Annotated in this window: 61 protein-coding genes and 3 pseudogenes (2 of these 64 only partly in view); 12 read left to right on the top strand and 52 right to left on the bottom strand. The window is 39.6% G+C overall.

All coding sequences use genetic code 11. From position 1 onward, the window contains the following. Positions 1–2,396: the 5' portion of a non-ribosomal peptide synthetase gene (locus OCV27_RS17655; protein ID WP_125323345.1), read on the bottom strand. It extends 658 nt beyond the left edge of the window; 2,396 of the gene's 3,054 nt are visible here — the first part of the coding sequence; it begins with the start codon at positions 2,394–2,396; its stop codon lies off the left edge, out of view. A gap of 402 nt (positions 2,397–2,798) precedes the next feature. Here OCV27_RS17655 and OCV27_RS17650 point away from each other — a divergent pair, with 402 nt between their 5' ends. Both OCV27_RS17650 and OCV27_RS17645 read left to right on the top strand, forming a co-directional pair. Beyond that, positions 2,799–3,815, top strand: coding sequence for a methyltransferase (locus OCV27_RS17650; RefSeq protein ID WP_125322583.1), 1,017 nt, complete (start codon positions 2,799–2,801; stop codon positions 3,813–3,815). A 243-nt stretch (positions 3,816–4,058) separates the two neighbouring features. Next, a complete protein-coding gene (locus OCV27_RS17645; RefSeq protein WP_125322584.1) occupies positions 4,059–5,846 on the top strand; it encodes a M28 family metallopeptidase in 1,788 nt (595 codons plus the stop codon). A 181-nt stretch (positions 5,847–6,027) separates the two neighbouring features. On the opposite strand, the gene OCV27_RS17640 is transcribed toward OCV27_RS17645, so the two are convergent. Then, positions 6,028–6,510 (bottom strand): tetratricopeptide repeat protein, encoded by a 483-nt coding sequence (locus OCV27_RS17640; RefSeq protein ID WP_125322585.1) that lies wholly within the window; start codon positions 6,508–6,510, stop codon positions 6,028–6,030. A 218-nt stretch (positions 6,511–6,728) separates the two neighbouring features. Between OCV27_RS17640 and OCV27_RS17635 the strand changes: the two genes are divergently transcribed. Next, entirely contained in the window at positions 6,729–6,977 is a 249-nt protein-coding gene (locus OCV27_RS17635; RefSeq protein WP_125322586.1) for a DUF4286 family protein, read from the top strand. A gap of 404 nt (positions 6,978–7,381) precedes the next feature. Further along, entirely contained in the window at positions 7,382–8,773 is a 1,392-nt protein-coding gene (locus tag OCV27_RS17630; RefSeq protein WP_125322587.1) for an amino acid kinase family protein, read from the top strand. A 199-nt stretch (positions 8,774–8,972) separates the two neighbouring features. Here the strand turns inward: OCV27_RS17630 and OCV27_RS17625 are convergent, their stop codons facing one another. The 8 genes and pseudogenes from OCV27_RS17625 to OCV27_RS17590 all read right to left on the bottom strand — a co-directional run. Then, a complete protein-coding gene (locus OCV27_RS17625) occupies positions 8,973–9,287 on the bottom strand; it encodes a hypothetical protein (RefSeq protein ID WP_125322588.1) in 315 nt (104 codons plus the stop codon). Between the two features lie 8 nt (positions 9,288–9,295). Further along, on the bottom strand, positions 9,296–9,598 hold the full coding sequence (locus OCV27_RS17620; protein ID WP_125322589.1) for a hypothetical protein: 303 nt from the start codon (positions 9,596–9,598) through the stop codon (positions 9,296–9,298). Positions 9,599–9,958: 360 nt separating this feature from the next. After that, the gene (locus tag OCV27_RS17615) at positions 9,959–10,183 is read right to left on the bottom strand and encodes a VF530 family protein (RefSeq protein ID WP_125322590.1); all 225 of its coding nucleotides are present in this window, start codon (positions 10,181–10,183) and stop codon (positions 9,959–9,961) included. A gap of 253 nt (positions 10,184–10,436) precedes the next feature. Beyond that, entirely contained in the window at positions 10,437–10,886 is a 450-nt protein-coding gene (locus tag OCV27_RS17610; protein WP_125322591.1) for a GNAT family N-acetyltransferase, read from the bottom strand. A 156-nt stretch (positions 10,887–11,042) separates the two neighbouring features. Continuing rightward, positions 11,043–11,327, bottom strand: a pseudogene (locus OCV27_RS17605) (MazG-related protein); the annotation flags it as partial. Positions 11,328–11,535: 208 nt separating this feature from the next. Next, positions 11,536–12,059, bottom strand: a pseudogene (locus tag OCV27_RS17600) (nucleotidyltransferase family protein). Between the two features lie 99 nt (positions 12,060–12,158). After that, positions 12,159–12,638 (bottom strand): GNAT family N-acetyltransferase, encoded by a 480-nt coding sequence (locus tag OCV27_RS17595; RefSeq protein ID WP_185759818.1) that lies wholly within the window; start codon positions 12,636–12,638, stop codon positions 12,159–12,161. 116 nt (positions 12,639–12,754) lie between these two features. Then, a pseudogene (locus tag OCV27_RS17590) lies at positions 12,755–12,877 on the bottom strand (GFA family protein); the annotation flags it as partial. A gap of 562 nt (positions 12,878–13,439) precedes the next feature. On the opposite strand from OCV27_RS17590, the gene OCV27_RS17585 reads away from it, so the two are divergent. After that, positions 13,440–14,390 carry a hypothetical protein gene (locus OCV27_RS17585; protein ID WP_125322593.1) on the top strand — a complete coding sequence of 317 codons (951 nt, stop codon included), beginning with the start codon at positions 13,440–13,442 and terminating at the stop codon, positions 14,388–14,390. A gap of 86 nt (positions 14,391–14,476) precedes the next feature. Here the strand turns inward: OCV27_RS17585 and OCV27_RS17580 are convergent, their stop codons facing one another. After that, entirely contained in the window at positions 14,477–14,644 is a 168-nt protein-coding gene (locus OCV27_RS17580; protein WP_125322600.1) for a His/Gly/Thr/Pro-type tRNA ligase C-terminal domain-containing protein, read from the bottom strand. A 198-nt stretch (positions 14,645–14,842) separates the two neighbouring features. Here OCV27_RS17580 and OCV27_RS17575 point away from each other — a divergent pair, with 198 nt between their 5' ends. After that, complete coding sequence (locus OCV27_RS17575; RefSeq protein ID WP_125322594.1) at positions 14,843–15,151, top strand: hypothetical protein; 309 nt, start codon at positions 14,843–14,845, stop codon at positions 15,149–15,151. Positions 15,152–15,207: 56 nt separating this feature from the next. Here the strand turns inward: OCV27_RS17575 and OCV27_RS17570 are convergent, their stop codons facing one another. Further along, positions 15,208–15,840, bottom strand: a complete 633-nt coding sequence (locus OCV27_RS17570) for a hypothetical protein (RefSeq protein WP_125322595.1) — start codon at positions 15,838–15,840, stop codon at positions 15,208–15,210. A 227-nt stretch (positions 15,841–16,067) separates the two neighbouring features. After that, entirely contained in the window at positions 16,068–16,412 is a 345-nt protein-coding gene (locus OCV27_RS17565) for an immunity protein Imm33 domain-containing protein (RefSeq protein ID WP_245986811.1), read from the bottom strand. A 403-nt stretch (positions 16,413–16,815) separates the two neighbouring features. Here OCV27_RS17565 and OCV27_RS17560 point away from each other — a divergent pair, with 403 nt between their 5' ends. Continuing rightward, entirely contained in the window at positions 16,816–17,559 is a 744-nt protein-coding gene (locus OCV27_RS17560; protein WP_245986812.1) for a substrate-binding periplasmic protein, read from the top strand. Between the two features lie 216 nt (positions 17,560–17,775). On the opposite strand, the gene OCV27_RS17555 is transcribed toward OCV27_RS17560, so the two are convergent. The 4 genes from OCV27_RS17555 to OCV27_RS17540 all read right to left on the bottom strand — a co-directional run bounded on the left by OCV27_RS17555 (position 17,776) and on the right by OCV27_RS17540 (position 21,913). Continuing rightward, positions 17,776–18,255, bottom strand: coding sequence for a YehS family protein (locus OCV27_RS17555; RefSeq protein WP_125322596.1), 480 nt, complete (start codon positions 18,253–18,255; stop codon positions 17,776–17,778). 89 nt (positions 18,256–18,344) lie between these two features. Continuing rightward, on the bottom strand, positions 18,345–19,685 hold the full coding sequence (creD, locus tag OCV27_RS17550) for a cell envelope integrity protein CreD (RefSeq protein WP_125322597.1): 1,341 nt from the start codon (positions 19,683–19,685) through the stop codon (positions 18,345–18,347). Positions 19,686–19,760: 75 nt separating this feature from the next. Further along, positions 19,761–21,203: a two-component system sensor histidine kinase CreC gene (gene creC, locus OCV27_RS17545; RefSeq protein ID WP_125322598.1), complete on the bottom strand. Its 1,443-nt coding sequence runs from the start codon at positions 21,201–21,203 to the stop codon at positions 19,761–19,763. Continuing rightward, entirely contained in the window at positions 21,200–21,913 is a 714-nt protein-coding gene (locus OCV27_RS17540; protein ID WP_125322599.1) for a response regulator, read from the bottom strand. Before OCV27_RS17540 ends, creC begins: the two co-directional genes overlap by 4 nt. A gap of 387 nt (positions 21,914–22,300) precedes the next feature. On the opposite strand from OCV27_RS17540, the gene OCV27_RS17535 reads away from it, so the two are divergent. Together OCV27_RS17535 and OCV27_RS17530 are read left to right on the top strand one after the other, a co-directional pair. Continuing rightward, a complete protein-coding gene (locus OCV27_RS17535; RefSeq protein ID WP_125323486.1) occupies positions 22,301–23,008 on the top strand; it encodes a winged helix-turn-helix domain-containing protein in 708 nt (235 codons plus the stop codon). Next, positions 22,975–23,400 (top strand): hypothetical protein, encoded by a 426-nt coding sequence (locus OCV27_RS17530; protein ID WP_125323485.1) that lies wholly within the window; start codon positions 22,975–22,977, stop codon positions 23,398–23,400. Before OCV27_RS17535 ends, OCV27_RS17530 begins: the two co-directional genes overlap by 34 nt. A gap of 87 nt (positions 23,401–23,487) precedes the next feature. On the opposite strand, the gene OCV27_RS17525 is transcribed toward OCV27_RS17530, so the two are convergent. Further along, positions 23,488–23,730 (bottom strand): hypothetical protein, encoded by a 243-nt coding sequence (locus OCV27_RS17525; RefSeq protein WP_148101014.1) that lies wholly within the window; start codon positions 23,728–23,730, stop codon positions 23,488–23,490. A gap of 9 nt (positions 23,731–23,739) precedes the next feature. After that, positions 23,740–23,895, bottom strand: a complete 156-nt coding sequence (locus OCV27_RS17520) for a hypothetical protein (protein ID WP_171361215.1) — start codon at positions 23,893–23,895, stop codon at positions 23,740–23,742. A gap of 791 nt (positions 23,896–24,686) precedes the next feature. Between OCV27_RS17520 and OCV27_RS17515 the strand changes: the two genes are divergently transcribed. Both OCV27_RS17515 and OCV27_RS17510 read left to right on the top strand, forming a co-directional pair. Next, entirely contained in the window at positions 24,687–25,499 is an 813-nt protein-coding gene (locus OCV27_RS17515) for a winged helix-turn-helix domain-containing protein (RefSeq protein WP_125322964.1), read from the top strand. Next, complete coding sequence (locus OCV27_RS17510; RefSeq protein ID WP_125322963.1) at positions 25,486–25,962, top strand: hypothetical protein; 477 nt, start codon at positions 25,486–25,488, stop codon at positions 25,960–25,962. Before OCV27_RS17515 ends, OCV27_RS17510 begins: the two co-directional genes overlap by 14 nt. Before the next feature lie 56 nt (positions 25,963–26,018). Here the strand turns inward: OCV27_RS17510 and OCV27_RS17505 are convergent, their stop codons facing one another. From OCV27_RS17505 to OCV27_RS17350, 32 genes are all read right to left on the bottom strand, one after another. Next, positions 26,019–26,393, bottom strand: a complete 375-nt coding sequence (locus tag OCV27_RS17505) for a hypothetical protein (protein WP_125322962.1) — start codon at positions 26,391–26,393, stop codon at positions 26,019–26,021. Positions 26,394–26,429: 36 nt separating this feature from the next. Next, positions 26,430–26,663 (bottom strand): flagellar biosynthetic protein FliQ, encoded by a 234-nt coding sequence (locus OCV27_RS17500; RefSeq protein WP_125322961.1) that lies wholly within the window; start codon positions 26,661–26,663, stop codon positions 26,430–26,432. Next, complete coding sequence (locus OCV27_RS17495) at positions 26,650–27,672, bottom strand: hypothetical protein (protein WP_125322960.1); 1,023 nt, start codon at positions 27,670–27,672, stop codon at positions 26,650–26,652. The genes OCV27_RS17500 and OCV27_RS17495 overlap by 14 nt, the downstream gene beginning before the upstream one ends. After that, the gene (locus OCV27_RS17490; RefSeq protein WP_125322959.1) at positions 27,669–28,070 is read right to left on the bottom strand and encodes a hypothetical protein; all 402 of its coding nucleotides are present in this window, start codon (positions 28,068–28,070) and stop codon (positions 27,669–27,671) included. Before OCV27_RS17490 ends, OCV27_RS17495 begins: the two co-directional genes overlap by 4 nt. Continuing rightward, on the bottom strand, positions 28,024–29,286 hold the full coding sequence (gene vscN2 / locus OCV27_RS17485; RefSeq protein ID WP_125322958.1) for a type III secretion system ATPase VscN2: 1,263 nt from the start codon (positions 29,284–29,286) through the stop codon (positions 28,024–28,026). Before vscN2 ends, OCV27_RS17490 begins: the two co-directional genes overlap by 47 nt. Next, a complete protein-coding gene (locus OCV27_RS17480; RefSeq protein ID WP_125322957.1) occupies positions 29,286–30,752 on the bottom strand; it encodes a secretin N-terminal domain-containing protein in 1,467 nt (488 codons plus the stop codon). The genes vscN2 and OCV27_RS17480 overlap by 1 nt, the downstream gene beginning before the upstream one ends. Then, complete coding sequence (locus tag OCV27_RS17475; RefSeq protein ID WP_125322956.1) at positions 30,739–30,999, bottom strand: hypothetical protein; 261 nt, start codon at positions 30,997–30,999, stop codon at positions 30,739–30,741. The genes OCV27_RS17480 and OCV27_RS17475 overlap by 14 nt, the downstream gene beginning before the upstream one ends. Beyond that, positions 30,992–31,675, bottom strand: coding sequence for a type III secretion system apparatus protein VscT2 (locus tag OCV27_RS17470; protein WP_125322955.1), 684 nt, complete (start codon positions 31,673–31,675; stop codon positions 30,992–30,994). Before OCV27_RS17470 ends, OCV27_RS17475 begins: the two co-directional genes overlap by 8 nt. Position 31,676: 1 nt before the next feature. Next, a complete protein-coding gene (locus OCV27_RS17465) occupies positions 31,677–32,366 on the bottom strand; it encodes a flagellar type III secretion system pore protein FliP (protein WP_125322954.1) in 690 nt (229 codons plus the stop codon). Positions 32,367–32,417: 51 nt separating this feature from the next. Next, positions 32,418–32,696 carry a hypothetical protein gene (locus tag OCV27_RS17460; RefSeq protein WP_245986837.1) on the bottom strand — a complete coding sequence of 93 codons (279 nt, stop codon included), beginning with the start codon at positions 32,694–32,696 and terminating at the stop codon, positions 32,418–32,420. 142 nt (positions 32,697–32,838) lie between these two features. Beyond that, positions 32,839–36,327: a hypothetical protein gene (locus tag OCV27_RS17455; protein ID WP_125322953.1), complete on the bottom strand. Its 3,489-nt coding sequence runs from the start codon at positions 36,325–36,327 to the stop codon at positions 32,839–32,841. A gap of 233 nt (positions 36,328–36,560) precedes the next feature. Then, the gene (locus tag OCV27_RS17450; protein ID WP_125322952.1) at positions 36,561–37,088 is read right to left on the bottom strand and encodes a winged helix-turn-helix domain-containing protein; all 528 of its coding nucleotides are present in this window, start codon (positions 37,086–37,088) and stop codon (positions 36,561–36,563) included. A 330-nt stretch (positions 37,089–37,418) separates the two neighbouring features. Next, entirely contained in the window at positions 37,419–37,634 is a 216-nt protein-coding gene (locus tag OCV27_RS17445) for a FliM/FliN family flagellar motor switch protein (RefSeq protein ID WP_125322489.1), read from the bottom strand. A gap of 6 nt (positions 37,635–37,640) precedes the next feature. Beyond that, positions 37,641–38,309 (bottom strand): hypothetical protein, encoded by a 669-nt coding sequence (locus OCV27_RS17440; RefSeq protein WP_125322488.1) that lies wholly within the window; start codon positions 38,307–38,309, stop codon positions 37,641–37,643. Positions 38,310–38,322: 13 nt separating this feature from the next. Further along, a complete protein-coding gene (locus OCV27_RS17435) occupies positions 38,323–39,327 on the bottom strand; it encodes a hypothetical protein (protein ID WP_125322487.1) in 1,005 nt (334 codons plus the stop codon). Then, the gene (locus tag OCV27_RS17430) at positions 39,314–39,706 is read right to left on the bottom strand and encodes a hypothetical protein (RefSeq protein ID WP_125322486.1); all 393 of its coding nucleotides are present in this window, start codon (positions 39,704–39,706) and stop codon (positions 39,314–39,316) included. The genes OCV27_RS17435 and OCV27_RS17430 overlap by 14 nt, the downstream gene beginning before the upstream one ends. After that, positions 39,696–40,454, bottom strand: a complete 759-nt coding sequence (locus OCV27_RS17425; RefSeq protein ID WP_125322485.1) for an OmpA family protein — start codon at positions 40,452–40,454, stop codon at positions 39,696–39,698. Before OCV27_RS17425 ends, OCV27_RS17430 begins: the two co-directional genes overlap by 11 nt. Beyond that, positions 40,451–41,482, bottom strand: coding sequence for an EscU/YscU/HrcU family type III secretion system export apparatus switch protein (locus OCV27_RS17420; RefSeq protein WP_125322484.1), 1,032 nt, complete (start codon positions 41,480–41,482; stop codon positions 40,451–40,453). Before OCV27_RS17420 ends, OCV27_RS17425 begins: the two co-directional genes overlap by 4 nt. 11 nt (positions 41,483–41,493) lie before the next feature. Next, complete coding sequence (locus OCV27_RS17415; protein WP_125322483.1) at positions 41,494–43,383, bottom strand: FHIPEP family type III secretion protein; 1,890 nt, start codon at positions 43,381–43,383, stop codon at positions 41,494–41,496. Next, positions 43,380–43,985 (bottom strand): hypothetical protein, encoded by a 606-nt coding sequence (locus OCV27_RS17410; protein WP_245986806.1) that lies wholly within the window; start codon positions 43,983–43,985, stop codon positions 43,380–43,382. Before OCV27_RS17410 ends, OCV27_RS17415 begins: the two co-directional genes overlap by 4 nt. Before the next feature lie 121 nt (positions 43,986–44,106). Continuing rightward, entirely contained in the window at positions 44,107–47,802 is a 3,696-nt protein-coding gene (locus OCV27_RS17405) for a hypothetical protein (protein ID WP_337969478.1), read from the bottom strand. Position 47,803: 1 nt separating this feature from the next. Next, a complete protein-coding gene (locus OCV27_RS17400; protein ID WP_125322480.1) occupies positions 47,804–48,100 on the bottom strand; it encodes a hypothetical protein in 297 nt (98 codons plus the stop codon). 1 nt (position 48,101) lies between these two features. Further along, the gene (locus OCV27_RS17395) at positions 48,102–48,674 is read right to left on the bottom strand and encodes a hypothetical protein (RefSeq protein ID WP_125322479.1); all 573 of its coding nucleotides are present in this window, start codon (positions 48,672–48,674) and stop codon (positions 48,102–48,104) included. Positions 48,675–48,679: 5 nt separating this feature from the next. Beyond that, complete coding sequence (locus tag OCV27_RS17390; RefSeq protein WP_125322478.1) at positions 48,680–49,090, bottom strand: hypothetical protein; 411 nt, start codon at positions 49,088–49,090, stop codon at positions 48,680–48,682. Beyond that, complete coding sequence (locus tag OCV27_RS17385) at positions 49,059–49,655, bottom strand: hypothetical protein (RefSeq protein WP_125322477.1); 597 nt, start codon at positions 49,653–49,655, stop codon at positions 49,059–49,061. Before OCV27_RS17385 ends, OCV27_RS17390 begins: the two co-directional genes overlap by 32 nt. Positions 49,656–49,689: 34 nt before the next feature. Continuing rightward, on the bottom strand, positions 49,690–50,694 hold the full coding sequence (locus tag OCV27_RS17380) for a hypothetical protein (protein WP_125322476.1): 1,005 nt from the start codon (positions 50,692–50,694) through the stop codon (positions 49,690–49,692). Positions 50,695–50,704: 10 nt separating this feature from the next. Continuing rightward, positions 50,705–52,180 (bottom strand): type III secretion system translocon subunit SctE, encoded by a 1,476-nt coding sequence (locus OCV27_RS17375; protein ID WP_125322475.1) that lies wholly within the window; start codon positions 52,178–52,180, stop codon positions 50,705–50,707. A gap of 120 nt (positions 52,181–52,300) precedes the next feature. Then, on the bottom strand, positions 52,301–53,488 hold the full coding sequence (locus OCV27_RS17370) for a hypothetical protein (RefSeq protein WP_185759812.1): 1,188 nt from the start codon (positions 53,486–53,488) through the stop codon (positions 52,301–52,303). Positions 53,489–53,517: 29 nt separating this feature from the next. Further along, positions 53,518–54,006 carry a tetratricopeptide repeat protein gene (locus tag OCV27_RS17365; RefSeq protein ID WP_125322474.1) on the bottom strand — a complete coding sequence of 163 codons (489 nt, stop codon included), beginning with the start codon at positions 54,004–54,006 and terminating at the stop codon, positions 53,518–53,520. 25 nt (positions 54,007–54,031) lie between these two features. After that, positions 54,032–54,514 carry a hypothetical protein gene (locus tag OCV27_RS17360; RefSeq protein ID WP_125322473.1) on the bottom strand — a complete coding sequence of 161 codons (483 nt, stop codon included), beginning with the start codon at positions 54,512–54,514 and terminating at the stop codon, positions 54,032–54,034. Then, a complete protein-coding gene (locus OCV27_RS17355) occupies positions 54,501–55,046 on the bottom strand; it encodes a type III secretion protein (RefSeq protein ID WP_125322490.1) in 546 nt (181 codons plus the stop codon). Before OCV27_RS17355 ends, OCV27_RS17360 begins: the two co-directional genes overlap by 14 nt. Next, the gene (locus OCV27_RS17350) at positions 55,046–55,294 is read right to left on the bottom strand and encodes an EscI/YscI/HrpB family type III secretion system inner rod protein (protein WP_125322472.1); all 249 of its coding nucleotides are present in this window, start codon (positions 55,292–55,294) and stop codon (positions 55,046–55,048) included. The genes OCV27_RS17355 and OCV27_RS17350 overlap by 1 nt, the downstream gene beginning before the upstream one ends. A 298-nt stretch (positions 55,295–55,592) precedes the next feature. Between OCV27_RS17350 and OCV27_RS17345 the strand changes: the two genes are divergently transcribed. After that, positions 55,593–56,324, top strand: coding sequence for a substrate-binding periplasmic protein (locus tag OCV27_RS17345; RefSeq protein ID WP_125322471.1), 732 nt, complete (start codon positions 55,593–55,595; stop codon positions 56,322–56,324). A gap of 87 nt (positions 56,325–56,411) precedes the next feature. On the opposite strand, the gene OCV27_RS17340 is transcribed toward OCV27_RS17345, so the two are convergent. Next, a protein-coding gene (locus OCV27_RS17340) for a pirin family protein (RefSeq protein WP_125322470.1) crosses the window boundary here: on the bottom strand, positions 56,412–56,812 show its 3' end. The gene runs 448 nt beyond the window's last position; 401 of the gene's 849 nt are visible here — the last part of the coding sequence; its start codon lies beyond the right edge, outside the window; it ends in the stop codon at positions 56,412–56,414.

Raw genomic sequence — 56,812 nt, 5'->3', positions numbered from 1 at the left:
TGTAAATACCGTTCTAAGGTCGATAACCAGAATTGCATTTGATTTTCCTGTTCAACCACTGCGCCTCTGTGATGAGTCAAATTTAGCTGATGCGAAGTCTGACTAGAAAAACTCAAGTCTCCGACTAAATGCGCTTGATAAGCATCTACAAATTGTTTAAAAAACAGCCCTATAGACTCATGATCAAACACAGCATGATGCACTCGGATGACAACCACATGCTGATTGTCATCCTTGCTAAGTAAGGTGACATTTATCGCAGGTGTGCTATCAATGTCTATAGCTGGCATATCTGCCATCGCCAACCATTCTTGCTCAGAATAGTCAGCTAATTGCTTGTTAAGATAGCCAAGTTTACGGTGTTGAACCTCCAGTTGTTCGTGAGTGTAGCCCCCCTGCTTTACGGTAAAATCATCTAGGTTAAAACGAGACCGCAGCACTGGGTTGTTTGCCAGTACTTTATTTATCGACCAAGAAATCGCTTGCTCACTCGCTTGTCCTTCTAGAAAAATATTAAATGCTGGCTGATAGGCTTGCGGATTTGTACATGTTTGTTCCAATGTGACGAAATAAGCTTGTGATGAAGAAAGGGCACAAAAAGTCTTATCGTTTTCACTATCATATTCTTGAGAAATACAATCACTTTCCCCACCGTCAGTTAAGTAATATGGGATGATCGCTGCAAGCTTGCTGGGGGTTGGGTTACGAATGACCAAGTCAAAATCAAGCTCACTATACAAGCGTCGACGAATCATAGTTCGTACTCGCATGGCTTGTAGGGAGTTACCACCCAAATCGAAAAAGTCATCATCCACCCCTAGCCCCTGTAAGCCCAAAATTTCTTGCCAAATATCCACTAAGTCTTGCTCAAGATCGTTTATAGGTGATCGATATTCACATTTGAGTTCAGGGCGAGAAACCGCTGGCTTGGGCAAGCGTGCATTATCCAGCTTTCCATTCGGTAGCTTGGGAAAACTATCTAGATAAACAAATTGTGACGGGATCATCACCGCTGATAGATATTCGCCAAGATAGGCCCTCAGCTCCCATGCAGTCGGTTTGCTACGCGTGATGAGATAAGCGATAAGTTCATCGTTCGTCATCTTAACAACTGCATCTTGAACACCATCATGGCGACGCAAGCACGCTTCAATATCACCCAGTTCTAATCTTACTCCACTTAACTTAACCTGACGGTCCTTCCGGCCAAGATAGACCATGTCGCCTTCAGAGTTGAATCGCCCTAAATCCCCTGTTCTATGGGCCTTCAAACCCTGATAAATAAAAAATCGCTCATCATTAAGCTCTGGCAAGTTAGCATAGCCACGTGCAACACCAGGCCCAGCAATACAAATCTCCCCAATATCACTCTCTTCAGCTTCAGCGTTATTTTCTTTGAGTAGAAAAAGTTCACTGCCTGATATTGCCTTACCTATAGTGATGGGTACATCTGGTTGCAGCTCGGTAAATGCGCAGTTAGCGACCGTTTCTGTTGGCCCATAAAGGTTAAACACTCTAACACTGTCTATTGCAGCAAACGTACGCTGCTTGAGATCATCGGCAACCGCTTCCCCCGACAGAAATACGGTATTAGGCAAATTCACGTTATGATCAATCGACTGTTTATAAAAAAGCAGCTCTTTCCATAATGTGGCTACACAGTAAATCGCCGGATTGCTCTGAACTTCAAACCAATCAAATAGCAATTGGGGATTATTGAGTGCCCCTTCAGGCAGGATATGAAGTGTGTCACCACGTACTAGCGGTGCAAATAATTGAGTGACGGCAGCCGCGAAGCTCAATGAAGAGGTTAAAGGCAATTGAGCCTGAACTTTTGACCACAGATCGCGATTAAACCAATCGATGTAGTAAGCCAAGCTGTGATGTTCAACCTCAACTCCTTTAGGTCTACCTGTCGAGCCAGATGTGTATAAGGTGTAGGCTAGCTGTGCTCCACCAAACTTAGGATACTCAACTTCTGTAGCTTCTATGTTCAAGTCAATACCATCGATATCTAAAACAATGGATTGGTCTAATTGAAGTTTGGATTTTTGGTAAGATACATGATCGGTAATAACAAGGAAGGACTGTGAGTCATCAATTATTTGAGCAATTCTCTGAGCAGGTTGAAACGAAGACAATGGTACATAGCTGTGACCCGCTTTCATAATACCCAATATCACAACAGGTAAATCAAGGCTAGGTTCTAAGTAAACCGCTATTTTACCTATTTCTTTGCTGGTGTATTGCTGGCGTAAATAAGCGGCCAATTGATTCGAGCGTTTCTCAAGATCGGAAAACGTTAAGGCATCACCTTTATATATAACCGCAGCCTTTTCAGGAATAAGTAAAGAATAATTTGAGATAGTTTCAAATACAGGGCTAACATTTATCACAATACTCACCTCTCACAAAATTATTTACATTTTTATATAAGTAATATTATTTTTCCTTTGAACTTATTAGCAAGGTACGCCTTAAAACTTAGGATTTATTTAAGGAAATCATAAGCCACATTAAAACATATAAATCCCATCATCGGAAAATTGAAATTCAATAACAATCACAGCCTTAAATAAACAAATTTGTAATTATGACAGTTTACTAATATCGTTCTGACTTAAAAGTGACAAAAAACGGCGTAAGCTATATATAAAAATGACATTTAAAGTATAGAACTAGAAGCTATTATTTAATTTCAATTTAAAAGTAATAAATATATGTAACTCTTAATCAAATATTAAGAATTACAAACTAGCGTTCTTATTTTAACACTTACAGATTATGGTGGTTATGTTATGAAAGAAGCAGAATCGGCAAAGAAATTATCAGAGATCATGATGATGCCTTTGGCAGCCAAAGCTCTGTCTACTCTCGCAGAATTAGGTGTCGCAGACTTGGTTCAAGAAGTACCTTTAGAGGTAAGCGTACTAGCAAAAGCCTGTAACGCAGACCAAACAATCTTAATCAATATGTTTAAAGTAGTTGAATTATTTGGTTTTTTCTCTATAGAGAAAGGTAAGGTAATCAAAAATAGTTCGAGTTCAGAGCTGCTGACATCTGATCACCCTCAATCTATGCGCCACTTTTGTATGTTATTTGGCGAAGAGTATTACCGTGGCTACGAAGGATTGCTTCACACCTGTCAAACTGGACAATCTGGCTTTAAGCACGTCTTTGATAACACTTTATACCAATACTTAGACGAGAAACCGAGCAGAGCTTCAGTGTATGATTTAGCAATGCGAGATTTCTCAAGACCTGTTGGCTCTTTATTGGCAATGACCTTCCCTGATATTTTCAGTAAAGCAGCAAACGTGATTGATATTGGTGGAGGAAGTGGCGTTATTAGCACCGAGCTGGTAAAAAACTATCAACACCTAACAGCGTGTATTTTCGATAGGCAAGATGTATGTCAGCGAAGTGCAGAGTCATTGCCATCAGACTTAAAAGAACGTATTCAAACTTATAGTGGTGACTTTTTCGAACATATTCCAGAGGGCTATGATGTTTATTTATTAAAAAACGTTTTACACAATTGGAATACACAATCATGTAGCCAAATTCTGAATAATATTGGTCAATCATTACAACAAGGCCGTTTGTTAGTCATAGAACCTTTGGTGGAACCGGAAGAAGAATCCCCTCGGCTTCTTTTCAACGCACTATTTCAATCTGTGATATGTGAAGACGGTACCTATCAAAGAAGCTTAAGCGATCTAGAAACTCTATTTTCAGAGTGTCAGTTAAGAATAGTTCAGACAACTAAATTAGCGACAGGGCACACTGTAATAGAATTAACAACAGTTATTTAAGTCAATAATAAAAGTTTACATAGCATAATTTATGGGAGATGAGTTATCTCCCATAAATTATATTTTTAGCCACACATAAATGTAATTGATAAAATAATACCTTTCTTCCCTGCTATATTTTCATTTTTCTCATTGTGATTTCTTGATATGCATTCATATTTATAAAAAATTATAATTATGTGCATTCTTACCGCCTACTTTTTTGATTAAAGACAAAACAGATTGTTTAACAAGGAGTCAAAAATGCAGGTAAGCATAACAACAAAACGATCGATACTCGCCACTGTTATTAGCAGTACAATCCTCACAGGGTGTTTCTGGGATGACCCGCGTCGAGGGGCAAATTACGTCAGTGAAAATGTTGATAAGGAACAATTGATTGGTCATCTTGTCACGCTGGAAGGTTTAGCCTCTAGAACAACTGACGGTAAGTCCATTACCAGGGCCGCTGGCACTTTAGGCTATCAAAACTCGACCGAATTTATCATTGCAACAATGAAAGAGCGCGGCTTTATTGTCACCACGCAAGAGTTTGATTTCAGAGCTTGGGAAGAACTCCCCGGAACAAAAGCCAAGGTCGATGGAAAAGACTTAGTCAGCACCAAAAATGCACCCGATGGTGTTGAAGCCGATTTTGCCCTAATGTCCTACTCAGGCAAAACCAATGGTCAACTCGATGGAGAGCTTGCTTTCGTCACTCCCGATTTCAGGTTTGACGCTCCCGATTACGACAGTACAGATGGCTGTGAAGTCACCGATTTTAATGGCAAAGATCTCACCGGAAAGATAGCCGTTATCCAACGAGGGGGATGTGCATTTAATGTAAAAGCTTTCAATGCCCAAAACGCAGGTGCAACAGCTGTGCTCATTTTTAACCAAGGCAATGGTGAAGGAAGAAAATCTGTGGTAAATGGTACTTTAAGTAGCACCACTCAAGTCACAATACCGGCTTTAGGCGCGCGCTTTTCGCTTGGCCAAGATTGGTATAACAAAAGCCAATCAGAACTAGTAAATGCAAGCTTGCTGGTCAATATCAAAGATGAAGATGTTGTTACACAAAATATTCTGGCCGAAACCCCTATCGGTGATCCAGCACAAGTTGTGATGCTCGGTGCACACCTTGATTCCGTTCCCGAAGGGCCAGGAATAAACGACAACGGCTCTGGCAGCGCTGGTCTACTGGAGTACGCAGTGACGTTATCTGAGCTTGAAGTGCCAGTGAAAAATAAAGTGCGTTTTGCTTGGTGGGCAGCAGAAGAAGCAGGGTTAGTTGGATCTGAATACTACACAGATAACTTATTTGAGCCAATTTACAATCAAGCACAGCAACAAATCCTTGATGAACTAGGCCTTAAAAACCCCGGAGAATTAACCCCAGAGCAGGTCGATTTAGTGGAAGCTAGATATACACATATCAATAAAGTAAAAATGTACTTAAACTTCGATATGATTGGCTCTCCAAATTATATCTATGGTGTGATGGATGGAGACTTATCCGATACCAAAGACAGCCCAGATAATGCCTATAAGGGAGATTTCACACCACCCTACGGCACATCCGATATTGAATCTATCTTCCATGAATTTTTTACAGATAAGGAAGAATCGACCATACCTCAAGCACTATCAAAACGCTCAGACTACGCAGGTTTTGCCGACTGGGGTATTGCATTTGGTGGCCTATTTACGGGCGCGGAAAAAGTGAAAACTGCTGAAGAGGTAGCAAAATTTGGCGGCGAGATCGATGTCGCTTATGACAAGTGTTACCACCAAACCTGTGATGATATTAACAACATCAACCATTCAGCTATTTACAAAAACACACAAGCGATGGCTTATGCCACAACCTACTACGCCTTAAGCGAGCAGCTCTTCCCAGATACCCCAGATGAGTCAAAAAGCAAAGCTATACTAACCTCATCAGTATCACAACCGAAGGAAAAACTGCGCATCGGCGAAAAACTCAAAGCAGCAGACAGTGTGTCTGACCATGATCACTTCCACGGCGATTTTGATCAAGATAGACAATAACACGCCTACAAACCCCAAAAGCTCCCACTTGGGAGCTTTTCTTTGAGTTGTCCCTTCACTAAACGGGGGGTACCAATCTTTTACTTCCATATGCACTTCACCAACTAAAATTACTTAATACTATTTCTAGATCTCTCACACGGGCACACACCGAAAAATTCAACCTAACCCTTTGTCATATTTACCACGTTTTATCTAAATCCTGTGAGTATAAAGAGATGGCTCGACGATACTGCTTTATTGCATCACTATTGGTGGTCGATAGCAAAAGCTCAAGCAGCAACGAGGTTGCTTCTTTGTGTCTCCCCAAATTATAAAGACACATCGCGTAAAAAGGCTGAACCTCAATAGAATTAGGATATTCAATTAGAGTCTTTTCGAAATAGTCTAGCGCCTCTGAATACATACCAAGGCTTCGGTAAGTACTCGCCAAGCCAAACAATGCATCAAACCTTTCAACAGGCGAAAGCAAGCCGGAAAGAGATGACAAGTAATGAGTAATTGCCTCTTGCTCCTTACCTTGATTGTCGTACGACCAAGCAATGTGCAAATGAGCCTTGGCTGAGTAACTTTTATCAGTCAGCAGCTTAGCAAGCAAAGCTCGCGACTCAACATATTTCGCCTCTTTTCGCAGCTCAATGGCTTGTTCGATGATGGTTTCCATTAATATCCCTCAAAGCACATAGTATTAATCAATTTAATAATCAAAAAGTTAACAGTATTATCTCGCTTGATAATACTGAAAAAAATGTTAACAATACATAAACTTTATCACCTGAGAACCAAAAGGAATTAACAATGATTTTATATGAAGTAAATCTTACTATTTTAAATGAGATTGCTGATGACTATACGGCATAGCTAAAACCACATATACAAGAAATGTTAAGATTCGAAGGGTTTATCAAGGCGGAACTATATAAAAACAGCGAGCAGGAAGATGGCAAGACAAATGTCGTTGCCTCATATTACGTCAACAATGAAGACAACCTTCAAGCCTATATCAATGAAATGTCTGCGGATATGAGAGCAGACGGAATAAAAAGGTTTGGGGATAAATGTATCGCAACAAGACGAGTACTAAAGCTCACTGACACTTATAACTGTGGCGAGCACTCTACAGGTATGTAGTCAATACTTACCGAATGGTTCATATCTAAACAACATGATATGAGCTTACCAACATCTTCAGGCTGGATTTTATCTTCTTCAGATATCGCTATATTTGCTGTCATGTCTGTCGCAACCACACCTGGACCTTGCGAATCCCCTCCTAGAAAAATTTACGAGGACACACACTTCAGTTAGTTATGAACAAAATAGACAATAGTAACCAAGCTAGATTGCCTTTCCATTTACATTATATTTAGATGTCGAATTATTTTCCAGGACATTGGCTTGTGGTATAACCTGTGCTATCTTGAATTATGTCTTTTATCGCTGATATAACATCAACATTAAAAGATTAGAACTCTAAAGTTTTTAGAAGATAGCTATAGCTTTGAAAAGTTGTCATAGATATAAAAGGAAGGTTTATGTCTCATACTGTGGAAAAAGTCAGTGGCTCTTCAATGGCAGACTTTGACGCTGTGTTGGATAACATTATTCTCAAACCAGAGCCTAAAGCTAGGTATAATAGAATCCTAGTTGTGCCAGCATACCAAGGTATCACAGATGCTCTTTTAGAGAATAATACTACGCATGAGCCTGGAGTGTATCAATATACTCTCAGTGGAGGCTGCATTTGGGAAAGTAAACTCGACAGTGTCATTCAAAGGTTACTATTGGTGAACGAGAGTTTATTTGCCGATCCAATGTTACGTAGAAAAGCGGATGATTTTATTTTAGAACTTGTGTCTTGTACTCGTCAGTGGATTCGAGATCATTTATCAATGAACCATAGCGAACACGACTCATCCAATTATTGCTTTTGGAACCTAATTCGAGAGCGACTAGCATCCATAGGTGAAGCCCACAGTGCTTATAATACTGCACTGAAGGCCAAACGTTATGGTGTTCAAACTAAATTTATAGATTTAGCTGGTTCCCCGAATGAATTGCGTAAATCACTTGATTGCCAAGTATGGAGTAACCTCGGTGCACTAGATTTAAGCAATGAGCTTCCTATAGTGACCGCGTATGCATCATGTGAAATGAATAACCATTGTCAAAATGATCGCCGTTACGGAGACTTGACTCTAAGCAGAATAGCCACCTTAACAGACGCGAAACAGGCTATCATACACAAATCTCACCACGTGAGTTCAGGTGATCCCGCGCTAATTGGCGCTGAACAGGTAAGCCCTCTTGGTAACTCAAGCTACCAAGTTGCAAATCAACTGTCAGCGTTATCAAATGAAGTTATCCATCCCGCAGCAATCGAAGAACTATCTCAAAAAAATATAGACCTTCGAGTTAAATGCACTTTTGAGCCAGAGCACCCGGGGACTTTCATTAGCTGTAGCCACCACCCAGAAAAGCCAAAAGTTGAAGTGATTTCAGGAAAAGAAGATGTATGCGTTTTAAAAGTTTGGCTAACGGATAATAATGTAGATTTAGATACTCTAGAGTATCAACTCCTAGCATTACCAGGTATTAGTCTATTGCATCATGATACTCTTGAAAAAGTAGTGAGTTACTACTTTGATTGTTCAGCACATAATTGGGAGGAAATATTCACCAAAGTAAAAAAATTATTACCTGATAATGAGTTAAATGTCCAACGAGTCGCTTTACTTTCAGTACTTGGTACCAAAATAGATTCTGAGCAGACTTTATCGGTAGGCTGTAGCGCTTTAGAAAAACATGGTATATATCCTGAAAACACTCATTATTATCAAGATGGAAGCAGCGTGAGATTTGTAGTAGCAACGGCTCAATTTAAGGCAGCGCTGTGCGCATTACATTATGCTTTTTTAAAACATTGATGCCGTACCAACAACAGCTACTGTAATACCATCTAATCTACATCCATCAAATATCTTCCATTGTTTAGCTTGAAAGTTATAAGGACTAAAGTTGTAAGGATAGTCACTATAACTTATTCAGCGACTTGTTATGACTTTCTAGTCATTCATAAATAGCTACTATGTATAAACGTTATTAGACCAGTCTATAAAAGCAGATTTAAATTGATAGATACTTTGACAACAAAGGATGCTCACTTAAAGCGATAAAATCCTCTTCATTTAATGTTACCGAAAATGTGATATTTGGCATTTCGGCACTTTCACAAATCACCAATGAATTTTCACCAAAAAACGCCCATTTCCTTAGGGATAAACACTCTAAAGGAGCCCCTATTTGAACAACCTTAAATAAAACTACAACACGGCTAAAATCTCGAGTGATAACCACTTGAACAGGCATTTCTTCACCTGTAATTTCATCTACTGCTGTCACCGTAAAAATAGTGGTGTTACTTAAATCTTTAACGTTCATAGTTTCCCTTAACTTTGTTTGGCTAACCTTACCAACCAGTCACACTCTTTGTCTCTAACAAGAATACCAATTTCCATTGCTTCATCGACTAGGTGCGAAGCACGGTTATAGCCGATACCCATAAAACGTTGAATTCGAGAAATACCAAACGATTGATCTTGGAATTCGGGAGTGTTTTTTAGCGTTTCTAAGTCGTAATCTAGCATCGGATAACTCATCATTTTCCCCGTTAACTTAAAGTGCTGCGCTATAATTTCTGATGTACTAAATTTATTGTTGTTTATTGCATTTATTGAATTCTGGATATTCATTTGTTATTTTCTGTAATCCAAAAATGAACAACATGGTATGTTCTAAACAGAATATACAGTTTCAGAAAATATCACAAGCCATTGTTTTTATTGCAAAAATAGTAACAACTTGTTACAGTGGTAATCACTACAACTAGAGGAGTGTTATAGCATGATCAGGACAGTCACTATAACTGAGGGGGATCCGTCAGCGTCGCTTTAAAGGGTGAGCAACGCAGACCACTCTACCTAAACCAGGTTCAGTAAACACTAAAGCGGAAGCAAACTGCAAATACCGTGCAATGAAAGACCGTATTATGCGGGGTGAGAACAGCGCCAAAAATTAACTATTGACACCATAGCCTCTCTATAATAAACCGTTTACTTAGAACTAAATGTATGAATATACAAAGCTTCAACCTTATCCCTTGCCCATTGAGTTCGACGCAAAAATTTTAAAGATGACTTAATTGAAGGATTATTATAGAAACAGTTAATTTGGATCTGAGCGTCCAAACCTTCCCAGCCATAATGCTCAACCAAGCGAGTAAGAATCTTCTCTAACGTCAAACCGTGTAGAGGATTTTTGGGTTGTTCTTGGGTCACTATCGATTCCTAATATCAAAATAATTAGCTGCAATACTAGCAGAATAACCCAAAAATTTTAGATATTTGAAAGCCTACTGTAGAAGTTAAGATCAATTCTAGCTCTAGCGTTCAACTTAGATTTTGAAAATGTTGTATGACACCCAATTCAGTAGCTGACAACGCTACCAATACACTCAAACTTAACACCGAAATCACTAAAGCTAAACCGAACTGGCAAAGCCACACATTAACAGCCTGCTTAACTTGCTTTTTAAGGCTGTAGTTGTAAGAAGTAATGATACGTCCCTGATTCCCTTTTATAACCTAAAGATTCATACAATTGCTGTGCATTGCCATTGCTCTCAGCTGTCTCTAGGGATAGACCTTTCACATCGTCCTTTAATCCCATTTCTCTCGCTGCATCCATTAGTTTCCTCGCTACTCCTTGTCTTCTTGCGGTGTCTGAAACAAATAAGTCGTTAAGGACCCAAATTTTAGCAGCCGAAACAGAAGAAAAACTTGGATACAATTGAGTAAAACCTAAACCATTACATTCATCATCAAGAGCAAGAAATATAATCGATTCATTGTTATTTAAACGCGACTCAATAAATGCACGAGCAACATTAAGGTCACTCTCTTGACCATAAAACACTCGATAAGCATCAAAAAGGGGAGAGATTATGTCTAATTGTTCAATTTTTGCTTTTACTATTTTCATGTACAACATCCATTTTTTAGAAAGGCATAGCGCCCAATTAAGTAGTGAGCAATGCAGGCCACCATAGTTAACCCTTTGTGCCGTAAAAATTTAAGCTAAATCAAACCGAAAATTTCGAGGAGAGGGAATTTTGAGGACACACAATTCAGTCAATTATTGAGATAAGCCTATTTCAATTTTTTGATTTTGGTAAACTAACTGGAAATACTCTAGATCCCAACCGTATTCAGCGTAATGGGATAAAGGTTTAGATATGAATTGCGATACGTGTTCCAATATCTTGCTTGCGTCGACATTGTGGATATAAAGATCTATATCTGCAATTTCACGGCTACCCCCATGAATAGTTGCAGCTAGCCCACCAACAATTTGATACTCAACACACTCAGTTTCCAAAAGTCCTTTGAGCCATTTCAAAGCTACTATTACTTTTTCACTCATGCATTTCCCTTACTTTAACTTTACTCTGCACCATAACGCCACCATCGAACTTAAACCATTAGCTTGTATGCATAGCATTATAATAGAACTAGGGAACTCGCTAGCCCAAACAAGGCATCACACCTTTCTACCGACGATAATAAACCCGAAAGAGATAACAGATAAGGAGCAAAAGAGACAAGCATTGCGAATCAGCTCAAACGGTCTGTTATAGTGCAACTCTCAAAGATGACCACCGAACTAGCCACCCTTTTGAATTTACTCGATTTTCAAACGTTTTTCGTGATCTCTTTGGGTTATATGTGATGCAGTAATCGAATAGTGATTCAAAACCAAAAGAGGAAATGCATTCGTACTGGTCCAGTCCAACTTTCCGAACAGCAACAGCCGTTTCTTTTTCAACCCAAAAGCTCATAGCGTCCAAAGTACTTAAATATGGCCGGTGTGCATACTGGCTTGATTTCTCACCTGCCAATTTACTTCGGGCATACACTCTTTCAGTTTGGCTTCATAATTTAAGTAAGTATTTGAATCTAGTTCATGTTGCTCATAGTAGATAACATCAAAATCATTTAAAGGTGTTAGCAGATCAAAATTATGTAACGAATCCCAAACCAAATTACGGACAAAGCCTGCGGCTATATAACATTGAGGTAAATTCAGTTTAGATACGTAATCTAACGCTGATAGCCTTACTTGGTCTTGCTTAATAAGTTCGATTATTTTATCCATGTTTGCCTTACGCTATAACGCTACCTTAAGCGTAAAAAATAGTTGGCTAAACTTGTTGAGGCACGAAACAAAACCAACTATTTTGTTCATCTTCACCCATTAAATTACCCAACAAAAATATGGTCTCTGACCATCCATTCGTTCGACTAGTGCTCCTAACTTATTGTAGAACTCATGTGCTTTGGTGTTATAAGGACTAACTGTCCAAGAAATATGAGACATTAATGACTTTTCCGCTTCTTTTTTCAAAGCATACATAAGTTCAGCGCCATACCCCTTTGACCGATGTCGACTAACAACCAGCAAGTCATCAAGCCAAATAGACGGATCGCCACTAAAGGAAGAATAACGATAATGAAATAAAGCAAATCCTTGAACTTCGCTCTCGACTTCCAATAGCAAAGCATAAGCAAACGGATGCTCACTAAATAAGGTTCGTTCAATCTTCTCTGTGGTCGTTGAGACTTGACCGTCAAACCCTTTCATGCTTCGATCAAACTCAGCTTTATGTTCAATCAATTCTAGCAACTTGCTCGAGTCTTGTTTGATCGCTTTCCTTACATTCACTGTGTTCTCCATAAATAAACATTTTTGATTGTTGGTTAACCCTAAACTAATCCGCACAAAATATTAGTATATACTTTTGTAAAACAAAGATGCTAGGCGTTAGCTGCAAGCTTAAATTGTTGGGTTAATTAGTACGATGCACCATTGATTTTGCGAACCGGAATCACTGAAAGCACTTCATTTTCGGCCATTCTCATATTTACCGCCAATTTATCTTCGGAGCATTTCTCCGTTGTTACATAGTACTTTAGGTGTGTGTCCTCGCTTACTTACTCGCTTACTTACTCGCTGCATCGGTTACCATGGTCGATTTCCTTTTTTAACGTTTTTATGGACATCATTATTACGTGGCTAACTAACGAAAACCTGCCCCAAATAAAGTCATCGCCAGTACAACAATCTCTACCACTGGCAGTCATCATACTCCCCACACATACGAACTTAAATTCACATAAGTGGGTGTGGGTTGTTCAAGAACATGGAATACGATAAAAAGCAAATCACTGATAATATTGACTTTAGATGATAATATTAGCCATGAAAGTGACGGATTTAAACAAGGTACAGACTTGCATAGCGAGTCCCATCACTACATCGGTGAATAAAGTTAAGATTCATGGGAAACACAAATATACACCCCATATAGAGTTTTACTCCATACCAATACATGCTAAATTTTTATTGATTATTAACTCAATTGATGTGGTTTAGAATATTGTTAACATGTCATTATTCGGTGTTTCGCAAAACATTGAACATTGTTTGAGTCACCAAAAGTCAGTTGTGTTAGGCGAATTTGGTAGGTGATAAGATATGAAAACCAGTCGATTTTTTACTTTGCTATGGGCATCTTTGATTCTTGCTCAGTCTGTTACCACAGCCAATGCGAATGAATCGCAGAGCCTTGCAGAACAACCATCGGAGCCTTCTCAAACGTCTACGCGCCTCTCATGCAATTCATGGAGTACGCCAGGTAATTTTACCTGTGACTTCTTGGATAAAAAGCCAGAAATTGGCTGCGACGATTGCTATATGGGCACTTTCTCTAAAGGCTGGACGATAAAAGGAAGTTGGAGCGGTGATTTTAGTTGGTTTGGAAAATGCGCTGCCGTTGATAACTCAACAACTACGCATATCAAACAGATCAGTGTCGCTGGACTACCCATGCCACATGTCGAAGTTACCCACACAGTTAATAAAGCCTGTACCGACGAAACCGGCAAGTCATGGGCGCCAGGTGACAAGGTTGGCTCTATGATAGATTATGATGCCTATATCCCGCCATCGGATTACTTTTCGGAAACATGGTCTACTAACTCATATTCTAATGTTAAAAAGAAGCAATGCTCGCAAATCAATTCTCATGGTGCTTTAGTGTGGGTATGTAGCGAGTACTTTCTCCTAAATGGAGCCTACGAGTATTACGTTGATTGGGAAGATTTTTCTAAAGCTTCTGGACGCTGCGCTAATAGTGGTTGGGAGCTCCCACCCTATCAAATCATCATCGATTATCTTAATGACAAAAATACCAAGCCTGCAGATCAAGAGCCCATGCATGAGCGGTATGTGTGGAGTGCAGAGAGTAACGAACCAGGAAGTCGATATGCTGTGTACAATAATTGGTCTTATGATTGGGAGAAAGGTACTCGTGCAGAAACAGATGGCGCTTATACCTTCTGCGTACCTCATGACCCTTATATGGAATCCTGTCCTATAGAGAATACCGCGAATTCCGACAATTGTTTTTATAAAAATGAAGATTGAGAAATACTGATTTTAATCAGTACTAGCTATAATTTGGCTGGTGAGGGGGACCAACACGTATTACCTTTCTGAAAAACAAGGTGATATTACGCTAGAGTAATAACAAAAGGGATCTTCTTTTTATGGAAGCGCTTCATTTTTCTTCCCACTGAGCTTTTGCTGAAATCCGTTAAAACCGGCATGTCTGTATCTATCAGTCTATCCGCTACGTATTTCGCAACATGGCATTTTGAATCACTCACAGCCAAGCACATCACAAATAACTTCACTTACAATCTTAATGGTTGCTTTTCGCCGCATCATAACTCACATCTTTCGCATAATATCTCAGAGTTTTTGTCCATGATTTTCATTTATAGCTATTCTGAATTTGACTAATTATTCAATTAAGTTCAATTAAATCAATAGTTTATTTTATCAATTTAACTCACAATGAAACAAGGTTTAAGACTATGAAAATGACAACAACGCTACTAGCTACTCTTCTTCTCGCTTCAACTGGTGCAGTGGCTAACACTGCTGCATTGACAGATCAAGAAAATCAACTGATCGAAAGAGCAGCGACATTAGATATGCGCGGTTGTGCGGTTGCATCACTTGAAGAGCTTCGTAACCCAGAGAGAAGAAACGCACTTAATTCTTTATTCCAAAGTATGAATATGGAACTACAAGGGATAGGCTATGAATCTATGGGTGCTGAATTACCAAGCTCTGAGCAAATGGCTACAGCGATTTTGGCAATGTGTAAAGCGAAGTATTAATTTATTGGTCCTTAATTCTTCTATCAAAGAGTGAGTTTTAACTCACTCTTTTTCGATTATTTAGGGTTTTCCAATGTTGTCAATTCATAATCCTCAAGTGCTGCATTTATGTGGCGAACTGAGATAAAAGCCACACCATCATCAAACATAAAAGCGCCGATAGGAATAAGTAGAATACCCGTCATATAAGTGCTTAGCTCACCACCCGTTATTATTATGTGGATAGACAACATAAAGCCCAAAAAACCGAAAGCAGCAATAAGAGCGCCAGCTATAAGGTTGTATAACTTCATTAGGGTTTCAAGTAGACTAACCTTGATACGAAATGAATACTGCTCTATGCCAGTGATATCGGGTGTATTCTTAAAAGCCCGCAAGACATGCCGGAATGCGACACTATTGTCTAACCTCTGATTAAGTAAAAAGACAGCATTTAGCATCGGCATGCTAAGACGCACGCCATGAACACTCTTAAAACATTCAATATCGAGCTCATTTTTTAAGTGAGCCTTTAACTCTGCTGAGACTAAAGGCTCTTGCAATGCGGCTAAAATCTGGGCTTGTCTATTTTTACGCAGATAAAAGTAATACTCAGTCACTTTCTGGATGTTGAGCAAAATAGAGACGACTGCAATCGTCACCGCTACCCAGTATTTATCGCCTAAAAGTGCTTGGATGAAAAGCTCCATTTTTTAACCACTACTTCACTTAAGCATATGAATGTTAGTGCGTAAATTTACGGTGAGGCTGAGTTTAAATCAAGGTAATTTGGTCGAATAAGATTTAGATATCGGGGAATAGTGAAGTTCATCATTCACTACTTTCTGAACGGTATGAGTCAAAATACGCTGCATAGATAAAAATATAGGCACCGTATTCTTCTCTATATAGTGCCTGTTTTTATGTTTACTCTATGTCAGCTATTCAAAAGTTCAGGGTCTTGCCAAACATCTTCATAACCCTCATCTATCAAAAATCGCCATCCTTCTGGTAGTCCTAGATATGGCATTACAATGTCGGCCCAATCGACCAGATGTAAACCATGAAGAGGTACAAAAAAATCTGGTTCATCTGACCATTCTCCTGCCCAGATATACCAGCCACTTGTCCCATTTTCCTCTTTGACTCGCAGACCATGTAATGGTCTAACACCATCCTTAATATTTTTAGAGATACCAACTTTCAAATTTAAATCGCACTCTTGGTATGAAATTGAATACTTCTTACAAATATCTTTTTGTTTTTTTTCCAACGGCATCATTGTTATAAGTCCAACTCTTTTTTCATTTTCCTACCTAAAGCTCCTAGTTGCCCACCTTGGATATTTGAACATTGAGGACAATAAGGCTGAACAGCATCTATTTGACGCTGTGTCTGCACATCCACTTGTCCTTCTCTATAGTACTGTACGACAAGCGGATCTTTATGATCTGCTACCTGCCTACTAAATCGATATATGACACAGTTGTTTCATATATGAGATTTAAATCACATACCAATCAATGAATTGCTGCACGCACATACTATACAATCCTGTTTTTCCTAAAAAAAATCCCCCGACAAAGCGCAAAATGCACAGGTAAGCCGCTAGATATACGCTATTCTGCAAAGGTAGGGTTAAATATTTGTTATAAGCTGAAAAAAGTCGTTGGAGGAATGTTGTAATGAGGATGAAGAAAACACTGTCATGCTTTGGCCCATTGTTACTACTGCTTGTTAGCCAGTTAACATCAGCCTCAACCTTGAAGATGTCGCAAGATTTATGGCCGCCCTACATTATGAACTCTGTGCAAGGCAGCGGGATTGCTCATGATATCGTCGCAGATGCTTTAATCTCTGCCGGTTACGATCTCGAATTTTCGATAAAGCCGTGGACTAGGGTTCTTAAAGAAACCAAGTCTGGTCAAAGTGATCTGATCATTTCCCTGTGGAAGACAGAAGAAAGAGCAAAGTTTCTCTTATACACTGAACCCTATACGCACAATAATGTAATCTTTATCTCTCTTAGTGAGTCTAAATTTGAGTATGAGTCACTCGATAGTTTAAAGGGGCTGAGAGTTGCGTTAATTAACGACTATGCGTACGCCAAAAATTTACGCCAATATAAAGAAATGACGATAGTCAAAACCCTAGACCTACCTAATAGCCTCCGATATTTACTCGCAAACAAAGCTGATGTCATTGTGGCCGACGAATCTGTTGCTAAATGGACCTCGCATGGAATGAAGATACCAAAAGGTGAGCTTTACTTTAGTAAAAGTCATCTTGACTCAACACCATTGCATGCCGCTGTACGAAAAGACCACCCTGAAGCTGAAAAAATTGTGTTGATTCTCAACAATTACTTTAAAAATCATGCTGAAGGAAAGTTAGAATCTCTACATGTGATGTACGGTATAGAGGAATAATCCTTTAAGGAAAGCGAAAAAAGATATCATAATCAATATGGTGATTATGCCTGCAATCTAAGCAAATCTGATATTAAAACTGCAATAACAGCGACCTCTCGACCGAGAAAGTCGCTATTATTGCTTGTGTAATGAGTCATCTTAAATCAATGGCAAGAGGTGGTGTTATATGGAATTTCTCGTACAAATAATTCGCATAAACACCATAGTCCTTTGTTATAATTCTGGCTCACCACCACTTGGGCGTAAATGATACTGAAGGCCTAACAAAAAATTGCGTAGAACTTGATCTTTGCATTCTCTGTAGTGCTTGTTCTCCGGTTTACGGAAAAATGCACTAAGTTCATGCTTGCTTAACCGAAAATCTGCCAGTTTCAGAATATCTAAGATCTCTTCTGCTTTTAAATTCAAGGCAATACGTAACTTTTGGAATACGATATTATTACTTAATTTCTCTTCTGGCTTTGGCTGTTCACCTTCACGTTTACCACGCTTAAAATTGATTAAACCGTTGAGAAATATGGCTAACTCTGTGTCACTGAGTTCAACAAAAGATTCATCGTCTTCTTTTTTGAGCCAACTAGTAACTTGTTCACCTTCCACATTAAAGTCTGCTAAGGAGAAAATCTCAGTCATTACATTGTCTTTTAAATCAAATGTATAACGTACACGGCGTAAAATATCATTATTGGTCAAAATAGTTCCTAGTGTTAGGTAAACCCAGTGCTATCAACATGATTACTGGAAGACCTCGATTTTATCAGGTTTAGTACCGACTCCCTAGCTTAAGCATACTCATCAGCAGCCTTAGTTTCTTGATCTACTTTGGGATTGCGAGCATACCAGTCGACGTTACGCGTTACCATCATAGTAAAGCTCAATGTCGCAAAACATAGCAGTGCCCCCATAACTAATGCGTAACTCTCTGATTGAAGTAAACCAAACAACAAACCATAGAGTGTGAGCAAACAAGCACCAAATATAGCGCCATGCTTAGCTTTGTTTAATATACCACCTACATACGCACTTAATAACCCTGTCGACGCCACCGCAGAGACCAAATAAGCCCAATTAAAACCCAAATGCTCACTCATCGAAATCAGTAGTAGATAGAAAAGTGCCAACGCCAAACCAGTAAAACCGTATTGCACAGGGTGAATCGGACGCGCTTGAAATAGCTCTAACAGAAAAAAACTCGCAAAGGCTAACGTAATAACCAGGAGTGAGTAATTCTCCGCTCGGTGAGATTTTAAATAGTGGTCAACTGGGTCAATCAAATCTACGCCCATTTGTCGCTGATCAAGCTCTTGGCATGCGTTGCTCGATGACAAACAACTCTGGAATAATTGCACAATATTAGTAGAAAAATTATTACTCACCCACTCCGCTTTAAAACCATCTTCTGATATTTCAGACGACACGGGTAAGTAATCGCCAATAAAGCTCGGATGTGGCCAAGTAGAAGATAGCTCAACGTGAGTTTGACGACCAATTGGCGTAACTTGCAGTTGCCCCATACCTTGCAACAAAAAGTTAAGATCGAATACCAAAGGTTGATCTGTACTTAAATCATCCAATTTCAAACTACTATGAAAGCCTTGTTGCAATTTATCTAACCCTGTTCCCGGTATAACTTCGATATCTGACTGCGCGAGCCTCATGTCATTTAGGCGAATCAAGCCACGGCTGTCCTCAATACCTACCACTAAGTTGATATTGTCGATTTCTAGCGCACGCAAGGCTTGTAATTCTTGTGCATCAAAAGTGCCTTTCAACGCCACTTGGGCTTTGTATAAGCGCGCACTATATATACCGCGATACTTTTCAAAACTATCTAAATTGGCACTCATATCAAAAGTGCTGGGTAAAAGGAATTTACGGCGCTCTTTAACCTGTACTTTTTCACCTCGATTAGTGGACTCGGTGTAGTTCACCATGATGAAAGGGCCAATGATGCGTTGCTCACCGCTGCTACTGCGTGCAATGTCTTTTCTGACTTCATCTTGGCGATCAGAACGCTCTGAAATTAGCCCAGAGACCATTGAAAGTGGGATCTGTAGTAAGACAAACAAAAACAGTACGAAGACGAACTTCATGCCGAGTTGGTTAGTGAAAATTTTTTTCATTTTTTATTCTCCGTTTGCTGATATCAATAATCTAAATCAGCAATTTGGAGAATAAATGAAGCTAATGTGGAGTTTCTATGGAGTTGGTAACGTCAGAGTCACTTTCACACCGGATTCCACATTTTCTAACTGTAATGTCCCTTTATGCAGTTTGACGACTTGTTCGACAAAGTTGAGCCCTAATCCTGTGCTTTTAACGCCATTTTCTCGTGCGAGAGAGTAAAAACGCTCAGTGAGACGAGGCATCGCGTAGTCGACAATATGGGGACCAGAATTAAAAATCGACAGGTGTATCTTTTGTTTAGAAACGTATACTGTCCATTCAATCAACCCTTGTACAAATACGAAATCTAACGCATTGTCCATCAAGTTAAACAAAGCTTGCTTGAGTAAAAACCTGTCACCGAACACAATGAGATCTTCTTCAATCTTAATCTGCGCCGTGACCGATTTACCACTTAAACGAGCATCGGCAGCTTGAACAACATCATTCACCATTTGTCTCACAGGAATCTGTTCAATGTCTTCAAGCTCTGGACGTTTCTCAAGCCGAGCTAGCTCAAGCAACTTATCAATCAACGATTGCATGCGATCACTTTCACGTTCAATATTACTCGCAAAGCGAGCGATCTTGTCTTCAGGTAATGGCATCTGCAATATTTCACTTGCACCTTTAATCGCTGACAACGGACTTTTTAGCTCATGGGTTAGCGTCTGAACATACTCTTCGACATACTGCTTACCATCAAGCTGATTACGCATTTTCTCTAATGCATCACTAAGTGTGCCGTATTCGTAGAAAATACGAAATGCCGGCTTAGAGACCTTTTCGCCCTCACCCATTTTTGTTGCATAGTTTTCTAGCTTGTTCAATGCTGAGTGGATTCGCCAAGCAAACAACGCACCGGCAAGTAGTACCAAGCCACTCATCCACGCCATCCAAAACAGCACGTTACGTTTAGATAAATCAATAAAGGGCTGCACAGAACGATTAGATTTCGCTACCGTGACACTGCCTATGATTTTACCCTGGTGATAAATCGGCGCAGCAACATGCATAATCGTTGAGAGTGGATCTTCGGGATCTGCCATGGTACTTCGCGCACCATATTGACCGCGTAAAGTAAGATATACATCATTCCATTGCGAGTAGTCTTTACCAAGATCTTGCTGCCAAGAGTCAGCAATTATAGTCCCTTGTTTATCCGTTATATAGATTCGATGGTTAATCGCCTTTTTACCAATTTCCCAAATTCTCGCTTGCGGCTCTCGTTTGCCATACGCAGCTAACAATGCGGAGAAGCGACTTTCTGATAGCTTGCCGTTGACCAAATCTTCTTGCGCTAACACGGCAATTAAGTTCGCCATGTCGACCAATGTCTCTTCGGTGGTTTTTCGGACAGTGGGTTTAAGCTCTTGGACAAGGGTTTTACTCACCATATAAGCTGTCATTGCGACTAAAATGAAGTAGAGAAAAAACAACCTTAGCCCAAGCGGGATCTTTGGCCAATGATTCATACTCTACCTTTTGCGCTATAGTAATAACCAAAACCACGTTTGGTGCAAATTCGCTCAGACATATCAAACGGTTTCAACTTATGGCGAATGGCTTTAATGTGAGTATCAATATTACGCTCGTACGCAGCCTCTAGTACCATATCCGCAGCAAGCATGAGTTGTTCTCTACTCAATACATTAGATGACACTGAAATCAGCTTATCCAGAACTTTAAATTCAACGGCTGTTAGCCCAAGCATTTGACCAGCAACACCATAATCAAAGTTTTGTGCCACTAAATCATGGGTAGGTTGAGCATGCGTAACAATGGTATTCGTCTCTGGTTTTAATTCTGTCAGCGAAGATTTGGTTTTGATTCTTAACTTAATTCGAGCCAGCATCTCTCGTGGGCTAAATGGTTTGGTGACATAATCATCCGCCCCAATCTCCAAGCCAACCACACGGTCAATTTCATCACTTCTAGCAGTCAGAAAAATAATAGGAATATCAGAAAATTCTCGGATGGTTTTACACAGTTCAAAACCATTACCATCAGGCAAACCGACATCCAACACGACTAACTCGGCCAAATTGTGTTGTAGAAATGTCAAACCTTCACCTGCCGTGTTAAACCATTCTACCTGGTAGCCACCCATCTCTAATACATAGATCAGGTTCTCGGCAATGGCAGATTCATCTTCAATAATAACGACGGTTGATTGGTTGCTCAATGTCTTAACCCCCACAGGCAATGTTTTTTTATGCCATGGTTGGCGACCGCTTTGGGCGCAAAGACTAGCGCATTGATAGTACAAAGGCAAAACTTGAACTTATGAACACTCCATACTGACTGCTATCAATAGGCCCAATAACAAATGATAATGACATTTTACAACTCCCTTACAAAATAGTTTAAATTTATCTTTATAACCATCGTTATCCACTATTGGAATAGGGTAATAAATATAAAAAACTATCAATAGAAAACTGGCAGCCAATATGAAATTATGAATTCAAGAGTTTTTAGATAAAGTTATTATAATCTAACAAGTCAAAGTTGATATAATTAACTATTAAACTGGAATTCTGTAGTTATAAATTATTAGCAGAGGTACGGAATGATTGATACTGATCCAGACTCAAAGCTAATTTACATGCATAGGAAGGTCCAGTTGGATCCCTTAGTAATTAACTTTCAGGAACTTACCATCACAAATCCTCAGCTAGGTACGAACATACCTCTAAGGTTAAAAGAAGCTGAATTATTGGCTTTACTATGCTGGTCATACCCTAAAGTACTTACCCGTACAATGATAATAGAAGAACTCTGGTCAACAACTTATGCGACAGACTTATCTATAAATCAACTGATCAACAGTGTTCGTAAAAAGCTAGGTTTCACTCATAAACCTATTGTAAAAACCATTCCAAAAATAGGGTACAAGCTGCAGCTAGAGCCAACTATGTTGAACAAAGATACCAATAGGTGCAATTGCCCGATAAATTTACTCAATACTCAAAATGGTGATCCATTTACATTCAACACGCTGCCAAAAGATATCAATAATTATAAACGCCTGTTCAATATAAAGTTTAGTATTTTATGTTTCTCTGCTGTGCTGCTTGGAGCCATATTTGGAAGGTGTGTACACCATTTTCCATTTCACCGGCTACAGCATGTAAATGGTATTCCTTTTACTTTTGAGCCCGGTAATACCGACTTAGAAAAAACTGCTGATATTGATACGGATAACTTACTTTTTATTGACGAAGTAGATGGAGAGCTATATTCATGCCTAAAAAGCTACGTATGCAACAAACTTTAATTCTATTTGCACTAGTAGCCACTGGGTATGGTTTGATTAAGCTATTGTGCCCCAATCATCAGCATTGTTATGGTGATAATTTATGGCATGCTGATTTTGATGGAGCCCGTCTACTTATAGACGCCAATCAGTCTGATGTAATGGTTTTTAAGCAAGCACCAGAACACAAGTTCAAAACCTCTTATAAAAGACATTCAGTGAACCTTGATGGTCGACATGCTTTCACATTTTCTAAACAACAATTATTTGGTGAGTACTCTTCTTATCAAGGTATTAAAGACTCGATATTATCGATTCGATTTGTGGACTTATATAACTCAAGAGGTAACTGCCTTGTTACTCTTCAAGTTAATGATAAGCTAAGTGTACTGGAGCTGAAGAGAGTAAATTGATTTAGATAGCATTATTATAATAAAGCTCTAAGGCGGATAAAACTATCCGCCTTCGTATCTAAAATTATTGTTAGATTATAAGTTTAATTAAATTCTAAATATCTTATTTATATTATTACCTCCACCTAATATAGAATGACCAATTATTTTATCTTTATATGATTGAACAGCATGTCGATCACTCTCTGCATGGCATATCACCGGTAGAAGAATAGCTTTCTGTTTTATAAGCTCTCTTGCAACTTCTCCAAAATCTTCGCTATCCAGCTCTTGCGGTATAATAATGTCTTCAATAGAGAAAAAAATAAATTCTTTATTTTTTATTTTCATCACACAACCTTATAAAGTTAATTCATTCACTTTAGAATAAAAACAATACTCACGATTAACCTTATTACATAATTTTTCTTTATAATATTCTATTGCTTCTTCTCGGCTTTTTTTTAAATGTATCATAATCATTTGAATTATCATCTCTTCACTTTCATTTATCATAATATCTCCCATTTATAAGGGATTGTTTATTTGTTACATTTTAAGCTGATAATCATACCTATTTATAAGCCACTTTTTATTATATTTATATTATATTTATATTAATATTAAAATTAAAATTAATAGTTTTACACTTAAATAGATTATAGGTAACCGACTTATAATCCATTTAAATCATTATCTATAGAATACTACCAAGCTATACCCAAATCAGCCCATTTTAAATGGTAACTTTATTGAGCTGTTCAAATCCGAGTAGCTGCATACAAGTTTAGATTTATAAAATTTCTTAGGTATAGATTATAACCTTTTTTGTTTCAACTCTTAATACCGTAGATGTTGACCAAACTAAGCATGGTTGCACTCTCACTAAGTTGTTTTATCTCACGGACAGATAGAAGAAATAGGGTATAATTTATTGATAATTATAGATTTTAATATAAAAATATTTAATTGTATAAAATATTTAACTAGTGGTTAAACTACGTAAGTTCTGGAACTAAAGTTTTAGTTAGGTAATAATATCATCACTAATGAGAATCTTTATGAAGTAATGATTCTCATTAGTGATAGGTGTAGGACTATTCCACATGTATTACTAGAAGTCTTTGCGCATATTCGATGTCAGGCATATTATAATAATATTGATGGTGCAGTGATTATAGCTATACACCGTGTAAATAGGACAGACAGTATGCAACTGATTATCACAATTTATCGACTTAACATCGGCTGCTGAATGCTTTGGAACTTTCATAACAACCAACAACATACTAAGTTTCTTTAACTATATGACTGAAGCGAAAAAAAAGATCACAAGAACTTTTCAGATACTAGATTTCGTTTTGGTTGGCAACACTTTATCTGAAAACGATTTGCGAGCCAATCAAGATCTTCGAATGGGAACTCATGATCTCCTCACACTTTATGAACTTTGCTGCCATGCCGGAGAAGTGGTCTCTAAAGAAGCACTAATTGAAAAAGGATGGCCTGGAAAAATCGTGTCTGATAGCTCTCTCACGCAATCTATTCGAAATATACGTACGCTGCTAGGAGATAATGGTAAGGATCAGCGATGGCTAAAAACCGTATCCAAAGTTGGCTATATGCTCGACTCTTCTATCGTAAAAGAAGTAGGCAAAGATGACTTTTCTCTAGAGGTAAATGTATCTTCACCAAAATCATTAAATCACAGACACGCATTTTTTGGTAATTCGAAGCAACTCTCAAAATTCAAAATAGCGATCTTGATTATACTGTTGGTGACAACAATTAATGTCTCTTATAACATTTATCATCACTTTATCAGTCCAAGTCAACTTACAGAGTATCCCAAGGTCGGCTATTCTAAAGGTGTCACTGAAGTCTACTCAGATAGACACTATGCTGCTGCCATGATAGGTGAAGGAGTATCCGACTGGCTCGACCAACAAAAAATCCACCCAAAGAAAGTAGCTATTTTACTACTCAAAAAAAATCTATCACTAGCCATTATAGATGACAAAGGAAATATAACTAACCAACTCATTTTATTAGATGATGGTGTAGAATTAAGCCGCATCACGCAACTAGTTATTAGTGAGGTTGATAATGTTTTACGCTAGCCTCATTATCATTGCCTGCTTTAACATTCTACTTTTAGTCGTATACGGACTCAGTGAAGAACCCGGGATCGCCTATGATGTCGAATACGAGGTCAAACATATGTCACATGACTATCATGGCAAGAGTAAAATGCAACTCTATTTCCACAATAATGAATTTGAATCTAAATGGGTTGTTGAGGAAATAGGCGAGGATCATCAACCTGTCTACTTTGAGAGCCATAGCAAAGGTGAATTCAAAAAACATAGCCGTAACGTATATACCGTTCGCTATAATGAACATAGTTCAAATTTTCTTGAAAATCAGCGTTTACCAGACCTTCCAATCAGCAGTAATTTTTACAGTGCTGAGCGTTATTTATCTACCCGAAATACAGTTGAAGTTAAATATAGAAGTGATGACTATATCATTATCATCTCTTTTTTAAACGGCGGTCAGATTATGGCGATGAAGCGTTATTGAAAATACGTGCTTTTATCGGCGTTTATCCGTCGATAAAAGCTTTTTAACCCTGAATATTACGCCTTAATACAATGGACTGCCTTATTAAACAGCATTAATTTATCTGCTAGCTTTCTTTCAACGTTTGCCACACTCACTTCCCATTCAGAAACCATAATAAGCTTGTCTTTGCTGGTACTCATATAGACTTGTTCGTCAGATACAAGTAATTCCATTAGTTTCGAAGCTTTAACTGATAATACTCTTCGATCACGTACTGGAATCTCAACAAAAGCTCTAATAGTCTTATCATGTAAAGAGATAAATATTTCTTCTCCATCAACTAATTCAATACCAATAGGCTCATCACCTTCAATCCGAGATAAAAGATTGGCTGGTACACCTAAAATATCCACCAAAGTCTTAAAGACTATTTCTCGTAACTTTTTCAACGTAAACTCCTCGAAAGACGTTAATAGTTTAATGTATTACAACTGCCTAAATAGCAGGTGAAACTGGTCATAAATATTGCCGCCGACCTGGGTCAAAAGTACAATAAAAACGACTAATTTTGCGGCCATAGGAAGGCCAGGATCTTGAACACTAAATACTGTCTGGAGTAAGCCGACAATGACGCCTGTAATCACAAAGCTCAAAGAGAAGATTATAATCGCATCTTTAACTATATCTAAACAAGCGGCAGTAACATCAATTACGGTCATCTGAATACTCCAGATAGTTTATCATTTTATGTTCATCAAATTCGAACAAATAGTATTTACTTCGGTACATAACCACATAACTATTTAATCTTGGGTGCTGCCAAAACAACTCTGGAGCTAAGTTATAATTAGGAAACGTCATTTCTGTTAGTGGTATTGGTTTCATCAATGATGAAATTGAATTAACACCCTCATTCATAACTGAAATTTCACTGTTACCAGAGATTAAATTTTTATTATGCACATTTACCACTTTGCCTGATAATTCACTATTACCGACATGTTGCGATGAGCGAATAATGCCTCCGTTAAATACCAAATTGCGATTGGTGAATTGCAATCCAGTTCGATAATGTGTTGAAGTATCAAGCGTTGTAGCTGTTCTTCTCACTTTATTCGCTAATTCTCCACCTTGTGTGGACAATGCCCCACCAGAAAATAGGCTTGAATGATTCTTCACATCCCCGTGTTGCATAGGCCCTAGCAATGGCTTTTGCAGATAAGAATCAATAGCTAAGTTCCTAGATGTTTCAGGTTTAGCATCTCTTAGTGTGGTCATAACTGATGCGCTGTTAGTACTGGTATTGACTGTCTTGTTATTGGCACCAGGTTTTTCAGTTAATGTCATTACCAGCGCGTGTACAGAACTTTGCCAGGTTACTTTATCTAACTTTATCGCCGGATAATCGGCTGGCTTAGCCGACATCTTGTTTGCGATGTTAGCGACCAACGAAAGACCATGTTCAGACTGCTTGCCGAGCATCTGTGCACTAGTCTCAGGCACATTTACTTCAGGAGTAGACAAAGCTTTCTCCCCAAAAAGAGGAGTATGATCACAACTAGAGTCCAAGGAATCGATATCAAGCGCAGCATCAGCCTCACTAACATCAACAGCAGAACTAGAATCAGGCTGACTGACATCCTGCTTCGTCTGGCTTAGAAGCTGTTCAAATTCTTCCTTCTCGCCAAACACATCCTGTCTAACTATTCCCTCAAACACATTAATCATGACTTTACGTACCTCAACTCTTCTCGAAGTTCACTCAGTGCATCCTTTCGCTTTTCAAGCCTTCTCTTCTCAGCTTCAACTTCCGTTATTTCCAACGCCACTTCTTCCGCATCTTGACGATTAATAGATGCATCGAAAAACAGCGATTCAATAGCTGATTTTGTGCTCTCTCTCCTCATAAAAAGAAGCCTAAGTGCATCTGCCTCATCAGTGACATTAAGTCCTTTTAAGTGCTGCTGTTGTTGCTCTATCTGCTGCCACTTCTGTTCAATAATACTTAGGAGATCTTGATGCTGCTTTTTTAGCTTAATTAACTTCCTTTGCTGCTTACCAATACGAATATCAACAATATCAATAAGCTGACCAAATTCCTTCCATTGCTTCGAGGGTTTGTTCATATTCAACTCCATCGAACCCTTGTTTTAGGAACGACATAATGTGAGGATATCTATCTATCGCCTCGTCTGTTTCCAGATCGTTACCTTTTTCATATTCACCGACCCGAATCAGGAGTTCGACATTGAAATATCGATATATCATGTCTTTTACTCGTTCAGATAATCGAACATAATCATCACTTTGAACCTTGTTTTGTAAACGGCTCTTACTCTTCAAAACATCTATCGCAGGATAACGTCCAGTTGAAGCAATCATTGTTGAATACACCAAGTGTCCATCAATTAGTGATTTCACCTCGTGCGCAATAGGGTCGTCATCAATTTCCTTTTCAATTAAGACTGTGAATATTCCTGTTACCGAGCCATGAATTGAATTACCGCAACTCTCCACTAAACGAGATAAAGCGAGTGACACCCCAATAGGTATGCCCCCTTTAATTGGAGTATTATCAAGCATTGCTTGAGCGCGAGCGAAACGGGTCAAAGAGTCAAAATACAACACGACCTTCTTGCCTTGCTCCATATAATGGCGAGCAATAGATACCGCGACCAACCCTGAACGTACCTTTTCCAAAGGATTTGCTTCAGAAGTCGACACAATGGTAATTGACTTTTGGATAACCTCTGGGCCGATTTCTCCTTCAAGGAATTCAACCACTTCACGAGCACGTTCTCCAATCATGGCGAAGATCACCACATCTGCATCCATGTTATTTGCCATAATGGAGACTGTGGTCGTTTTACCAGCACCTGCTGGTGCAAATAAGCCTACGCGTTGACCTTCACCAATAGTGAAAAGGCCATCAATAATTTTTAGCTTAGTTGGAAACACCTTTTCGATCGGAGCTCGAATATTTAACGGAATAGGCTCAACGGCAATCGGTAAATCTTCAAACTGGCCTGGCTGATTTAGATAATCATCACCGTAAATCGATTCTCCATAGCAGTTTATAACTTTACCGACTAGTGCCTCCTCATTAAGCGGGAAGCAAAAGCGCCTAGGAGTGATCTCCACTTTAGCACCCCGTTGCACAGCACCAGGCTGAAGCAGTTTAATCTCCACTCTCAGCCCTGCAACTTTCATAACTTCACCACGAATGCTTTCACCAGTAACTGTGCTGATAAAACACTCCTGTCCAACAAAAGTATCTACCGAAACATGGCAAATAACCGTATCCTGATAAGACTCTTTAACCTTGAAGAAATGATTTAGCATTACTCAACAACCTCATACGAAATAGACACATATCGTTTGTACTTGCGCTTAGTTTCATTGGTGCTTTTAAATAACTCACCAAGTAAAGGAATACTAGATAGTACTGGTACACCCGTCTCTGTTGACTGAGTTTCAGTATTATCAAATCCACCTAGAACAACCGTTTGATCAGGGTGTATATAAACCTCAGATTCTAATGACTGTGAACTCACACGAGGTGGCTCGGCAATAGCGTTATCACTACCTTCATCATCGTCTAACGCTTCTTCTATATAGCGAATTTTTGCCTGAACACTTCCAGAAGGTAGCAAGCGACCTGTAACATATAGGCTGTTATCGGCTTCTATTTCTTGCGTCTGAACTTCCTCGACAGAGACAAGCTTAATAGTAGCGGTTTCTTTCTTCCCAAAATGGCCTTGCTGGTTTTCAAGAATCAGCAGATTAGTCTCATACACTCCACGAGCAACACCATTGGATGAAAGTGCCTGAAAATTTTGTAGGAATTCTTTTGTCTCAGTAAACGGATTAACCACAATGTCATAGATGCCTCTACTACCATTAAAATCTACGCCAAGATCTTCACCACGTGTCACCGAAATATCATAAACCTTGAGTGAAAATAACAACTGCTTACGTTTAACATCAATCAAAGCTGCAATGCGTTTCGCAAGTTTAACTTCTGCAGGTGTACCACGAATTAACAACGCGTTAGAACTAGGGAGTGGTTGTACTTTAGATGTTTTTTCTTCTTCTTCCAGCTCTTGTTTATCACTATTTTTGAGCTTTACTTTGTACGCTTTCTCAATCGCTTCGCCGTTACTCACATTTTGGAATTGACCAATATTGATAATCGCAGAAGAAATCAAACTCATTGCACCTGGAAATACCACCGAACTACCGAAAGTATCAATCTGGCGATCAACTACAGAAATATAATGAAAGTTAATTCTAGCCAACTGAAGATCGTTACCATTTTCTAAAAACTGGTTGCGATCGACCATAGTGGCGTAGCCTACCGCATCATTAACAAACTTTCTTGTACCAGAGAACAAAATAGAATTACCGCGCTCAACCAGTTTAACCTTGGTTGTTGCACTGATATTAAATGTTTGTTTTAGCTCTCTGAGTAAAGCTTTAGGTTTTATATTACGTGGTTTGTACGAATAGTTGATATACGCTTGGCCTGATTGTACTGTAAGGGTCCCACCATAGACATACCAATCAAAATCGTAAACTTCAGAAAGCTGCTCTAAAAGCTGCGGGCCGTTGCCTGATAGCGTCTGTGTTATCAGCTGACGTTCTGTTTTACTATCGATATCATCAACTAATTTAACTTGCATATCTTTAGCAATCGCTTTTAATGCAGTTTGTAAGTTTATGTCTTGCTGTTTAATCAATACTTCGGCTTGAGTCATTGGAGCAAGTAGAACCAAGCAAAGTAGTATTAGTTTTTTATACTTCTTCATTGAGGATCTCTTTAATTCGTTCTTGGCTTTCTTTCATTTGACGTATACTGGTGTTTATCACACCTTGGGTTACTATCATATCAGCGATTTCTTCGTCAGAGACAGTTGGCTCATCTCCATTTTTAGTGGAAATTTCATTATTTATATTTTCGCTTTTCTCGATTTCTTGAGCAATAGCATCAAACTCAGACTGTTCCGTACTCTTCGCAGCTAGTGCTGTTGTGTTAACCATATCAACCCTAGTCATAACCTACCTCGTGCATCATTTGTTTAAACACATAATACTGGTCATGTAACAACCAGAGATTTAACAATACGATCACCACTATCGCTTTAATATTCGGTGTAACAAATAGTGATAGCGACGCCTTTTTAAAAAACAGGTCAACATACCCACAGCAAACCGTAATAGTCAGCATTATGATGATGTACTTACCCGCTACAATAACCATCATTTTTAGGCTATTGGTAACTAGTAAGTATAGTGCTTCAAAATCAAGTCCGCCCGTATCCGTCTTACCCTGAGTAATCACCTCTACAATGGGACGAAATAAAGTGCCACTTTGAAGCGCGTATACTAAAAATGTTAGACTTCCAAACTTGGCTAACGCCTCGGACTCATCTGTAAAACGCTTATCCTGCACTGACTGCTCATTCAAAAGCAGCAACTGCTGAATTACACTTCCGACGGTGCCACTTATCCAATACGGCACAGAAGAAAAAACTGCAAACATAAATACCGCAATCACCCAGCCAAAGGTCGGCATTTGGTCAAACTGACTTACATCAACAAAAATAGCCATCGCTATCGATATTGCCAAGCAAGTGATATTGTCTAAATAGAGCCGAGTGGGGTTATAGATCTTGAGAAAAAGAAAAAAACCGGCAAACAGCATCCAACTTGGAAATAATATCTCACCCATATTAGCCAAGCGCTCTAAATAGCAGAGTCCAACTGTCAGAGAAGTAAAATACCGCAAGCTTTATTGGCGTAGAAATAACGGTAGGTGAAAGCATGGTCATACCAACACCACTTAGCACCACAGCAATAAGAAAATCGATACTTACAAACACCATATACAGCTTAAGGCCAAGCTCAAATCCCTGGTATAGATCAAGAATCAAATTACCTAAAAAGAATTTAAAGGTGTCACTGTCCTCATCAAAATTCAACGGAATATCAATCATTGCCGTCAGTTGATTAGTCTTATCTTCCGCTCGTTTTAAAAGTTCAGGGAAAAAGTCAAAAATATTACTTGCCAAATAATACATGGTAATATTTTTCGGCTTCTCCTCTTCAAGCCCCAGATCTAAAGGAAAGTTCAATTGTTCTTCTTGCTGTACCTCAGCAAAATACGGCTTTATACGTTCTATACCTGGTTTGATGTCTGGCCAAATACTGTTTAACGCCATCAAAGCCGCCAGCAGGTTTACAACAATTGTTGGCGGGATCTGCTGTGTCCCTACCGCATTTTTAATAATATTTAGGACAATGTTATATTTTACAAAGCCAGAAAAACAAATAAAGAACACGGTAGACAACAGTGCTAATACAAGTAGTAATACAAGGTTAGCTCCGGAAAACGCATTGTCTGGGCTTAGTAACTGAATCATAACTTATCCTCGTAACCACCTGATTAGCGGGGCTAGTTAGCCCCAACCAAATTAAATATTACGTGCCGCCGCAATAATAGAGTCTTTGACACCTTTAAGGGTTGAAGTACCCGTTTGTGCCGCGATACTCTGATCGGCCATTAGTTGCTGAAGTTCTAAAGACTGTGAGGCCGAGAGTTCAAGCGCACCAGTTGAAGCGTCAGTATTGTCTTTAATGAATTTCTCGATTTGGTCATCACAGTTTTGAATAAATGACTCAAAGTTATCACTCACTTCTTTCGTGGTTAAGTGACCATCGTTATCTACACCTGGGGGGGTTACCATTGGCATATTTAATGCTCCTCTTGTTTAGGTTCGACAAAGTTACCAATAGTCATTAGCTGAAAGAAGTGAAAAAAGGTGACAAATCACGCCAAGACAAGCGCCAGCAACAAAAGTCACTTTTCATCATGTCGAAAGATATGAAGAGAAACTATTCAGATGCATTTATAATTGATACATCAAGATTATTATTAACGCCAATAATATCCCCATCATATATGAACTTAATATCACCCAAGAGCTCTTTCATTTTTACCTGAGATTTCTGCTTCACCTGAACCATTGGTAGAATCCCTGCTGGTTGGTGACTTAAAGACGACTCTCGGCAGCATTCTATTTTGTCTAATTGATATAAACCTCGTGCAGTATCACCCTTTCTGTTTAACAGCTGATTTAACGATTGAAGAGTTTTCAGCGCCTTTTTACTATTATCAGCACTTTCAAGCCGCTCTAAAGTCTGTTGATATTGCCAAAGTAAAATACTCATTGGCATTTGATAATTGGCCGTCGCTGTTACTAGAGAAGATTTGTTTACATTTAACATTTGACTTTGGCTTTGAGCCGAAGCGCGAAGCTCTCGCAACAACTTGGCACCTCCAGCATAAGGCTCCATCATCTGTTTAAAAGATGTCGAATATTTGGGTTTCATATGAAAAACTCGTCGCATATTATCCGCCCAGCGAGATCGCCATTGGATTTTTTCATCATAACGAATCTTAAGATTAGGAATTTCTTCTGCTGCAATACTTTTTACCACTTCATGAGCCCCCTTTTCTCCTGCGTTTAATAACAACTCAAGCTGAGTAAGTGCAATACTCCTCACTTCAGGATGCAAAGAAGTTTCTTCAATCAGTTTTTTGTAGCCTTCTATCACCTCGTCCATAGCGGTTTGTTCTTGTGACGATACTTTTGCACATGTCATTTTCGGCACTAAGTCTTGCACTGATTTTGTTGTTTGATTCTTTGTGGTACGTATCGACTTTAGTGCATCACCCAATGGCTTCACCGATATGAATGTTTTTTCATCAATCGCAGCCGGCAATGCATAAGGCGCAGGAAGAGGGAATAGCATAACATTGGCACCACTACTGAACTCAACGTCAACGCCTTTTTCATAGTCACGTCGCTGGAATGCGCTATTTTCCTCTCCTAACTTTATTTCCCGTATATCTTTACGAGAGACTGCGATGCTTATACCAGCTTTTGCATAAGCTCTTGGTGCTACCATTGAAAAATTAGGTGACGTATCAATACCTAATTGAAGCCTGAATTCGCTATTAGCAGAAACGCCTAGTTCAAATTTTTGCTTCTCTCGGGCAGTTAATTGACTTTTTTCTAATTGTTCTTCAAGGCCCGGTTTCCAATCTCGAATCCCAAACATACAGTCCAAGGTGTCTTTTAAATGCCCATTATCAACATCAAATGCAAAGCTCTGCTCACTCTCTTTCATTGCCGTCATCGCCAATGTCGCTTCAAAAGGCATAATAGTGACCAATGCTCCATGCTGATATTTAACCAGTTTGGTTAAATCCTCTAGACCAGTCCCCGTCCCTGCCATTACTGTGGCACCTTTCTCTCTTTTACGAACAAACTGGACTTGGGTTTTCCCCTCACCTAAGGCGACAAGTTTGCAATCATAGTGCTTTTCGTAATTGGCTACGACGCCTGCAAACCAACCTTTTCCTAAAGGATAAGGAAGCCCGAAATGGGCAATACCAGCAAAACCACTGATCCCTTGTTCAGCACTAAGCGTCAACGAATCACCTTTTTGTAAAGCACTTGTTCGCATGTAAAGCTGAGTTGTAATTTGTTCTGCTGGGCAATCTCTACCCAACCATCTACTCCAGATTTTCCCGATACCTCGTTTTGTATCCAGAATAGATTCACCTATTCGAACTCTTGTTTTGATCACTTCTTTGGCAGATTTTAATGATGCTATACTCTGACTGACGGCCTTAAATAATTGTGATTGATTCTCAATACCCAATTTATTGACCAATATCATCTTAGGTTTCTCAATTAAGTCAGATAAGTATGGGGTTTTACTCTTACCAGATTCACTTTTAAAAGTAGCAAGATAAAGCCGGGTATTGGTGAGCGTGCGTTCAATGAAAGGTAAGTATAGATCTAAGTCCTTCTCTTTGAATGGGGTGGAATTTGCCTCAACAAGCGTATTTAACAGTGCTTGGATCTGAACTACCTCGTCTCGATGAGGCATCTCCGTAAAGTTAGGGTGGCTGGTGAGATAAACTATTTTCTTTTGAATTGCCGTAATACGCGGCTTCAGCTTTTGATCATAAGAACCATGTTCGCTTTGAAAACTCGGACTCAGTTTGGTTAATGTAGTAACACATAAGTCCAACTGCTTTTTTAGCCTATCTTCAAGAATCTTATCCAAGCAGGCAAGATCAACCGTTTTAGTATCCTCTGGAAAAATCTCGCGTTTCAAAACTTCGCGCAATCGAAAGTCCGTGTTTTTACTGCTAGTCGCTGTATTCTCAGCTCCCACTTCCCAATTCCACTCAAATTGAAAGCGCCTTAAACTCATGAGTTCTGAATTGATGTCTGATGTCAGTGAAATCAAAGCTTGTGAAGGCTTACGATGATTAACTCTTTCTTTCACCCAACGACCAGCAGTATGTATGCCTGGATCTGCCATTTTTAAATAAGATAGACGAGCGTCTTTTTTGCGTCCTTGCTTAGATTTAAGTTGACCACTAGTAAAACGATGTTTTATTCCATCAATCCATCCTGATAAGGGAATATACTGGTTACCAATATGTTTGAACTTTTTGCTAACAAAAGGATTAGCATTAGCAAAGTGACCACTGTTATTGACATTAAAGTGGGCAAACCCAGCAGGTGGTTCATCGGTTACAACGGGAGATAGATTTTGAGTATCACTGCTCAAGCTTAAATGACTAGCATCCAAATACTTTATCTTTTGATTGTTATCGTCACTTTTGATAGTGACTTGAAGGTATGAACCACATGGTTTTATATGTTCGACAGATTCACTTTGAGAGAGTTTTAATCCTTTTAAATTTAATACTGCGCAGTTTCCAATGTTATCGCAGACACTATACCCTTGCCCTGAATCTGACTTGAATACTTTTACTAGGCTTCCATCTTTCAAAGCTATGGTCGGAACAACTTGTGTTTTACAGCTTTCAAGATCTTTAACAACTATAACATCATATGATCTCTGCGAAGAGTCGGACTTCATGTCTCCCGCAAACTGACCAACAATATTTACGGTACCACGATATTGTTCAGCACCATCGTTCGGCGTGGTAAATAAAGTATGAAGTTTACCATCATCACCTAACCATAACTCTTTAAACTCGTTTACATTCTTCGGTGTAATTAGCTGTAATTGAAAGTAATTGCTTTTGGACGACAGGTAATGACGTGCTTGCCTCAATAAACCTTTATTTTTTCCTGCTAAGAGTACTAATTGGCCATTTTTAATCGATACCATCATCTTTAAGCCATGGCTATTATCCATACAAGTAAGGTCGACGAAGTTTTTTGCCTCAATGTCTCGACGTTTTACAGGCTGAAACGTAATGTTTGAGGAATGTGACATTACTTCAGATGGCATTGAAGTGTTCAACGAATGTATAGAAGAAGATGTCATAATGGTACCTGTTATTTTTTAACCAACAGGTACTATCTAAGCACGCAAATCCACTATTGATAAAGTCATTAATTATGATAAGACTTGAACTATAACTCTACTTGGAATACATCTCGCTGTTATTCTAACCGACAGTTTGGGTACTTTTTCTTCTTGCAACCTAAGATTCTAAATAGTAAATATCAGGAGGCATGGGTAACCAGAGCTGTGTTACCCATGCCAAAATGTGATCTTCAGCGAACCATCAGCAAAATTCCTGTGGTTAATGCTGAAGAAAGCAATGATGCAGAGAAAACCAAGGTTAACCAGAATGCTCCCCCAGTTGAAATATTTCCGATAGATTCAGACGCCAGTAGTAATTGAGGTGAAGAAGAAACTGGTTTGACCGAACTTGCAATACTTTTAATCGATAATGTAGGGATCTCTTCAACGGAGAATTCTGCTACAGATTCTTCGTCAATAATGAGCATATACCCTTCCTTTGGTACAGTTTTTATTTCACAGGCAAGACCTTCGAATAAACTGAGTGATTTACGTAAATTTGAAATCGCTTTAGTAAGAGAGGTCTCACTAACCAAGACTTTTCCCCATACTTCTTCATGGATTTCATCTTTACTAATTACTTTGTTGCCTCGCTCACATAACAACTTCAGTATTGCGGCTTCGCGTCCTCCCAAACTCACAGCTTGATCACTTGCAACTATTTCACGCTTTAAAATGTCAAAAATCACCTGATTACCCAGAACGTAATTTCTATCCATTGTTCAACCCTACTTCCAGTTCTTTTTACCCTATGCTATACACCCGAACAATTAACAGACAACATTTAATAACTCGGGACCTCAGTGCCAATATCGTATTTGATTTTGCTGATTCAGTTTGTAATTAAGATTCGCTAAGACTTGAGATTCTTCGTAGTAGCGGACCATGACATTGGCCAGACAGAGAATGTACTAGTTTTAAAAAAAAAGGATGAAAAAATTATGAAAAAAACCGTGATTTTGTTAGAACTGACAATAAAAAATATATAAAAATAAAAATATCAAAAAAGGCAACCGTTTTCGGTTGCCTTAGTTATTGATATATATGAATTAATCTTTCTGCTCGTTAATCTCGTCAATTGACACACAATATTGCTCATCAACCTTAATTAACGTACCTGTTGCAATTAATTCATTGCCACTTTTGAGCATAACTTGTGATTGAACAAAATCTGTTAGTGATTTTACCTGCCCAGACTGGAGCTGATTCAGTTCATCTAACGTCATAGTGGTATGCCCAACCACAACATCAACAGCAATTTTCATTGGAATTTACCCCTGTTGCGACATAGTAACGACAGAGCGCCTTACATCACGTAGCTCTTCTTGAGCAGAAGAAATCTCTGTCATCATGTTCTTAAATTCTTGCTGCTGTGTATCCAAGTCAACCTGAATCTTGTCACAATATGCCGTCATTCTTGCATTCATTTCTTGAAGCTCATCATATTTGACGCTAACACCTGAAGTGTTACTTGTATTAATGATAACAGAGATATTATCCTCGCCACCCGAAACTTGCCCAATTATTGCATTGATCTTATCCAAGGTGGATTTGCTCAATGTTACCTCTCCATTCTTACCTGGCCCAAAACCATTTTTACTATCGGCATCACTCACATTGCTTAATGCGTCAACCATGATCTCACCCCAAAGGCTGTTAATATCTGCAATCGCTTTAGACTTTGCTTCAATCTCCTTAGACAATTTATCAGCTGCGTCGGTTTGCGAAGTGATATATGTACTCAAAAGGTCATCGATAAGATCCAAAGGGTCACTAAAGCCTGCTGAAAATAAGGGCTGAGAAGTTGAAGATGCACTCTCAGTATTGGCTGCAGCAGCTCTTTGCACCACAGGGCTACTTTTCGCAATAACAGTATCCATATCATTGCTTGACTCTAACGCAGTGATGGTCTGAGATACTCCAAAGTTAACTTCTGACATAAATTTCTCCTATTTAAGGTTGAATAAGGTAAACTCGAGTTTGTTGTCCATCCTTAAATACGACTTTGTCGCGTGTGATGGATTGAATGACCCCTAAACGCGGGACAGTGCTGCCTTCCCAATAGCGTCCTTGTTGGTCGTATATATAACCACCTGACTTGGTGGAGTAAAAAATCGAATATGGAAATTGACTGCTCGTGATAATCGACGTTTCGTCTTTCCTAGATTTCAGCTGAGCAACAACAGAACTCAAACCTGCTGATTTTAATATTTGACTGGCTTTGGCTCGATCGGAAACCAACCAATGCTCATCTTGCTTAGTAAAGCTCAACCCATTGCCTCCGAACAGAGCCATGATTTGATTATCTCGCTCATAGGTATCGATAACTATTTCATCCCGATCCGCTTTCGATACGAGTCTGCCAGTGATCGGCTGATGGGAATACTCGGAAACCAACTCTATATCTAGCCTACTGGCTCTTAGATACTCATTTGATTCAACAAGATTAATATTCTGCCGCAAAAACTCCGGTAATCTGTTAACAGCATTTTGATCAAACACAGTCAATTGGCCATCTTTAATATAGCCTGAACCTATTAGGTCTAAATATGTGGCAACCTGAGACTGCTGATGGTTGATAAAACCAAGATAAAGCGCCAAAGTAAAAACGATGTTAAGTAGGAAAGTAAAAGCAGCAAGTAACCTATATTGCCTAAAGCGATAACGACGCAATGCGGGCTGCCTTGCCCCCTCTTGAAAAACAAAAAAACTTAATCCTTTAAATCTATATATACGATTCGCTTTGAGCCGCTTTATTTTGTTCCCACGTAGGAAACCCGTAACCTGGACTTTCTTGTCTTTAACTTCAAAACTTAGCTCGGTACCGCTGGTGAAATATTCAGGAACCGACAATAGGTCTTGCACTCTTGCATCTTTATTGCCCGTAAGAGTAAATTTCTGCTCAAAAGGTAAGCAAATACCATTTAAATGGCCATCAACAAATTCAATTAACCACATGACTCTTGATCTCACAGTGCAATAAGTCAGCTTGAGCAGCGAACTGACTTAAAAGTTGCTGAAGTTCTTGAGGGTGCTCTGGAAGAGAAAGGTTACATATATAATAGTTTTTATCTGAAATTCGACCAATGTAACCGTTTGTAGTAAGGCGAAAATCAGCATTAAACTTAATCGCCAAATCCGCCGATAACTGCTGATGCTCTAATTCTGCCAACAAAATTATCTGTCCTTCAAGTCCGACTCGAGATCCATCTTCAACAATAATTTGCCGCTCTCCGTAGTGACAAAGTAAAACATTACTACCATCAAGTTGGAGATGACCACCCTGATTTAGCTGTACAAATTCATTAAGTAACAGAGAGAATTTTCTATTTTTCATATTTTTTTAATTTTACCTCAATCATAAAGCGTCTCTGGGTTACTCTTTGCTCTGGAGTAGACAAACCATTTTCAACACTACCCCTCACATAGATTGGCACATTTCTCAACCCCTCTTCAATAAGGAACTCGCGCGTTACTCTGGCTCTGTTATCTGCCAAAATACGGTTGTGTTTATACGTCCCAGAAGAATCAGCCACACCATATATAGTTAGAGACTCTAGTGACCATTTCTGTAATTCTTCAATAATAGCAAATAATGTAGTGCGACCTTCACTAGTGAGCTGATACTCATTGACAGGGAAAAGACTCTCAAACTTCAATAACAAGTTAGAATTATCAAGCAAGCTCGTTGACACTCCATAAACGTCCTGCCATTGAGTTCCACCGAAAGCACGGCTTTTTATAGGAGCAACTAAGTTGCTCACTGCTAAATAATCGCCTTCGCAACTTTTGACTTCAGTCAAACCATATGTGTTAAGGTTAGCAATGTAAAAGCGGTTAGGCTCGGTTGGCTCAGCCACTTCAACACACGCCTTATGGTGAGGTGAACCTTCAGCGTACTCCGGTGCTCTGCGCACCCAAAACTGAAAATTATCTGCATCAGCAACCTCAACCAAGACCAAATTGTAAACGTCTGGCTTCCAATCATAATCAAGAATGAGGTTGTCATCACGAATCTGATTACTACACCCACTAAGTAAAAGTATTAGTGCTGAAGTGAAACTAATTTTTTTGGTCATTTTCATTTTTTCTGCTGCTTCTTTAGAGCTGAAAGTATCATGGCAACATCCCGATAAAACTCGTTAGGGATAAAGTCTTCACCATTTTTCATCTTATGATAAAAAGCCCTTGCCAATGGTTTGTGCTCAATAATGGGAATATTCATCGCTTTCAGGCGTGCTTTCTCTTCCTGAGCTAGTGAGTCGGTACAAATTTTTAAAACGACAGGCGCTTTATCTATATTTCTGTCATAACATATTGGAACTAATATATGAGTTGGGTTAGCCAATGCAAAAGTGGGCTTTCTTCCTTTAGTAATCGGAGCTTCCATTACCTCACGCATTTTACGCTTGCGCTCAGATTTAATTTCAGGTGACCCTTCTGTTTCTTTCATTTCATTCTTCATTTCAGTAAAAGTCATGCGATTTTTACGTCTAAAATGATACTGCTCAATTAAGAAATCTACACAACCTACGCACACGCCATAAATAAAAAATATCAAGGAAGCCAATAGCATATAGAACACAAAGTTATAAAGGAAAAAACTATAGTTATTCACCTGCTTCAGCGTGTTAAGTTCATCACCTGCAATATCAAATATATATTTCATCAGAAATAGAAGAAACAGTAGTTCCAAGACTTTACGCAGTGAACGCGACATCGCCTCAATACCGAAAATATTTTTAAATCCAGTTACAGGGTGAATTTTTTCCATTTTCAACCCAAGAGATTCAGTATTGATCACTGTTTTATTGATCAACACCCAGTCAATAACTGCCATAATCAGCTTCACTACCATTAAACTTCCGATCACTGTTGCAACCAGAGAATACATTAACTTGAAACCAACATTGATGTCCGAATAGAGCATCTCTTCTATCCAGTAATTGGCATTTTCAAACATCAGATAAATGACGCTAATAAACACAATAGCAAAAACGATCAACTCTAAAGTCGGCTCAGCCAATTCTGTTTTTGGAAACTGACCTTTCTTCTTAAGGTCACGGAGTTTCTTTTCCGTGGGTGGATATTTTTTGGGTTCAGTAGACTCCATTTAATGCCCCCTTAAGATGCAAGCTGAAGAGACTCTGAGCTTGAAACGTATGCCTGGTCCGTTATATCACCATGGCTGCATATTAACAGTGTAGTCATTACCTGTTGGAAAAATGCTTTTACTGGGTTTATTTCATTATCGTTTACAATTAAGACTGGTTTGCGACCATATTGAGTCGTTAAACGTAGGATTTCCTTTCTCAGCCCTTGTTGGATTTCGAGTAAACGATCGACATCTTCAATCTCACCCATCACATAAGATTCAATAGCTTCTGTTATTTCTGGAGTTAATAAGGCAACATGAATACCCTCATCCCCAGCTAATAGCCTTGAAGTAATTTCATATCGAGCTTGGCTGCGTATACGAGTCAACCAGTTTTTAGGTTCACTTTCTACTCGTGACCAATAAATTAGGGCCTCAAAGAAGCTAACTCTATCCAAGTAAAACTCCGGTGCACGAATCATTTCTTTTAGCACATCATGAACACGGTTAAGGCCAATCGCCGAATCAATCTCATTTTTCATCACTTCGCTTTGGGCTGCGAGACCTTCAATAATATTGCTCGTATATTGCAGGTTGTATTTTTCCACCATACGTTTTCTAAGGAAGTAGTTGGTAATACTCGAAACATTCACTATCACATCTTCTTGACGTAAAAATACTTCATCACCTAACACTTCAATCATATCTTGTGACTGATCTTGATTGAATTTGAATACACAGATGTCTGAGATATAAACCTCGATATCACTTTCCATCTGACTATTAAAATCAATCGCTGGAGTGCCAAGAGCTTGCCCCCAAAGAACACGTTCAATATCTTCTACTCTGCGCTGTACAACCACCTGATGAGCATTATCACGCAGCACAAACTTAAGTGATTCATACAGACCAGAGCCTGTAGGCTCAAAGCTCATTGTGCCAGCCGGCTGCTCCTGTTTGCGCCATAGTAAAAAAGCAACAAATATACAGAGGAAAGATAACGGCACACACACGTAAAGTAAGTTGCTATTCAAAATACCAAGAACAAGAATCACCCCACCAATCACCAGTAAGCTTTTCCAAAATGAGCCAATCTGCGTCATCAGTTGCCTAGTAAATGAGCTAGATTCCTCTTCTGAGCCTTTGATACGAGTAAGGTATACACCACATGCCATGGATAAAAGTAAACTCGGTATTTGTGAAACCAATCCATCACCGATAGTCAGAACTGAAAAGCGACTAACACTCTCAGATAAAGACAGATCAAACTGGTTAATACCAACGTAAATACCACCAAACAGGTTAACCAAACTAATTAAAATACCTGCTATTGAGTCACCTTTTACGAATTTCATCGCACCATCAAGGGAACCAAACAATTTGTTTTCAGTACTCAAGTCCGCACGCATTTTTTGTGCTTGCTCGCCGGTGATTAGACCACTTTTTAAATCACCATCTATAGTCATCTGCCTACCGGGCAAAGCATCCAAAGAGAAACGAGCACCAACTTCAGCAACACGCTCACCACCTTTGGTCACAACCAAAAATTGAACTATGGTGATAATGACAAAAATCAGCAAACCAGAAATCAGGTTTCCGCCCATAACAAACTCACCGACCGTCTCGATAACATCGCCCACATCTTCATTAGCAATGATATTTCGAGTCGTCGCAATAGAAAGCAGTAGTCGGAAAGTGGTTAGGAGCAGCACTACCGTCGGTAAGAAAGTCACTTTTAACGGCTCATCGTTTTCTAGCATTATCACAAGCAATAATGCTGAGCTAATAAAACTGACCAAGATAAATGCGTCTATAACACCGCCCGGTAGTGTAACCAGTATAATCGTCGGCAATAACAGCGCGATAATGACACTACTCGGATTGAACAATAACGACTGACCTTTAAAAAGCTGCTTCATAATTGATCCAAACTCAATCTCAATTCAGTAATTAGACTAGCCGTGTTAATGCTAACAATGCTGTCTTCATTTTCAATAGTTAACGTGACGCCATCTTCTTGAATAACTTTCTCTACCGATAGGTTTTTAGCTTCATCATCAACTTCAGCATGAAGTACTTCAATCAGGTGACTTATCAGGTGTTCACTTTGGTTAAGCTTTACCAGACGTTCTTTTAACGCTTTGATGACGGATATTTTTAGCTCTTCTTTGAGTTCATTAAGCTGTTTCTGTTGCGCACTAAGTAAATCACCGAGCTTAGATTCAGCATTCTCAAACCAGTCATTTTGCCATTCCACCCAGTTCTCAATCACATTATTGTATGATTCTTCAACATATTCGTTGAGCGCCTTTTCCTTGTCTTCGATCATCTGAACAACTTGCTGTTCAAGAATAACCTGACATTCTTCCGCACGCTCTTGCATAGCTATAACAAGGGCCTGTGCTTCTTGGAAACAGCGGACTTCTGACTTTTTAATTACGTTAGAATTATGGCTGCGCTTAAATGTGATCTTAGGAATCACTCGCTGCTCTGGTTCAAGTTCAATGTACAAGAGAAACACCTCATTTCATCAGTGGCGCTAAGCTTACTCGACAAAGTATTCATGGCCCAAAAGAAAAAAAAAGACTAAATCTGAACTTAGTCTTTTTTTACGGTATGTAGGATTTTGGCAGCTTTATTCACTATGCATGTGAGGACACTTGCACAAAATTATTCTTATCAACCCGAGGAAAGCCATTTCCACCAAAAATCCTCAGTTTAGGTGCTTCACTCTGTTGATTATCAGCTTCTTTCAGCTCGTCATAGCTATTCTGTTTACGCAATGTTTGGAAATATGCCTTGTAGCTTCCAGAAGCTAGCTGATTAGAAGTATTAAAGTAAGGTAATTTCACCTGACGATCCATATCTCTAGATTGTATAGCCGTTGCAACGTTCCCGGTTTTTTCCATGTAAAGTTTCTTGTTCGCACTCTTTTGACCTAAGACTCTTTGAATCTCTATTGGTAGCTTATAGTTGCTTACTCTTACTTTATCGTGGACGTTATTACCTGTGTAGCTCGCACCAGTATTCGCCCCACTGCCAATCACACCACGAGCTGGTTCAACTGGGTCCCAAGGGCTTTTTTTAGGCTGCGCTGTATCCGTCGCATCACCACGAGCTGGCGTTGAATCATTCGACATTTTCAGTGCTGTTTTGACTTCTACACCATCTTCAGGCTCCGGAGCATCGAAAAATTGCTCTGGAGTTTGAGGATTAACAACTTTCGATGTTTGTGCCTCACCACTAGGGCTGTTCGCTATTCTGACTTTTTCATGGTCATTATTACCTGTGTAGTTCGCACCAGTGTACGCCCCACTGCCAATCACACCACGAGCTGGTTCAACTGGGTCCCAAGGGCTTTTTTTAGGCTGCGCTGTATCCGTTGCATCACCACGAGCTGGCGTTGAATCATTCGACATTTTCAGTGCTGTTTTGACTTCTACACCATCTTCAGGCTCCGGAGCATCGAAAAATTGCTCTGGAGTTTGAGGTTTAACAACTTTCGATGTTTGTGCCTCACCACTAGGGCTGTTCGCTATTCTGACTTTTTCATGGTCATTATTACCTGTGTAGTTCGCACCAGTGTACGCCCCACTGCCAATCACACCACGAGCTGGTTCAACTGGGTCCCAAGGGCTTTTTTTAGGCTGCGCTGTATCCGTCGCATCACCACGAGCTGGCGTTGAATCATTCGACATTTTCAGTGCTGTTTTGACTTCTACACCATCTTCAGGCTCCGGAGCATCGAAAAATTGCTCTGGAGTTTGAGGATTAACAACTTTCGATGTTTGTGCCTCACCACTAGGGCTGTTCGCTATTCTGACTTTTTCATGGTCATTATTACCTGTGTAGTTCGCACCAGTGTACGCCCCACTGCCAATCACACCACGAGCTGGTTCAACTGGGTCCCAAGGGCTTTTTTTAGGCTGCGCTGTATCCGTTGCATCACCACGAGCTGGCGTTGAATCATTCGACATTTTCAGTGCTGTTTTGACTTCTACACCATCTTCAGGCTCCGGAGCATCGAAAAATTGCTCTGGAGTTTGAGGTTTAACAACTTTCGATGTTTGTGCCTCACCACTAGGGCTGTTCGCTATTCTGACTTTTTCATGGTCATTATTACCTGTGTAGTTCGCACCAGTGTACGCCCCACTGCCAATCACACCACGAGCTGGTTCAACTGGGTCCCAAGGGCTTTTTTTAGGCTGCGCTGTATCCGTTGCATCACCACGAGCTGGCGTTGAATCATTCGACATTTTCAGTGCTGTTTTGACTTCTACACCATCTTCAGGCTCCGGAGCATCGAAAAATTGCTCTGGAGTTTGAGGTTTAACAACTTTCGATGTTTGTGCCTCACCACTAGGGCTGTTCGCTATTCTGACTTTTTCATGGTCATTATTACCTGTGTAGTTCGCACCAGTGTACGCCCCACTGCCAATCACACCACGAGCTGGTTCAACTGGGTCCCAAGGGCTTTTTTTAGGCTGCGCTGTATCCGTTGCATCACCACGAGCTGGCGTTGAATCATTCGACATTTTCAGTGCTGTTTTGACTTCTACACCATCTTCAGGCTCCGGAGCATCGAAAAATTGCTCTGGAGTTTGAGGTTTAACAACTTTCGATGTTTGTGCCTCACCACTAGGGCTGTTCGCTATTCTGACTTTTTCATGGTCATTATTACCTGTGTAGTTCGCACCAGTGTACGCCCCACTGCCAATCACACCACGAGCTGGTTCAACTGGGTCCCAAGGGCTTTTTTTAGGCTGCGCTGTATCCGTTGCATCACCACGAGCTGGCGTTGAATCATTCGACATTTTCAGTGCTGTTTTGACTTCTACACCATCTTCAGGCTCCGGAGCATCGAAAAATTGCTCTGGAGTTTGAGGATTAACAACTTTCGATGTTTGTGCCTCACCACTAGGGCTGTTCGCTATTCTGACTTTTTCATGGTCATTATTACCTGTGTAGTTCGCACCAGTGTACGCCCCACTGCCAATCACACCACGAGCTGGTTCAACTGGGTCCCAAGGGCTTTTTTTAGGCTGCGCTGTATCCGTTGCATCACCACGAGCTGGCGTTGAATCATTCGACATTTTCAGTGCTGTTTTGACTTCTACACCATCTTCAGGCTCCGGAGCATCGAAAAATTGCTCTGGAGTTTGAGGTTTAACAACTTTCGATGTTTGTGCCTCACCACTAGGGCTGTTCGCTATTCTGACTTTTTCATGGTCATTATTACCTGTGTAGTTCGCACCAGTGTACGCCCCACTGCCAATCACACCACGAGCTGGTTCAACTGGGTCCCAAGGGCTTTTTTTAGGCTGCGCTGTATCCGTTGCATCACCACGAGCTGGCGTTGAATCATTCGACATTTTCAGTGCTGTTCTGGGGTCCACTCCGTTAATCAGCTCTGGATCATGCAAAGCAACGTCATCATCGATTTGCGGCTTCTCCACCAAGTGAACAACCTTCTCTTTATATTCTTTTAAAATCTCTTGTACTGTTAAAAGCTCTCGTGGTGTAACACGTCCATGCTCTGTCAATATCTCTTCTGGTGTGGAAATTTCTTGGTCTGGGTCTTTATCTGTATTAGTAGAGCTGTCATTTTGTTCAGGATCTGTACGGGGAATGTCAATCTTAATATTGACAACAGAATTGACGGTGTGCTTTTTCCCGTTAGCTGTTATTACATGTGGAAAATCATCCGCGTTATCTTCTGGATCTTTCTTAGGATGGCTACCATCAGGAATATCCGCTGGCTTTGGCGGTTGAGTCTGAGTATCCTGAGTTGGCTTATCTCCCGGACTTTCGTCAGGTTGTTTTTTCGGTTGTTCATCCTTATTTTTTTCAGATTTGGTGTCAAGCCAAAAAACCTTGCCTCCATGCAGTTTTAAGAGACCAGTATTTAAAAATGCAACACCAGCAATGCCCAATGGTGGACAAACGAAAGATAGAGCAATACCTACAATACTTCCAGCAACCATTACACCCAAATGGATTCTAGCCTTTGTCCCATGACTATACTTCCCACTAGTTTTACGCTCTTGGACTACCCCATCAACTTTTCGTTTTTTATTGGTCTCAGAGGAAATACCACCTTCATTATCCTTATCAGAATCACCCTCTTCCTGTGTACCCTGAGCTTCACTTTCTAAACTTGTAATGAGGCTTTGCTGACTCCCAAGAGCAGATGGTCGACCTAGCCCATTCCTTACATAAGAATCACCCTGCTGCGATTGAGACAATACTGTTTTTCCTTCAGTAAAGGTTACTTCAGATGTTGTCGATGGACTCGTCGGGGCTGCATCCGAGTTACGGAAACCAATTGAAGCAGTCATATTAAAACCTCATTAACTCTAATAGTTGTATCGTCAAGCGTCGAAGATCGTCTTCTAAAACACTCGACTCAGGGCATGCAAGTGTGATGTAACCATCAACACGTATAAGAAAACCACCTAATATGGTTTCAAACTGGATTATTTTGTCGATAACTTGTTCATGGTTATGTATATGAACAAGTTGAAAAAAAGGCACAATCGGATAAAGCACATAGTCAGGGTACTGACTAAATACGGTTTCTTCATTCTGTTCTATCTTCAGCAGAAAACTTTCTACTTTATCTAATTCTGGCTGCATATTATTTCGGATAAACTAAAACCACATCATCGGTTGATAAAGTCGATAATTCCTGAGTGGTTAATGCGGTTTCAAAAGGCGTCCAGCTTACCGTAAGCTTTAAATTACCAGACAAAGCTTGAGGTTTAAATTCAAGATAGTCAGTGTCAACTTGAATAGATGCAACATCAATATACATAATGGTAGACAAGCGCTCGCATTCAAAAGAAGTGGTGATACGCAGCGGTAAATCAAGACTGTCTTTACGGTCGATAAAGCCCACATAATGTACACCATGTGGTGCCAAGTTCTGAGTGATAAGGTACGCAATATATTCTTGATCTAAATGTTTAATTTCAAGCCCTAGCAAGCGCTCAATTTCTACAACCTGCAAATAACCTTTTGCTTCAATCCCCATATGAACAAGGCTGATTTCTATCAAATCTTGTCCTTCACCTAAGTTTAACTTTAACTGACGAAAGTCTAGGTTTATTGCATGATTATCAAAACGCATCCCAGCAACAAAATTAACTTTATTTGCTACTTCATTCGATATAGTGCAACTTGGAATAAGACTTAATGCATCATAACTCATAATATTCACCGATTCCGAGATAATAAAGCTAGTACATCACGACTCATGAGATAATCCTTTTCATCTACCCAATCCCTTATCCCTTGTGGGATTTCACACACAAAGTCATAAATCATCTGATAGGTTTCTTTAGAAGTCATTGCTCTAAAATCATCGTCTTGTACCAAACGCAAGATAAAAGTAATGTTATGGAACTCACTTTCTAAAATTCCATCGATAACTACCAACTTTACCGTATTTTCTGAGTAGTCACGCAAACGCTCAAACCACGCAATTACAGCCTTCTTATCTAAATATACATCAGCATCAGACATCTGGTTCCAACTTAATCTCTGTGATTTATTCTTGATCATTTCATACGGATCAAGAGGTCTATCTTTTAAATCACAATGGGCGATACGAGTATGGCTGCTCATCGCTTTCCCCTCTTTCTGAATCTTCTGAATCATTTAGTTGACGTTTTTTATTTTTATACTTTCGCTCGCGCTTGTCATATTTGCGACAAAGCACCAGCATAGACAATAGGCCTTCCAGATAGTGCTCATAGGCGACTAGCTGTTGCAACGCCTCACTATCAGCTTCCATTCCCTCACCAAACTCGCCTAATGATTCGAGATATTGCTTCATCTTCTTACGTAAAGATGCAGGATAAAGGTGTTGGCAATGGTTAGCTGCTTGTAATATAAAAAGTTGGGCGTCGTTAAGTAGTTTTTTATCTGGCAATGCTTCACTAAAACCATGCCAATCGCGAAGTGCTCTTAGCTGATAGCTGTTCAGCATTTTCGCAAACTGCCTTTGGTGCTGTGGCGTCATAGGCTTACGGTGGATACGAAACAAGCGTGGATTTTTTTTGGTTCGTTTTTCTGCTTGCTTTACGTCTCTAACCCGTTTGGTCTGACTCTCTTCCCGAGTTTGTTTTGTCGGCGTGACATCATGAACTCGCTCGGTTTTTTGTGGCATTGAAAATGAAATACTACGCATAGGCTAAAAAGAGCGGGCGAACCCGCTCTGCTCCTTAACGGTTGGTCGCCAAGCCTGTTTTAGCGGCAGCTTCAAGAGTTGCAAGCAAATTCCGCAAAGACTCAGCCAAGTTTTTAAGAAACTCAGGTAGTTGCTCTGCAAGCTTCATTTGCAAGTCATTAGAAGCTTTGATTTCATCTTGCTCTTGCTTATCTTGAGCAGCCATCATTTCTGTGCCTTGGTTACCCATTTGTCCGGCAGCCTGATTACTTTGCTGCATAAATTGATTTTTATGCAGTTTGTCTTGTTGTAATATCGCACTCTTTTCGTCATACAGCTTAGGGTTTTTCTGTTTAAGATCAGCAGCAGACTTGTACTCACCAGAAGTATTAGCCATGTGCTTATCTTTCATGACTTTCGGCTTAGCCGTACTCACCATAATACCTGTCGAAAACACCATAGTAGTGACTGCAATTCCGATGGCGATACCTAGTTTAAGCATAGCGTCACCACAAACCTTGTCCGCAAGCGCCTTTGCATTGTCCATATTGGCCACACCAACATCAATATTACTCGCCATGACACTGTTACGTGTTCTTCCCTCTTGTGCAATGATCGCAAGCAACATTGCGAGAAGATCTGAAAGGGATACCGCTGAAGAACTACCAGCAGAGCTGGTAAATGTTACCTCGGTCGTCACTGGATCAAAGCTGCTATAGCCTGGCAGTTTTGATAACAGTACATCATCCATTACCTTTCCATAAGATGCAGTGATATCAGCCATTTTTTCACTATTAACCGATGCTGGTACATATTCGTTAATGATGTTGTTGACTGCTTTTTGGTTCTCTTTACTCGGATTTTGCGCTAGAACAACTAGTGCCTCATTCAAAGAATCAGGTACTTGAGTCACTTTACCGTCAGTGAGCATGCTCAGCAAAGAAGCCATTTTCAAGGTAGAAGCTTTTGCTGCTTCTGGTGACACCTGATTTGATGTCACATTGGATGCACCCTCAACATTAAATGCTGATAGCGCTAAAGTATTTTCTATAGAACTCATAATATCACCCTTAACCTAAACTACTATTTGCAAGCATTGTTTTATCGAAACCACGATGGGCATCGCTAAGATCAAACATGGTTTCAAACGCATGAGTAACAGCTCTCATAGCTTGAGAAAGCATGAGTAAAATTTGCTGTATAGCCGCTTGCAGGGCGTTTTGCTCTGCCTCCGCCTTCTCCATATCTGCGGCAATTTTGGATGACTTAATACCAAAACCTGTACCCACAATGTCAGATGCAGTAGACGTCACTTCTGTTACTTGAGCAACTCGAGCTCCGCGAGATGCGATTTTTTCTGAGTTACCAAGGTCTTTAATAGACGCAAGAACGTCATCCAACATTTTCTTAGCTTTATTAATAAGCTGACTCGGTTTTAATGACTTCATCACCACAAGCATTTCAGACACTTTGTTGCCAAGCGATTCTAGCTGTTTAAGCATATTCGCAGGGCTAAGGTTCTTGATTGTATTAAGGAAGTCATCAGCAAGTTTAGATGCTTGTGCTACTGCATCTTTAATAGCAGTTAGTACATCTTGAACCGCTTTCCCAGCAGATTTAACTGCTTCGGATGCTGTATCTAATACTTTAACTACACTTGCTTTTAGCTGGCTAATTGCTTCAAGAGCTTTGTTGACCGCTTTAGAGGCCATCTCACCCGCTTTTTGTATTACTTGCTGAGTTGCTGTAGCGGCAATATCTTTAAACGCTTTTACCGCAGCAATCGCATCATCAAGTAACTTGGTTGCTTTTTGAACACTCGATGCTGACTTACCGAGTAATGTAGAGAAATTAACCGACTTAAGTTTTGTCAGCATGTTGATTAAAGTCTCTGAAATTTGTTTAGCAAGTGTAGTTGCCTTAGTTGCAACCTTAGTTGCTGCTTGGCCTATACCACTCAGTAACTTGGCTGGATTGAAGGCTATTAGCAAGCCGGCCACAGCACAAGCAATCTCAAGACCCATTTTTATCTTGTTGCGTTTCTCTTCAGGAACGCCACACTTTTCCAAAATCTTGTCAACGGCAGTGGGTAGAAGAACTAAAGTTACCGCAACAATCGCCACTGCAACTGCCGCAGCCGTGGCACCAAAAGTAACCACTGCTGAAACAACCGCTGCAAGAACACCAAGAGCCATACCAATTTTGGCGAATATTCCACGCTTCTTATTCGCCTTTTGTTGCTCTTGTAGATCTTCTGATTGCTTTCTAATTGAAGCGACTGTTGAGTCTCTTTGTATATCAATTAGTGATTTCTTTGCTTCAGAGTTTGCTGCACCTGTTTGTGAAAGCGCTTCTGCAACTTCTTTATTGCAGTCTTCCAGTAAACGCCACAACGCACTTAGCGTTATAGAGCTACCCGGAAGAGGCTGACCCGGCAATGCTTGTTCAGCTGCCGCTTTTTCAGCCGTACCAGGTTGTTTACTGGTACTCTCATCTACAGGAGCGACATAAGTCGTTGCTGAGATGGTGTTCATGAATGTACTCATTACGTTTTCCCTTCATGTATTAGGCCAGGAATAAGCAGCCAAACCAGCATACTCTCTATTCTCTTGTGTGAGCGGCATGTCCCCGGCGAAGTCATGCCCATTTATACTATCTTTTAATGGCTATATATTACGAGCAATGGCCATTTGCTCATCTCGGCAAATGGATAACCAATACTTGAGAGTTTGCTGCAGCATCTTAACTTGGTCGCCGATACGGTTAATTTCTTTTATATCTTCATCCGTAAGTTCACGCTGTGGGAAGTTGGTATACATATCTTTAAAATACTCAGCGCCCAAGCCGTCACCATTCCAGTCGATCACTTGGTGTCCGTGCTGAGTCACTTCCCTCCATCCTAAGTCACCTGCACCATTGCTCCCTGTCTGTCCATCATTATCAAACACGAAGTCAATTGCTGAAGGATAACTAGTGTGCTCAGCAATATACGCATCTAATTCATTAATAGGCGCAGTAAGAAACATATCAATTACGGATTGTTCAACTTTTGGTTCAATTTCCAAGTACCCAGCCATTAAAGCCATCCGCAGCATAGGAGACAAATCTCCAGAATAACCAGGATCACATACAAAGCCACCAGCGTTGTCATAATTGTTTTGATACTGGCTTTTTAACGCAGAAACTCCACCACACTTATCATCCATATATGTAAGGATTTCGTGGCACAAACTGCCCTCTGGTGAATTGTCCATCATGAATTTATAGATATTTTCACACTCACTGGCGAAGCTACTACCATTGTAGCCTTCATGGTAGCCGTGAGAACCTGAACCCGTACTTTCAAGAAAATGGCGCATTTGCGCTTCAAAGCCATTGCTACCAGCATACCCCGGCTTTCCCTCACCATAGCCGTGAGACATAAAATCCATAATGGCAAGCTGAAATAAGTCTTCAAGCGCATAACCTGAAGTTTCACCACCTTTTTTTATGCCATCAAACATTACAGCCATAGCACTTTCAAACATCGGCAAACCTGGCGTAGTCCAGCCTTTGATTATTTCTAACTGTTTGCTGTAACCTTCGATACCTTGTGCTAAAAGAAGCGCAATCGCGTCTTCAGGGTTACCACCTGCCATAGTCATCACCACTTGCTTTTGGTGATTCGCTATCATAGCTAAGGTTTCTGCATCAGCAGGTTGATTGCCTAACGTAGTGATGGCGTTATCGGCCTTTTTTAGTTCTGTCTCAGCTTTGTTAGTTACATCAATCTTTTTCTGCAGCACCTGTACATCTATCGTTTCATTATCGCTAGAAACGTCATGTAGCATCAGATTATTAATATTGTTAATCATCTATTTATACTCCCTAATTCATTCATCACTTAAGATAAATGAGGTGATAGTTGCTGCTTTAAAAATTCGTAACGCTTGGTATAAAATTCACTTAAACTTTCAGGCTTAACAATCAGCCAATGAACTGCTGCCTGCATATGGTCATTTAATTTGTAATGACACAGCGAAATATTGAGCATGGTTTCGTTGAGATCATTAGTCGGGTACGTTTTCAGAATGTTCAGTATATCCAAGGCTTGCTTAAACTGACCTTTTTCTAGATATATTGCAGCTAGACAACCAGGACCTCGATGATCGTACGGATTTAAGGATGAATAGGCTACAAACACGATTTCAGCTTCTTTAAACTGAAACTTATTATAAAACTCAACACCGAGTTCAAATATGGATTTTAAGTGAGTTGTTGTGATTTTGTTGGAATCACGCTGTTTCGCGATCTCCTTTAATATTTCATCACCATCAAGTAAAGAAAAGAAGTCATCTCCTGGCTTACCAAAATTAATCGCTTGGTTTTTCATCTTATTTCACCTTAAATAATTTCAATTAAATCGCATCAGACTGGACGAGAATTGGTACTAATACTTGATGAACCACATTTGATAATCGATATGGACTACTAGTACTAAGAGGCTTAGATGGTATATCTATACCTAAACGAATCGACCACAATATTGCGAGCCTTTTGTTATAATGTGCCAGCATCAAAAGCCCGAGTTGTAAGCTATTCATATTTTGTGGGACGCTTTGAATACCTGCTGCATCGGACCAAAGGCACATCCTTTGCTCCAAAATACTTCTGATATCCAATAAAGCCTTGCTATTTCTTGTACTTCGATGAAGCTGGTACTCTACCAAATAGCCTAAAGTCATCACTATTTGTCTGACTTGTCCTACGTTACTCGACAGCCATAAATACACTTCTTCATCGCTAAGAGAAGTCAACACCAAAAATGAGTCTTGACTCAACTGGCGCTGAGTCAAGCAGTGATGGAGTAACTTTTGATGACGCTTTTTATACGTTTTCATTGCCAGCCAATTGAACAAAGTAGCTTACTGTTAATGTGTCAGATTCAGCGATCAATCCTTTCAGAAATCGCTCGATATTACTTTTTTTAGTACCCTCAAACTCGTTTAAACTCATAATCAAGACTGAAATACGTTTACTCTTTTCACCTGTAACTACGACACTAGCGCGAAGGACATTAGGGATAACACTCAATTTGTTGTAGATCTCACGACTTTCAAGTAAATTACTTTTCACCATTTCTAGTTTGCTCAAACTAGCAAATTTGGACTCAAGTAAGTCGTTAAGGTCTTCACGTTGAAAATAAAAATTAAACTCCGTCAATAACTCGCGAGCTTTCGCCTCGTCAGGTTTATCAACATAAATCTCAAAATTCTCTTTTTCAGACGAGAGACTGGCTGGCACTTGATGCTGAGCCAATAACACAATAACCTTGTTTGCAACATCAGCCGATTCAAAACTGGCTATTTGAATCGATCCTTGTTCGCCACAACCAGTGAGAGCGAGTAATAATAAAAACCAAAATTTTTTCATCATTGAGCCTTCATCACTTCATTGATGGCATTTGCCGATTTAGAGGCAATCTTTGTTACCGTCTCTTGGAAAAGACTGTAATGAAATACAGACTGCTGTAATGCAAAAGTATCCTGAACTGTCATTGCTTCTTGACTAGCGTTGATTTGATCAAGATTATCCAATATCTCTTGAAAACCCTCGCCAACATTATTGAAGGTTTCTTCCAGTACAGAAGGTTGAATCTGCTCAATCATTAGGTCCGGCATTGTAATTCCTCTCAATCAGCTCATAACGGGTGAAGATTAAACTTTGCGCTTATCCTAGTTATTCGTAAGCCACAGCGCTAATGAATCATTGTGAAATAATAAATACCGACGAATAACATTAATATTCAAATACTTAAAACTAACATTCAACTAGGAATTCAGTCCTGATATAAGTTGAAACAACCCTGAAAACTTGTGAATTTGATTAAATAGCCCGCAAAATAACAACTAAACTATAACGAGTTACTCTTTCTTAATGGCATAAACGCCACGCCATCACTAATTCGAGGTTTGACTGATGAAAACGGATAGCTTGACTCCAATCTTATTCAAGATAATTTTATTTACTGTGTCTATGGTGTGGACCTGTATTGCTAATGGAAATGAAGATGTTGTTAGAGTTGCAATAGGGGAAGGGCATAAAAGCATAGCAAAAGTACCCAGTAACCGAAATAATGTCGAGGCGTACCTTTCACAAATATACGCAGGTGCTAAGATCGACGTAGAATTCATTTATTTGCCAAACGAGCGTGCCATTCAATCTGTGATTTCAGGACAATATGATGCGCTGGGTTTAAGAATAGATGGCCTCGAAAAAGAAGACAATATCATCAAAGTCGATGTACCTTTAGGGTCATTTGATGTCTATTTCCTTTCAAGAGGCGACCGATTCATCAATAATTTAGATGAGGCTAAAAATGAAACTGTTATCGCACTGCATGGTGCACGTTATGTTGAAGCTTTAAAGCATTATAAAAAACTACACTTGATCTATTCGGAGGAGCAAGCCGCGCTGATGTTAACTAAGGGCCGGGCTGATCTTTGGCTCGCACCAATACCGAGCTATCAATTAATTAAAGATACTTACCCTAATATCAAGATATCCAGCCCTATTGTATCCAAAGAGAATGTTTATCATTATATTCATTCCTCTCAAACTCATCTACTTGAGCGACTTGAGAACTCAGCAAAGCGTTTTGTCGCATCGCGTAAAGCACTAGCAAACGCCAAGCAGTTGGAAAAACCGTAATACCATCGCTGATTAACCAATATTGTTGATTGATATTTTGAAAAAATCGAAGACATAAGAAAAAACCTATAGCCTTAGCTAGATAGCTCAATATTTTTCAAACTCTCCATTATTATAATCTGAAATTGCTTGTTCAATTTCTTGCATTGAATTCATAACAAAAGGCCCATGGTGTACAACAGGTTCATCAATCGGTTCACCTTGGAGTACCATTACGCCACTAACCACTTGAGCCGTTACTTCGATGTAGTCTCCTTGAGATAATACCGCGAGTTCACCTTGCCTTAATGTTTGGTAATGAACATCAACCTGCCCCTTATAAACATATAAAATAAGGTTAGATGTGGCTGTTGTTGTCACTTTCAAACTTTGCTTAGCTTCTGCTTGCCAGTCAGATACAGATAAAGGAACCCCAGTCTGGTTAAGTGGACCACTTAGTACATGTTCACCGATAGACATATTACCAGCCAAAACACGAACAAGCCCTA

Source organism: Vibrio pectenicida (genome assembly GCA_024347015.1).
Classification (GTDB): domain Bacteria; phylum Pseudomonadota; class Gammaproteobacteria; order Enterobacterales; family Vibrionaceae; genus Vibrio; species Vibrio pectenicida.
Note: the sequence above shows the minus strand (reverse complement) of the source record. Positions and strands in the feature narration are given on the sequence as shown.

What these genes read in the sequence shown, in the direction of transcription:
- OCV27_RS17650 (WP_125322583.1), top strand. Translation starts at nt 2,799, where the DNA reads ATGAAAGAAGCAGAATCGGCAAAGAAATTATCAGAGATCATGATGATG.
- OCV27_RS17645 (WP_125322584.1), top strand. Translation starts at nt 4,059, where the DNA reads ATGCAGGTAAGCATAACAACAAAACGATCGATACTCGCCACTGTTATT.
- OCV27_RS17640 (WP_125322585.1), bottom strand. Translation starts at nt 6,510, where the DNA reads ATGGAAACCATCATCGAACAAGCCATTGAGCTGCGAAAAGAGGCGAAA.
- OCV27_RS17635 (WP_125322586.1), top strand. Translation starts at nt 6,729, where the DNA reads ATGTTAAGATTCGAAGGGTTTATCAAGGCGGAACTATATAAAAACAGC.
- OCV27_RS17630 (WP_125322587.1), top strand. Translation starts at nt 7,382, where the DNA reads ATGTCTCATACTGTGGAAAAAGTCAGTGGCTCTTCAATGGCAGACTTT.
- OCV27_RS17625 (WP_125322588.1), bottom strand. Translation starts at nt 9,287, where the DNA reads ATGAACGTTAAAGATTTAAGTAACACCACTATTTTTACGGTGACAGCA.
- OCV27_RS17620 (WP_125322589.1), bottom strand. Translation starts at nt 9,598, where the DNA reads ATGAATATCCAGAATTCAATAAATGCAATAAACAACAATAAATTTAGT.
- OCV27_RS17610 (WP_125322591.1), bottom strand. Translation starts at nt 10,886, where the DNA reads ATGAAAATAGTAAAAGCAAAAATTGAACAATTAGACATAATCTCTCCC.
- OCV27_RS17595 (WP_185759818.1), bottom strand. Translation starts at nt 12,638, where the DNA reads ATGGAGAACACAGTGAATGTAAGGAAAGCGATCAAACAAGACTCGAGC.
- OCV27_RS17585 (WP_125322593.1), top strand. Translation starts at nt 13,440, where the DNA reads ATGAAAACCAGTCGATTTTTTACTTTGCTATGGGCATCTTTGATTCTT.
- OCV27_RS17580 (WP_125322600.1), bottom strand. Translation starts at nt 14,644, where the DNA reads ATGTGCTTGGCTGTGAGTGATTCAAAATGCCATGTTGCGAAATACGTA.
- OCV27_RS17575 (WP_125322594.1), top strand. Translation starts at nt 14,843, where the DNA reads ATGAAAATGACAACAACGCTACTAGCTACTCTTCTTCTCGCTTCAACT.
- OCV27_RS17570 (WP_125322595.1), bottom strand. Translation starts at nt 15,840, where the DNA reads ATGGAGCTTTTCATCCAAGCACTTTTAGGCGATAAATACTGGGTAGCG.
- OCV27_RS17565 (WP_245986811.1), bottom strand. Translation starts at nt 16,412, where the DNA reads ATGATGCCGTTGGAAAAAAAACAAAAAGATATTTGTAAGAAGTATTCA.
- OCV27_RS17560 (WP_245986812.1), top strand. Translation starts at nt 16,816, where the DNA reads ATGAGGATGAAGAAAACACTGTCATGCTTTGGCCCATTGTTACTACTG.
- creD (WP_125322597.1), bottom strand. Translation starts at nt 19,685, where the DNA reads ATGAAAAAAATTTTCACTAACCAACTCGGCATGAAGTTCGTCTTCGTA.
- creC (WP_125322598.1), bottom strand. Translation starts at nt 21,203, where the DNA reads ATGAATCATTGGCCAAAGATCCCGCTTGGGCTAAGGTTGTTTTTTCTC.
- OCV27_RS17535 (WP_125323486.1), top strand. Translation starts at nt 22,301, where the DNA reads ATGATTGATACTGATCCAGACTCAAAGCTAATTTACATGCATAGGAAG.
- OCV27_RS17530 (WP_125323485.1), top strand. Translation starts at nt 22,975, where the DNA reads ATGCCTAAAAAGCTACGTATGCAACAAACTTTAATTCTATTTGCACTA.
- OCV27_RS17525 (WP_148101014.1), bottom strand. Translation starts at nt 23,730, where the DNA reads ATGAAAATAAAAAATAAAGAATTTATTTTTTTCTCTATTGAAGACATT.
- OCV27_RS17520 (WP_171361215.1), bottom strand. Translation starts at nt 23,895, where the DNA reads ATGATAAATGAAAGTGAAGAGATGATAATTCAAATGATTATGATACAT.
- OCV27_RS17515 (WP_125322964.1), top strand. Translation starts at nt 24,687, where the DNA reads ATGACTGAAGCGAAAAAAAAGATCACAAGAACTTTTCAGATACTAGAT.
- OCV27_RS17510 (WP_125322963.1), top strand. Translation starts at nt 25,486, where the DNA reads ATGTTTTACGCTAGCCTCATTATCATTGCCTGCTTTAACATTCTACTT.
- OCV27_RS17500 (WP_125322961.1), bottom strand. Translation starts at nt 26,663, where the DNA reads ATGACCGTAATTGATGTTACTGCCGCTTGTTTAGATATAGTTAAAGAT.
- OCV27_RS17495 (WP_125322960.1), bottom strand. Translation starts at nt 27,672, where the DNA reads ATGATTAATGTGTTTGAGGGAATAGTTAGACAGGATGTGTTTGGCGAG.
- OCV27_RS17490 (WP_125322959.1), bottom strand. Translation starts at nt 28,070, where the DNA reads ATGAACAAACCCTCGAAGCAATGGAAGGAATTTGGTCAGCTTATTGAT.
- vscN2 (WP_125322958.1), bottom strand. Translation starts at nt 29,286, where the DNA reads ATGCTAAATCATTTCTTCAAGGTTAAAGAGTCTTATCAGGATACGGTT.
- OCV27_RS17480 (WP_125322957.1), bottom strand. Translation starts at nt 30,752, where the DNA reads ATGAAGAAGTATAAAAAACTAATACTACTTTGCTTGGTTCTACTTGCT.
- OCV27_RS17475 (WP_125322956.1), bottom strand. Translation starts at nt 30,999, where the DNA reads ATGACTAGGGTTGATATGGTTAACACAACAGCACTAGCTGCGAAGAGT.
- OCV27_RS17470 (WP_125322955.1), bottom strand. Translation starts at nt 31,675, where the DNA reads ATGGGTGAGATATTATTTCCAAGTTGGATGCTGTTTGCCGGTTTTTTT.
- OCV27_RS17465 (WP_125322954.1), bottom strand. Translation starts at nt 32,366, where the DNA reads ATGATTCAGTTACTAAGCCCAGACAATGCGTTTTCCGGAGCTAACCTT.
- OCV27_RS17460 (WP_245986837.1), bottom strand. Translation starts at nt 32,696, where the DNA reads ATGCCAATGGTAACCCCCCCAGGTGTAGATAACGATGGTCACTTAACC.
- OCV27_RS17455 (WP_125322953.1), bottom strand. Translation starts at nt 36,327, where the DNA reads ATGACATCTTCTTCTATACATTCGTTGAACACTTCAATGCCATCTGAA.
- OCV27_RS17450 (WP_125322952.1), bottom strand. Translation starts at nt 37,088, where the DNA reads ATGGATAGAAATTACGTTCTGGGTAATCAGGTGATTTTTGACATTTTA.
- OCV27_RS17445 (WP_125322489.1), bottom strand. Translation starts at nt 37,634, where the DNA reads ATGAAAATTGCTGTTGATGTTGTGGTTGGGCATACCACTATGACGTTA.
- OCV27_RS17440 (WP_125322488.1), bottom strand. Translation starts at nt 38,309, where the DNA reads ATGTCAGAAGTTAACTTTGGAGTATCTCAGACCATCACTGCGTTAGAG.
- OCV27_RS17435 (WP_125322487.1), bottom strand. Translation starts at nt 39,327, where the DNA reads ATGTGGTTAATTGAATTTGTTGATGGCCATTTAAATGGTATTTGCTTA.
- OCV27_RS17430 (WP_125322486.1), bottom strand. Translation starts at nt 39,706, where the DNA reads ATGAAAAATAGAAAATTCTCTCTGTTACTTAATGAATTTGTACAGCTA.
- OCV27_RS17425 (WP_125322485.1), bottom strand. Translation starts at nt 40,454, where the DNA reads ATGAAAATGACCAAAAAAATTAGTTTCACTTCAGCACTAATACTTTTA.
- OCV27_RS17420 (WP_125322484.1), bottom strand. Translation starts at nt 41,482, where the DNA reads ATGGAGTCTACTGAACCCAAAAAATATCCACCCACGGAAAAGAAACTC.
- OCV27_RS17415 (WP_125322483.1), bottom strand. Translation starts at nt 43,383, where the DNA reads ATGAAGCAGCTTTTTAAAGGTCAGTCGTTATTGTTCAATCCGAGTAGT.
- OCV27_RS17405 (WP_337969478.1), bottom strand. Translation starts at nt 47,802, where the DNA reads ATGACTGCTTCAATTGGTTTCCGTAACTCGGATGCAGCCCCGACGAGT.
- OCV27_RS17400 (WP_125322480.1), bottom strand. Translation starts at nt 48,100, where the DNA reads ATGCAGCCAGAATTAGATAAAGTAGAAAGTTTTCTGCTGAAGATAGAA.
- OCV27_RS17395 (WP_125322479.1), bottom strand. Translation starts at nt 48,674, where the DNA reads ATGAGTTATGATGCATTAAGTCTTATTCCAAGTTGCACTATATCGAAT.
- OCV27_RS17390 (WP_125322478.1), bottom strand. Translation starts at nt 49,090, where the DNA reads ATGAGCAGCCATACTCGTATCGCCCATTGTGATTTAAAAGATAGACCT.
- OCV27_RS17385 (WP_125322477.1), bottom strand. Translation starts at nt 49,655, where the DNA reads ATGCGTAGTATTTCATTTTCAATGCCACAAAAAACCGAGCGAGTTCAT.
- OCV27_RS17380 (WP_125322476.1), bottom strand. Translation starts at nt 50,694, where the DNA reads ATGAGTTCTATAGAAAATACTTTAGCGCTATCAGCATTTAATGTTGAG.
- OCV27_RS17375 (WP_125322475.1), bottom strand. Translation starts at nt 52,180, where the DNA reads ATGAGTACATTCATGAACACCATCTCAGCAACGACTTATGTCGCTCCT.
- OCV27_RS17370 (WP_185759812.1), bottom strand. Translation starts at nt 53,488, where the DNA reads ATGATTAACAATATTAATAATCTGATGCTACATGACGTTTCTAGCGAT.
- OCV27_RS17365 (WP_125322474.1), bottom strand. Translation starts at nt 54,006, where the DNA reads ATGAAAAACCAAGCGATTAATTTTGGTAAGCCAGGAGATGACTTCTTT.
- OCV27_RS17360 (WP_125322473.1), bottom strand. Translation starts at nt 54,514, where the DNA reads ATGAAAACGTATAAAAAGCGTCATCAAAAGTTACTCCATCACTGCTTG.
- OCV27_RS17355 (WP_125322490.1), bottom strand. Translation starts at nt 55,046, where the DNA reads ATGAAAAAATTTTGGTTTTTATTATTACTCGCTCTCACTGGTTGTGGC.
- OCV27_RS17350 (WP_125322472.1), bottom strand. Translation starts at nt 55,294, where the DNA reads ATGCCGGACCTAATGATTGAGCAGATTCAACCTTCTGTACTGGAAGAA.
- OCV27_RS17345 (WP_125322471.1), top strand. Translation starts at nt 55,593, where the DNA reads ATGAAAACGGATAGCTTGACTCCAATCTTATTCAAGATAATTTTATTT.